Annotated in this window: 28 protein-coding genes and 6 pseudogenes; 26 read left to right on the top strand and 8 right to left on the bottom strand. The window is 58.0% G+C overall.

Translation table 11 applies throughout. The features are described 5' to 3' along the window. The first annotated feature begins 300 nt into the window (after window positions 1-300). The 9 genes and pseudogenes from IVB22_RS31680 (at window position 301) to IVB22_RS31720 (ending at window position 12,753) form a co-directional block, all read left to right on the top strand. Entirely contained in the window at window positions 301-723 is a 423-nt protein-coding gene (locus tag IVB22_RS31680) for a helix-turn-helix domain-containing protein (protein WP_247521100.1), read from the top strand. An 835-nt stretch (window positions 724-1,558) separates the two neighbouring features. Continuing rightward, window positions 1,559-1,663, top strand: a pseudogene (locus tag IVB22_RS31685) (hypothetical protein); the annotation flags it as partial. Window positions 1,664-2,478: 815 nt separating this feature from the next. After that, the gene (locus IVB22_RS31690) at window positions 2,479-3,897 is read left to right on the top strand and encodes an aldehyde dehydrogenase family protein (RefSeq protein WP_247521101.1); all 1,419 of its coding nucleotides are present in this window, start codon (window positions 2,479-2,481) and stop codon (window positions 3,895-3,897) included. Between the two features lie 225 nt (window positions 3,898-4,122). Next, window positions 4,123-5,292, top strand: a complete 1,170-nt coding sequence (locus tag IVB22_RS31695) for an alpha-hydroxy acid oxidase (protein ID WP_247521102.1) — start codon at window positions 4,123-4,125, stop codon at window positions 5,290-5,292. Window positions 5,293-6,175: 883 nt separating this feature from the next. After that, a complete protein-coding gene (locus IVB22_RS31700) occupies window positions 6,176-6,895 on the top strand; it encodes an amino acid ABC transporter permease (RefSeq protein ID WP_247521103.1) in 720 nt (239 codons plus the stop codon). Beyond that, on the top strand, window positions 6,892-7,539 hold the full coding sequence (locus IVB22_RS31705) for an amino acid ABC transporter permease (protein WP_247521104.1): 648 nt from the start codon (window positions 6,892-6,894) through the stop codon (window positions 7,537-7,539). The genes IVB22_RS31700 and IVB22_RS31705 overlap by 4 nt, the downstream gene beginning before the upstream one ends. A gap of 100 nt (window positions 7,540-7,639) precedes the next feature. Beyond that, window positions 7,640-8,398 carry an amino acid ABC transporter ATP-binding protein gene (locus IVB22_RS31710; protein ID WP_247521105.1) on the top strand — a complete coding sequence of 253 codons (759 nt, stop codon included), beginning with the start codon at window positions 7,640-7,642 and terminating at the stop codon, window positions 8,396-8,398. Window positions 8,399-8,404: 6 nt separating this feature from the next. After that, window positions 8,405-9,973 carry an AMP-binding protein gene (locus tag IVB22_RS31715; protein WP_247521106.1) on the top strand — a complete coding sequence of 523 codons (1,569 nt, stop codon included), beginning with the start codon at window positions 8,405-8,407 and terminating at the stop codon, window positions 9,971-9,973. A gap of 1,091 nt (window positions 9,974-11,064) precedes the next feature. Next, on the top strand, window positions 11,065-12,753 hold the full coding sequence (locus IVB22_RS31720; protein WP_247521107.1) for an MFS transporter: 1,689 nt from the start codon (window positions 11,065-11,067) through the stop codon (window positions 12,751-12,753). A 60-nt stretch (window positions 12,754-12,813) separates the two neighbouring features. Here the strand turns inward: IVB22_RS31720 and IVB22_RS31725 are convergent, their stop codons facing one another. After that, the gene (locus IVB22_RS31725) at window positions 12,814-13,077 is read right to left on the bottom strand and encodes a UPF0149 family protein (RefSeq protein WP_247521108.1); all 264 of its coding nucleotides are present in this window, start codon (window positions 13,075-13,077) and stop codon (window positions 12,814-12,816) included. 29 nt (window positions 13,078-13,106) lie between these two features. Further along, window positions 13,107-13,807: pseudogene (locus IVB22_RS31730) on the bottom strand (transposase); the annotation flags it as partial. A 104-nt stretch (window positions 13,808-13,911) separates the two neighbouring features. On the opposite strand from IVB22_RS31730, the pseudogene IVB22_RS31735 reads away from it, so the two are divergent. The 3 genes and pseudogenes from IVB22_RS31735 to IVB22_RS31750 all read left to right on the top strand — a co-directional run bounded on the left by IVB22_RS31735 (window position 13,912) and on the right by IVB22_RS31750 (window position 17,381). Further along, window positions 13,912-15,205: pseudogene (locus tag IVB22_RS31735) on the top strand (IS256 family transposase). A 443-nt stretch (window positions 15,206-15,648) separates the two neighbouring features. Then, window positions 15,649-16,515 carry a hypothetical protein gene (locus tag IVB22_RS31745; RefSeq protein ID WP_247521109.1) on the top strand — a complete coding sequence of 289 codons (867 nt, stop codon included), beginning with the start codon at window positions 15,649-15,651 and terminating at the stop codon, window positions 16,513-16,515. 29 nt (window positions 16,516-16,544) lie between these two features. Then, window positions 16,545-17,381: an MBL fold metallo-hydrolase gene (locus tag IVB22_RS31750; protein ID WP_247521110.1), complete on the top strand. Its 837-nt coding sequence runs from the start codon at window positions 16,545-16,547 to the stop codon at window positions 17,379-17,381. 219 nt (window positions 17,382-17,600) lie between these two features. On the opposite strand, the pseudogene IVB22_RS31755 reads toward IVB22_RS31750, so the two are convergent. After that, a pseudogene (locus tag IVB22_RS31755) lies at window positions 17,601-18,163 on the bottom strand (DDE-type integrase/transposase/recombinase); the annotation flags it as partial. Window positions 18,164-18,745: 582 nt separating this feature from the next. On the opposite strand from IVB22_RS31755, the gene IVB22_RS42125 reads away from it, so the two are divergent. From IVB22_RS42125 to IVB22_RS31785, 6 genes are all read left to right on the top strand, one after another. Continuing rightward, entirely contained in the window at window positions 18,746-18,877 is a 132-nt protein-coding gene (locus IVB22_RS42125; RefSeq protein ID WP_374207758.1) for a hypothetical protein, read from the top strand. Between the two features lie 563 nt (window positions 18,878-19,440). Then, complete coding sequence (locus IVB22_RS31765; protein ID WP_247521111.1) at window positions 19,441-20,322, top strand: transporter substrate-binding domain-containing protein; 882 nt, start codon at window positions 19,441-19,443, stop codon at window positions 20,320-20,322. A 1,166-nt stretch (window positions 20,323-21,488) separates the two neighbouring features. Beyond that, a complete protein-coding gene (locus tag IVB22_RS31770) occupies window positions 21,489-22,433 on the top strand; it encodes a hypothetical protein (RefSeq protein ID WP_247521112.1) in 945 nt (314 codons plus the stop codon). 69 nt (window positions 22,434-22,502) lie between these two features. Next, complete coding sequence (locus IVB22_RS31775) at window positions 22,503-23,777, top strand: FAD-binding oxidoreductase (protein ID WP_247521113.1); 1,275 nt, start codon at window positions 22,503-22,505, stop codon at window positions 23,775-23,777. 87 nt (window positions 23,778-23,864) lie between these two features. Then, entirely contained in the window at window positions 23,865-24,833 is a 969-nt protein-coding gene (locus tag IVB22_RS31780) for a hypothetical protein (protein WP_247521114.1), read from the top strand. A gap of 225 nt (window positions 24,834-25,058) precedes the next feature. Next, window positions 25,059-25,574, top strand: a complete 516-nt coding sequence (locus IVB22_RS31785) for a hypothetical protein (RefSeq protein WP_374207756.1) — start codon at window positions 25,059-25,061, stop codon at window positions 25,572-25,574. 416 nt (window positions 25,575-25,990) lie between these two features. On the opposite strand, the gene IVB22_RS31790 is transcribed toward IVB22_RS31785, so the two are convergent. Continuing rightward, window positions 25,991-26,896, bottom strand: coding sequence for a LysR substrate-binding domain-containing protein (locus IVB22_RS31790; RefSeq protein WP_247521115.1), 906 nt, complete (start codon window positions 26,894-26,896; stop codon window positions 25,991-25,993). 138 nt (window positions 26,897-27,034) lie between these two features. Here IVB22_RS31790 and IVB22_RS31795 point away from each other — a divergent pair, with 138 nt between their 5' ends. From IVB22_RS31795 to IVB22_RS31815, 5 genes and pseudogenes are all read left to right on the top strand, one after another. Continuing rightward, the gene (locus IVB22_RS31795) at window positions 27,035-28,432 is read left to right on the top strand and encodes a VOC family protein (protein ID WP_247521116.1); all 1,398 of its coding nucleotides are present in this window, start codon (window positions 27,035-27,037) and stop codon (window positions 28,430-28,432) included. Between the two features lie 97 nt (window positions 28,433-28,529). Next, window positions 28,530-30,095: an aldehyde dehydrogenase family protein gene (locus IVB22_RS31800; RefSeq protein WP_247521117.1), complete on the top strand. Its 1,566-nt coding sequence runs from the start codon at window positions 28,530-28,532 to the stop codon at window positions 30,093-30,095. Between the two features lie 13 nt (window positions 30,096-30,108). Continuing rightward, entirely contained in the window at window positions 30,109-31,341 is a 1,233-nt protein-coding gene (locus IVB22_RS31805; protein WP_247521118.1) for a pyridoxal phosphate-dependent aminotransferase, read from the top strand. A gap of 208 nt (window positions 31,342-31,549) precedes the next feature. Beyond that, window positions 31,550-32,815, top strand: coding sequence for a Glu/Leu/Phe/Val dehydrogenase (locus tag IVB22_RS31810; protein WP_247521119.1), 1,266 nt, complete (start codon window positions 31,550-31,552; stop codon window positions 32,813-32,815). Window positions 32,816-32,966: 151 nt separating this feature from the next. Further along, a pseudogene (locus IVB22_RS31815) lies at window positions 32,967-33,106 on the top strand (IS5/IS1182 family transposase); the annotation flags it as partial. A 138-nt stretch (window positions 33,107-33,244) separates the two neighbouring features. On the opposite strand, the pseudogene IVB22_RS31820 reads toward IVB22_RS31815, so the two are convergent. From IVB22_RS31820 to IVB22_RS41720, 3 genes and pseudogenes are all read right to left on the bottom strand, one after another. Beyond that, window positions 33,245-33,734 (bottom strand): annotated as a pseudogene (locus IVB22_RS31820) (gamma carbonic anhydrase family protein). A 224-nt stretch (window positions 33,735-33,958) separates the two neighbouring features. After that, the gene (locus IVB22_RS31825; protein WP_247521120.1) at window positions 33,959-34,942 is read right to left on the bottom strand and encodes a Gfo/Idh/MocA family protein; all 984 of its coding nucleotides are present in this window, start codon (window positions 34,940-34,942) and stop codon (window positions 33,959-33,961) included. Between the two features lie 235 nt (window positions 34,943-35,177). Then, window positions 35,178-36,770 (bottom strand): GMC family oxidoreductase, encoded by a 1,593-nt coding sequence (locus tag IVB22_RS41720; protein ID WP_247521121.1) that lies wholly within the window; start codon window positions 36,768-36,770, stop codon window positions 35,178-35,180. 594 nt (window positions 36,771-37,364) lie between these two features. On the opposite strand from IVB22_RS41720, the gene IVB22_RS31835 reads away from it, so the two are divergent. From IVB22_RS31835 to IVB22_RS31845, 3 genes are all read left to right on the top strand, one after another. Next, on the top strand, window positions 37,365-38,828 hold the full coding sequence (locus IVB22_RS31835) for an FAD-binding oxidoreductase (protein ID WP_247521122.1): 1,464 nt from the start codon (window positions 37,365-37,367) through the stop codon (window positions 38,826-38,828). 201 nt (window positions 38,829-39,029) lie between these two features. After that, entirely contained in the window at window positions 39,030-39,674 is a 645-nt protein-coding gene (locus tag IVB22_RS31840; RefSeq protein WP_247521123.1) for a fumarylacetoacetate hydrolase family protein, read from the top strand. Window positions 39,675-40,003: 329 nt separating this feature from the next. Next, window positions 40,004-40,978 (top strand): MurR/RpiR family transcriptional regulator, encoded by a 975-nt coding sequence (locus tag IVB22_RS31845; RefSeq protein ID WP_247521124.1) that lies wholly within the window; start codon window positions 40,004-40,006, stop codon window positions 40,976-40,978. 738 nt (window positions 40,979-41,716) lie between these two features. Here IVB22_RS31845 and IVB22_RS31850 read toward each other — a convergent pair. Next, the gene (locus IVB22_RS31850) at window positions 41,717-41,950 is read right to left on the bottom strand and encodes a hypothetical protein (protein ID WP_247521125.1); all 234 of its coding nucleotides are present in this window, start codon (window positions 41,948-41,950) and stop codon (window positions 41,717-41,719) included. Between the last annotated feature and the right edge of the window lie 428 nt (window positions 41,951-42,378).

Here is a 42,378-nt window from a genome sequence, read left to right on the forward strand (position 1 = left end):
CTCGAGGCTGCGGGCTGTCCTGGAGCTTGCACATCATCGCCTGCATCACAGGCTTCACGAACTCGGCGCCAGCCACGAGCATGTGCCGATCCATTCGGTCCACGTTGAACGCGAGCATTGATGAAACGAAAACTTAGGATAAAAAGGAATCTGCTGTCGGTTTCCCGCTGCCTCGCTGTTGGCAGCGGGGCGTGGGCGCACCGGACCATGGCACGTCCGGCTATATCCACTGGCATGCCAGCGACGATCGATTTAGGCTGCGAAGAACATTCGATGCTCGGACGGATAGTAAGATCCTAGGTGGCCCGCCGTGAGATTAACCATCGATCGCGCCCTCGTATTTGCCTGAGCTGGTTCAGATTCTCTGAAAAAATTCCCCATGGGGCACCTGTTTCCCCACTGATGGCAGCGAAAGCTCGCGGGGAGCGGATCGCCGTGCCCATACGAAGCCCTGCCGACATCGGCGCCACCATTCGCGACAGACGCAAACGTCTCAAGCTCGACCAGTCGGCGCTGGCCAAGTGCATTGGCGTCTGCCGTCAATGGGTGATCGAGATCGAGCAAGGCCACCCCCGCGCTGAATTGTCGCTCGTGCTCCGCGCACTTAATGCTCTCGGCATTCCCATAGACGCCAGTGCCGGGCTGACGACGAGCCGCGGCTCGGCACCAGCCCGCGTCGATATCAATGCCAATGTCGCCAAAGCCAAAAAGGGCAAAGCATGACGGACGTGCTCCTGGATGGCAGGACGACGCCCGGTCGGAAAATGCTTTGCTGCGAGACGATCGTTGCAAACTACCAGCGGAATCGGCACCGGGCTATCCAGCGATCATCATTGTTGCGACCTCTATTTCAAAAGCGGAGCAAATCGAATGCGAGTTAACAGTGCTTCTATTAGCTCGTAAGAAGCAAGTTAAAGCGATAGTCTGAGAACAGCGCGACCTCGAATGCTCGGATAGTTGACAAGATCTCAGAGCAGAGCGAAGCACACTAACGGGCCCACGCGATGAAATTTGTACTCGTGAATCATAGGACCCCGCGCGACGACAGAATCTGCACCGAATGTTCTCGGTCCCTAGGTCCGGGTTACGTGCGAGATCTGCCAACGCGGAGAGGATATTGCGGCTACGATTGCTATCGACGCTGCCACTTAGGGGACATCGCGTTGCCGTATCTTACAACGCGTGCCGATTCTAGGCACGTCACGAAAGACCTTGTTCCTTTTGGAGTCACGGCCTTGCTAACTGCGGCTTCGTGCTGGTTTCAGGTCGGAGAAGCCTCGATGTCATGGATCAACACAGCGCCGCGTGCCGGCGAGCCATCTACGGATAAGGAATCTCCCTCAGATTGAACTGGACGGAGTCGTGGAGACCGCGCGTCACTTCTCGGCGAGCCGCAGAACTGTGTAAGCAGGCCGGTCCAGCAAGAGCTGTGTGCCGCATTCCTCAGTTGGATCGAGATTAGTTTGGGGAATGCTTCAGCAGGGGCAAGCACGCACATCAATTGCAGTTTGGTGTTGGTTCCTCTCAATTTGGTATTGGCCTCGCCGGAGGCCGTTCACTTAGGGATGCCTTTGCCGCGCAGGTCATCTATTGCCGCGACCGGCTCGGCATCGATCCCGTCAAGCTTAAGGTTAATGACGGCGCGATCTCCGTCGGTCATCCCTAAGGTATGTCGGCGCGCACCTTTCGGCCCCTCCGTGCATTACGCGCTCTGACCTACGCCATCATAGGGGATATTCTGCATGTCAGTTCCGCCGCTCTGCAACGTCTAGGTGAATGCTGGTCGACACTTCGCCTACAAGTACGCAAACGCAGGAAGAAGTTGGTAACGGCGAAAAACTATTCTTCCGCAATCAACCGACATTCTTGAGAGCTTGGCTGAGCGAGTTCGGCAGTCCGCCGCTTGCAGCGATTTTTCTGCTGCGGTGAATTGGTCAGCGCACGGCTGTGGCGTAATCGAACCAGGTTAAATACCCAGCGGTTGCGCAAGGGTTCGTCGAGCGCCGTTGGAACGATCTTGGCCCGAACCATCGTTTAAGAACCCGTCAACGTAGTTCAGATTGTTAGTACGATACGTACGAAAGCGGAGCGCCAACAAAAACCCGAGTTGATTGGAGCTGTCGGAAGGTCTATGTAATCTTGCGGCCGAGATAGTCGTCCGTTGAGAAGCCGATCTGACCGCATTGGAGTTTACGCATGCGGCGCTTGGTACTCAACGACGCCTTTCTATCAAGGAATTGCGAAGGCGCCGCGCATGTCGAAGAACCATTAGAATATCTTTTCTGACCAGGCTGACGAAGGGATGGGGAGCCGTGCAAAATCGGACTTATTCGGTAGCAACTGCTGGCACGAACCAAAGCCGTGGGCCCGAACTAGTCCAGCTTCGATTAATATGTCTCTAACAGCCGTGCCGATCACATCGCGCTGCTCGGCAACGATGGGGACGCCCCTCCAATGCTCCTTAAGAAGAGGTCCACAATGGTAAATCGCACGCAATTTTACATCGACGGCGCCTGGGTCGATCCCGCCGTCAAGAAGTCCACGCCCGTCGTCAATCCGGCGACCGAAGAAGCGATGTACGAAGTTGCGCTCGGCTCGAAGGCCGACCTCGACAAGGCCGTTGCCGCCGCCAAGCGCGCCTTCCTGACCTATTCGCAGACCAGCCGCGAGGAGCGCATCGCGCTGCTGGAAAAGATCATCGAGGTCTACAAGGGCCGCATGAAGGACATCGGCGCGGCCGTCTCCGACGAGATGGGTGCCCCGCTGCCGATGGCCGAACGGCTGCAGGCCGGCGCCGGCCTTGGCCATATCGCCTCCACGCTGGAAGTGCTGAAGAACTATCATTTCGAGGAAAACGTCGGCACTGCCGTCGTCGTGCGTGAGCCGGTTGGCGTCATCGGCATGATCACGCCGTGGAACTGGCCGCTCAACCAGATCGCCTGCAAGGTCGCGCCCGCGCTCGCTGCCGGCTGCACCATGATCCTCAAGCCGTCGGAATTCACGCCGACCTCGGCGTTGATCTTCGCGGAAATCCTGCATGAAGCGGGCGTGCCGAAGGGCGTGTTCAACCTCGTCAACGGCCTCGGCCCCGAAGTCGGCGCCGCCATGAGCGAGCATCCCGACATCGACATGATCTCGTTCACCGGCTCGACGCGCGCCGGTGTCGACGTCGCCAAGCGCGCCGCGCCGACCGTGAAGCGCGTCAGCCAGGAACTGGGCGGCAAGTCGCCGAACGTCATCCTCGAAGGCGCCGACCTCACCAAGGCCGTCACCGGCGGCGTGATGCATATGTTCAACAATTCCGGCCAGTCGTGCAACGCACCGTCGCGCATGATCGTGCCGCTGTCGAAGATGAAGGAAGTCGCCGCGATCGCCAAGGGCGTCGCCGACAAGACCAAGGCGGGCGATCCCCGTGCCGAAGGCACCACCATCGGCCCGGTCGTGTCGCGCATCCAGTGGGACAAGATCCAGGCGCTGATCAAGAAGGGCATCGACGAAGGCGCGACGCTCGTTGCCGGCGGTCCTGGCCTCCCCGAGGGCGTCAACAAGGGCTTCTACGTTCGCCCGACCATCTTCGCCGACGTGACCAACGACATGACGATCGCCCGCGAGGAAATCTTCGGACCGGTGCTGACCATCATCGGCGCCAAGGATGAAGCCGATGCGGTCAGAATCGCCAACGACACGCCCTATGGTCTCGCCGGTTACGTCTCCGGCGATACGGTGGAAAGCGCGCGCCGCGTGGCCCGCCAGATCCGCGCCGGCAACGTCAACCTGCAGGGCGTGCCGAACGACCGCACCGCGCCGTTCGGCGGCTACAAGCAGTCCGGCAACGGCCGCGAGTGGGGCAAGTACGGCCTCGAGGAATATCTCGAGGTGAAGGCCGTCGCCGGCTAAAACGCGGCGTAGGCTCTACTTTGCAGTGCGCTGCCGTCTTGGTGAAAGCCAAGATCCATAGCCATAGGCCGCCGTTCCTCCGAAAAGCATCGGCCCCGCCGCCGTCGTTCGCTGCGGCGAGCGACGGCAGCTCCCAGGGGGGCTCAGTCAGGACCCCATGATTAATTGTGCTGAACTTGACGCACAGAACTCAACCTTTCTTTTCAAAGCTCCGCTGATCTCGCCATGAAGCATATCACCTGCATTGAAGACTTGCGTGCGCTGCACAAGCGTCGCGTGCCGAAGGCGTTCTTCGACTATTGCGACCGCGGCTCCTATGCCGAGGAAACGCTGCGCGCCAACCGCGACGATCTTCAACACATCAAGTTTCGTCAGCGCATTCTCGTTGACGTCTCCAAGCGCGACACTTCGACTATGATTCTGGGCGAGCCGTCCACCTTGCCGCTCATCCTCGCGCCGGTCGGGCTCCTGGGCATGCAGCATGGCGATGGCGAGATCTACGCCTGCCGCGCGGCGCAGGCCACAGGCATCCCCTTCACGCAGAGCACATTTTCGATCTGCTCGATCGAGGACATCGCCACCAATGTCGAGAAGCCGTTCTGGTTCCAGCTCTACGTGATGAAGGACCGTGGCTTCATCAAGGATCTGATTCAGCGCGCAATCGCCAGCAACTGCAGCGCACTGGTGTTGACCGTCGATTTGCAGGTGCCCGCACAGCGCCATGCTGATATCAGGAACGGCATGTCGGTGCCCCCCGAGTGGTCGCTATCGAAGTTCATCGATTTTGCTACCAAGCCGACCTGGGTCTCCGGCGTGCTGCGCGGCAAGCGCCGCACCTTCGGCAACATCGCCGGTCACGCGAAGAGCACCGAGGATCTCAATCGGCTGGCGGAATGGACGGCCTCGCAATTCGACACCACGTTGAACTGGCAGGACGTCGACTGGATCCGCAGCATCTGGCCCGGCAAGCTCGTAATCAAGGGGATCCTCGACGTCGAGGACGCCGAGGAGGCCGCGAAGACCGGTGCACACGCGATCGTCGTTTCCAACCATGGCGGCCGACAGCTCGACGGCGCGCCGTCCTCGATCGAGATGCTACCTGAGATCGTGGATGCTGTCGGCGACAAGATAGAGATCATGTTCGACGGCGGCATCCGCTCCGGCCAGGACATGATGCGCGCGCTCGCGCTGGGTGCCAAATCCTGCATGATCGGACGCGCTTATGCGCACGGCCTCGGCGCCGGTGGTCAGGCGGGCGTCGCCAAGTCGATCGACATCATCCGGAGGGAACTGTTGACGACTATGAGCCTGTGCGGCGTCAACACTGTCGACGAGATCGACGATCGCGTCCTTTGCGGTATGAAGTCTGATGGCCGATCTCAACCGGCCCGATGACTAGCTGCGGCTACCCGAGGACGTCTCCCGGATAATATGTTTCGCATTTGTCGGGCCGGCGCGACGAGGCCAACGCCGCTCGCGAACTGGCCGCCGCCGATCGACTGAGACGACCGTCAGTGCGGCCGCATCGCCTGCAAGGTCTTGATATAGGCCGACACGGTGCTGACGGCGAGCCGTGCGCTTGCCCAGAGCTCGCCAGTCCTGCTCAGCTAGGAGGATCAAGCTGTCGCGCGCGCGCTAGACTTCGGCGAACAGCAGAAGGTCCGGATAATCAAAAGCGACGGGAGAACCTTGTTCAGTCGAATGAGAGGGGCGCGGATGCTCCCAGCGTACGCTACGGCATTCAGATGGCCAACGCCGGAATGGTCAATTCCAATTTGGTCTTGACCCCTCCGAAATTGGTATTGGCGTTGCCAAAGCCCACAGTGCAGAAATCAATCAACCAGAATTGATGAATGGGAGGCGGTATGCGTGCAACGGCAAAATTCTCGTTGCTGGACTTGCTCCTTGCATTCATAGGCTATTCGTTTCCAATAACGGCACAAACGGAGGATCCTCTCCTCAATTCCAGCCGCAAGGTCGGCAAAGGCAAGATGGCGATTACGTTAGCGGGTCAATTCGGTATCCTCGATCGGCATCGGAGGGAGGCGAGATGGTCGTGCACGAACAGTCGCCGGCGGACGCCGTTTGGAATCTCGTTCCGCGAGGAGGACATGTGATTCCGAGAGGTCTTCAACCAGCAGCCCCAGCGTTCCTCAGATGCGGCGCCAGGCGGAAGCTGTGGGAAAAGCATGGGGCTCGCAACGAGGATACGGTAGCCCAGCTGATCAACTCACGAAGGCCAGTGACCTCGTGCCAATTTGAGTAAAGGGTAACTGCAGTGAAGGCGGTTTTGGAGTATTGGCCTGCGTTTGCTCAGGGCTTGTGGGTGACCGTATGGATAGCGGCTTGCATCATACTTGGTGCAGCACTCGGCGCCATTATCCTTGGCGCGCTGAGGCTCTCTGAGACGCTGGCCATACGAGTGGCTTCGATGCTTTTTATCGAGGCCATTCGCGCCCCCTCGGGCCTGGTTCTCCTGTTCTGGGTATTTTATGTGCTGCCGCTGTTGCCGGGTATGCCGCGGCTGAGCCCCCTCACGGCGGCGATCCTCGTGCTGGCGCTCGATGGAGCCGTCTACGGAGCTGAAATCGTCCGTGCTGGCATTGAGTCCGTTCATCGCGGGCAAAGCGATGCGTGTCATGCGCTTGGGCTAACCAAACTGCAGAGTTTCACGTCGGTTGTTCTGCCGCAGGCGCTCTCGCAGATCGTTCCCGCTTTCGGCAGTCTGGCGAGGGGCATGATCAAGTGGACCTCGATCGTGAGCTTCATCGGTGTGCAGGACGTTCTCTATGTTGCGAACTTTGTTCGCGGCCAAACATATGAGACGGTCACTGTCTTTTGCCTGCTTGCCGCCGTTTACTGGATCCTGACCGTTCTTTGCGGCATTGCTTTCAGCACGCTTGAGCGGGTCCTGCCGCTGAATCGTGCGTTGCGAGCCTCGCGCGCATCTATTCAGGCGGGTCCCGAGCTGAATGCCAGTGCAGGAGTCGCCTCATGACGTGGGATTGGAGTTACGTCTTACAGATCCTGCCGGAGCTCATGGTCGGTGTTTGCTATACCGTGCTGGTGACGCTCGCGAGCTCAGCGATTGCATTAACAGGGGGGCTGCTGCTTGCGATCCTGGAGAGTGTGAGTACCAAGTTCGGGCGGGCATTCGTACGTTTCTGGCTCGAACTCGCCCGGGGTGTGCCGGCCCTCGTGCTGCTGTACTTCGCCTTCTATGTGCTACCAGAAGTGGGAGTTACCCTTCCGGCAATGCCTATTGGCATTGGTGTATTAGGTATAGTCTACGCCGCGTACTCCTCCGAGGTTTATCGAGGCAGCCTTATCACGATCCCTGCTGAACTGCGCGACGCGTGTGTGGCGCTCAATTTGAGCCCGTACGTTACATGGCAACGCGTGCTCGTTCCATTGATGATCAAACGCTCCGCGCCTGCGCTTCTCAACTATGTGCTCGGTCTTTTCCGCCACACCGCGGTGCTCTTTGCAATCGGGATACCGGTGCTAATGGGTGAAGCTATGGTGGCGGCCGACCAAAGCTTCCGCTATCTTGAGCCTTTCACTCTGGCTGGCGTCATTTATTTGGGCATGAATTTGCCCTTCCTCTATCTCCTTTCCAGATTCAAGGTCAAATATGCTTAGTTCCGCTCAATGTAGCCCCTCTGGACCGTCCGAGGCCGCGGCCGCTGCAGCGACCAACGCGACAGAGGCAGCTGGATCCGCTGCCAAATCGCAGCAGGCAATGTGGTCGATCGAATTTGAAAAGGTCTCAAAATCCTTCGGTGCTCACCGCGTGCTGGTCGATGTCGACCTGCACGTGCGGCCTGGCGAAAAGGTCACGCTGATCGGACCGAGCGGTTCAGGAAAAACGACCGTGCTGCGCTTGGCGATGACCCTAGCGAAACCCACCAGTGGCGATATCCGGGTTTTCGGCGAGAGCATCATCTTCGATTCGGCAGGCAAACCGCTCTCGAACTCGCAGGAGGCGCGGATCCGCCGCCGGTGCGGTATGGTATTCCAGCAGTTCAACCTGTTTCCGCATCTAACCGTCCTACAGAACCTGATCTTGGCGCCAACGACCGTCTTGCGGCAGTCCAGGGAGCAGGCTGAGAAGAGCGCGCTCGAATATCTTCGCATGGTGGATCTGGAAGACAAAGTGCATGCGTATCCAGCGCAACTTTCCGGAGGTCAGCAGCAGCGCATTGCGATCGCGCGGGCGCTCATCTTGAAACCTGAGATACTCCTGCTCGACGAAATTACCTCGGCGCTGGACCCCGAGCTCGCCGGAGAAGTTCTCGACGTAGTGCGAGGTGTAGCTCATGAGCTGAAGGTGACGCTGCTGATCGTCACCCACGAGATGCGATTCGCACGCGAGGTGTCCGACCGCATCGTTGTCTTCGATGCGGGCCGCATCATCGAGCAGGGTTCGCCCGAAAAGATCTTCACCAATCCCGAATCCGAGCGTACGCGCGCCTTTCTGCAATCCGTCCTGAACCATTGAAAAACCATGTCCATGCAGATCCTTTCTGAAATTCTCAAGGCGCGCGTGGCCGAAAGCGGCGAGCGCATCTTCTGCTCTTTTCAAGACCAACAGATGACCTTCAAAGAGCTCTACGACCGTGTCCAGGAGGTGGCGGGGGCATTGGTCGAAGCCGGCATCGAGCCGGGCGACCGCGTTGGACTAATGCTGAACTCATCGCTGGAGCACATAGAGCTGTATCTTGCGATCGCGTGGCTTGGTGCCATCTCGGTGCCGATCAGCGTTCACTTGAAGTCTGCGGGTTTGGAGCTTCTGTTCAATAGCTGCAGCCCGCGGTTGGTGGTGGCGGAGCGGCGCTATGCCGATGCGATTCGGCAGGCCGCGTCCGAGACTGTCTCGAGCCCGTCCGTAGCATGGCTAGAAGATGGCACAAACGGCCCGGGAGAATTTCACCTGAATGGCCTTCTTCGCACTAGTCGTGCAGTTCGAAATGCGGTGATCCGGTCTTTCGATGATCCTTTCATGATCAGCTACACGTCTGGAACGACCGGCGGCCCGAAAGGAGCAATTATCTCCGAACGGTATCGCTGGGTCGGGTGCAAGAGCGCAGCCATCATTTCGGATGCGCAACCTGACGATACATATCTTCTTTGGGAGTCATTCTACCACGGCGCGGCTTGGGTAACAATCGAGATGGCGCTGCGCAAGGGATTGAAGGTTCACATGGTAGAGCGCTTTAGCGCGTCGCGGCTATGGGACCAGATCGCGGAAGGTGGCGTAACCAAATTGCACTACACCGGCGGCGTTGTGAACATCATTCTGGCGCAGCCGCCTGTCGAGAGCGAGCGGAGCAACACCGTCTCGATCGCGTGGGGAGCGGCTTGCCCAGCCGATAGCTGGCGCAAGTTCGAAGAGCGCTTCCAACTCAAGGTGCGCGAAGGATACGGGTTGTCGGAGGGGCAGAACTTCACGCATATGAATTTGCGCGGCGTCGTTGGCTCGTGTGGTCTCCCAATCGAGGAACTCGACAGTTGGATTGCAGACCAAAATGGTGATCGGGTGGGCCCCGGCGTCGTCGGAGAAATCGTGCTGAAGCAAAAGATCCCCGGCATCACCATGACCGGCTATTGGGGCGAGCCCGAAAAGACCGCTGAGGTGCTGCGCAATGGGTGCGTCTTCACAGGCGACCTAGGAATGGTCGATGACGAAAACTATTTCTACTTCAAAGGTAGGAAGAAAGACGCCCTACGTCGGCGAGGCCAAAACATCTCCGCATGGGAAGTCGAGCGCGTGCTCAATGCTTCGCCTGATGTCGAGGAATCGGCGGTGATTGGGGTCGACTCGGGGCTGGGAGACCATGACCAGGACATTTTGGCGGTCGTCACGCTGCGTGACGGAGCGAAGCAAGATCCTATCGCAATCCTTAAGTTTTGCGCGGAGCAGCTTGCCTACTATCAGGTTCCGCGTTTCATTCAGTTCGTAGATGCGTTCCCTCGCGGTCCGACGCAGCGCATCATGAAAAAGCACATCAGTGTCGATCTCGAAAAGGCATGGGACGCGGAGAAAGCTGGTGTCAAGCCCACGAGAACGGCTTGAGGCATAGATGATGCCAAACCCATGGGTTTGCTTGCGGACCATGTGATTAGCGCTGTGCTCAAGATTCACCCGCAAACGGGTGCAACCAGCACGATAAGGTCATCCGCAAGCTGCTGGCTGATACGGATGCAAAAATCGGAGCCGACACTGGCGAACGCGAAATTGAAATGGGTTTCGTTCCGGCTCTACGATATTGCGGAAACGGCGGCTCTGGTGGCGGTCTCAACTTTATGCCTGTATCAGGCAGTTCACCGGCTCGCGCATCAATCCCGCACCGAATGCGCGTGGCGGGGCCACCAAGCCCGGTATTCGGAAAAGAAACACGGCTCACAGCTGAGATCGCACCTGCAACGGCAAGCGACAGCCGCGCTCTCAATCAAAACGACTGTGGCGCAAGGGCTAGCGGCTGTGAGTTGATGAAATCACTGGCAACGACGCGGCCAATGGATCGCACCGACGGACCTCGCGCCTGCGAGCTCGCAAACCAGCTCTTGACGGACTGAGGCAATCACGTTGCTGCGCAAAGATGTACGACCTGGAGCTGAACCTGGAACGGCCAATCATAAGTCAGGCAACTGCGCTATCATGCTTGAGCGGGGCGGCGCTCACTTTTCGTCAACATGGTGCTGGCGCTCGCGCGGAATCACTCTTAATGCCTTCCCGGTCGTCGAGCCTGTGCCGGAGGTATATTGTGATATGTGCTTCCGGGTATGTAGAAGTCTCGTTAATTCGCAAGACGAGATCACTCTTTGCCGACCGGGTCTCCGGCAGTTCATCCATCTATTCCAGACTATCAGCTCACCACCAGTCGGTCTAAATCGAGGGAGCTACGCTGCACTGACCTCAGTTGCGACAACGACAATGCCGAGAGAAATAATTGGCGGCGTCAACGACGCAGCGGTCACTTTGGTAGCTCGCTGGAGCTTAAGTCGGGAAGAGCAGGGAACCGCAGTTGGAATCTCCCTTACGTCATACGCGACCTGCGCAACAACATCTTGCGCTTCGGTCGCTGGACTGCGATATCGCGGCCGAACGTGTCACTGAGCTGGTCTTAGAGGCAAACCAACGCACAGGCGGGGCAGCAGTCTATTATGAACGATCCGCCGGAGCCCAAGAAGTTCATCGCGGACGGCATTACGGCCCCGCTGCGCCACGTCGCTTTCCGTCGCATTTGGCTCGCGAGCCTGCTTTCCAATCTCGGGAGTCTCATTCAGGGCGTCGGCGCCGCGTGGGGGATGACGCAAATGACATCTTCGGCCGGCAAGGTCGCGCTGGTCCAGACCGCGCTGATGCTGCCGATCATGCTGCTCTCAATGCCGGCTGGCGCAATCGCCGACATGCATGACCGGCGCATCGTGGCGTTGGTCTCGCTGTCCATCGCGCTTGCCGGTACGACCGGGTTGACGATGCTGGCTTGGTTCGGCCTCCTCGGGCCGAATCTCTTGTTGGCGTTCTGTTTTGTCGTCGGCAGCGGCATGGCCCTGATGGGGCCGGCCTGGCAGTCCTCGGTAAGCGAGCAGGTGCCATCAGAAAAGTTGCCTGCGGCCGTCGCGCTGAACGGGATCAGTTACAATATCGCGCGCAGCGTGGGGCCGGCGATCGGCGGCGTCATCGTGGCGGCCGCGGGCGCAGTGGCTGCGTTCGCCATAACCGCGCTGCTCTATCTGCCACTGATAGCCGCGCTGTTCATGTGGAAGCGCGTCGCTAGGCCGTCGCGCCTGCCGCCGGAAAAGCTCAGGCGCGCGATCATCTCGGGACTGCGCTACATTTCCAATTCGCCGTCGATCAAGATAGTTTTGATTCGCACCTTGATGACCGGCGTGGTTGGCGGCGCGATCATCGCGCTGATGCCACTGGTTTCTCGCGACCTTCTGCGCGGCGGCGCCCAGACGTATGGCATAATGCTCGGCTCGTTCGGTCTGGGCGGAGTGATCGGCGCGCTATACTTCGGCAACGTACGCAGGCGGATGAGCGGCGAGGCCGCGATCCGCGCCTGCACGCTGTCCATGGCTGGAGCGATTGCCGCAGTCGCGCTGAGCCGTCAGCCGGCGTTGACGGCAGTTGCATTGGCCTTGGCGGGGGCCGTGTGGATGATGGCTTGGGCGATTTTCAACGTTGCGGTGCAGCTATCGGCACCGCGGTGGGTCGCGGGGCGCTCGCTCGCGGCTTATCAGGCGGCGAGCTCAGGTGGGATCGCCGTGGGCAGCTGGGGCTGGGGTCATCTGGCCGATGCCGCCGGTGTCGAAGCGGCGCTTTTGGTCTCGGCAGTACTGATGCTGGCATCGCCGCTTATCGGCCTTTGGTTGCGCATGCCGCGGATCGGCGCGCGAGGCGAAGAGGCCGCGATGCTGGCCGATCCGGAGGTTCGGCTTCCGCTGACCGGGCGTAGCGGTCCGGTGGTCGTGGAGATCGAATATCGCATCGCGCAGGAGAACGCGCGGTCGTTCCATGACCTGCTGCAGCAAGTGCAGCTGTTCCGAAAGCGCAACGGCGCCTACGGCTGGTCGATAGCACGCGACATCGCTGATCCCGAATTGTGGACTGAGCGCTATCACTGCCCCACTTGGCTGGATTACCTGCGGTACCGCAACCGCTCGACCCAGCCGGAGCGCGAGATGGAGCAGCGGGCGATGGCCTACCATGTCGGGCCCAACCCGGTGCGTGTCCGCCGCATGCTCGAGCGGCCGTTAGGCTCTGTGCGGTGGAAGGATGACACACCGGACCTTAACGCGAACGACGTGCTTCCCGTGATCACAAATGTTGCAGGAGGCACTACATAGTCCATCTATCCTGGCGTCTGAGCAGATGAGGGTTCTCTTTGTGGATCCTGATGAGCTCCATCAAGATTTCGATCCCGAAGTCGGTGAACGCCATGACGCCGTCTTCTCCGCCGCGAACTCCGGGGTGCCGCCGTGGTTGAAGGCATAGACATTGAGGGCGAGCAGCGGACGGATCCAGTCGAGCGGGCTCATCGAGACCGGTCCGGCCACGATCGCGGCAACGTAGCCGTCGAGCATGGGAATGCTGGTGGCGACAGGATGCTGATCAACGCGTGCCTGGAGCCATCGTTCGAGGTCCTCAAGTGGCATCGCAGCTGCCGGCATTGACGACGCTGCTTTATGACGACGCGGGCTCATGCCGCGGCCCGTGCGGTGCGCTGGCGCGCCGCTTTCCAGTTCCAGGCGAGCAGCTCGTGCAGCTGATGGCTCTTGGTTCGCCCCGACACGATGCGCTCCAGCACGTCGGTCAGATAGGCCTGAGGATCGAGCCGTACCAGCTTCGTGATATGGCCAGTCCGGCGCACGATCTGCTTGATGGATATGCCGTTTTTCGACAGAGCCAGGATAGCCGCATTAGTCTCCTCGCGGCGCAGATATCCGTCGTACTGGAGGCGCTTTGCGGCTGTTAGCAGCTTGGGATCGATCGGAGTCGCACCGATCGCCGTGCGTATCTGGCGTATCGATTTCCGGACGGCATTGAGGAAAGTCCGACTGGCGTTCTCCATCAGATGCCAACGATCTGCGACCTGAACCTCGTGCGGCAAAGGCTTTGCAGCTGCTTCGCCATATCCCCCGCCGATCGCTGGCGACGACCGAGATCGTGGGATGAGCAGCGAGCCATGCTTGGGCGGTGGGTCACGATCCGGCAGCAGGGTAATTACCCGGCTCCTTTCAAGGTTGCAGATGATGCTGGCGTATCGGTGATTGTGCCGCCAGGCTTAATCATCAATGCCGATGACCCTGACCGGGTCAGACGGCTACGGCGTCAGACCACGCGCAGGAGCATGTCTTTACTCACCGGCAGCATCAGCGGTTTTGCGTAGCCTGCCGCCGGGTCGACGAGCTATCGCCCAAAGTTGGTGACGGCGGGGATCGGAAAGGCGGCATATCGTAGGGGTGCTTGACGCCTCCACTTCTCCACCGAAGGAGCGATATGCCGTGTCCAAAGATAACATCATCAAGCTGATTCAGCCAGGAAACGTCGAGGATCAACTCACCGAAATCTTGCGCAATGGGGCGCGTTCCCTGCTCGCCCAGGCGGTAGAGGCCGAGGTCGCAGACTTTCTCGGCAAGCATGCCGATTTGAAGACCCGGGACGGCCACCAGCGGGTCGTGCGCCACGGTCACCTGCCGGAGCGCGAGGTGATGACCGGTATCGGTCCGGTCGCCGTCCGCCAGCCGCGTGTGCGCGATCGCGAGGCCGACGCTACCGACCCTGGCCGCATCCGGTTCTCGCCGTCGATCCTGCCGCCCTACATGCGCCGCTCGAAATCTATCGAGACGCTGCTGCCGATCCTATATCTGAAGGGTATCTCGACCGGCGACTTCTCCGAGGCGCTGGCGGCGCTGCTTGGCAAGGATGCTGCCGGATTGTCGGCATCCGCCATCGGCCGACTGAAGGACGGCTGGCTCGACGAGCACACAGCCTGGCAGAAGCGCGATCTGTCGGCCAAGCGCTACGTCTACATCTGGGCTGACGGCATCCATCTCGAAGCGCGGCTCGAAGACGAAAAGCAGTGCATCCTCGTGCTCATCGGCGCGACGCCGGAAGGCCGCAAGGAACTGGTCGGCTTCACCGATGGCGCCCGCGAGAACGCACAGGACTGGCGCGATCTGCTGCTTGATCTCAAGCGGCGCGGGCTTGGCGTGCCGCCACGGCTCGTCATCGCCGATGGTGCACTCGGGTTCTGGAAGGCGGCCGGTGAGGTCTGGCCGAAAACGCGCGAGCAGCGTTGCTGGGTGCACAAGACCGCGAACGTGCTCGCCAAGTTGCCGAAAAGCCAGCAGCCGAAAGCCAAACGAGCGCTGCAGGAGATCTGGATGGCCGAAACCGAGGTTGCTGCCGAACTGGCGTTCGACGCCTTCATCGAGAGCTACATGCTGAAATACGAGAAGGCCGCCGATTGCCTGAGCAAGGACCGAGATACGCTGCTTGCTTTCTACGACTTCCTACGACTTCCCAGCCGAGCACTGGAAACATTTACGGACCACCAACCCCATTGAAAGCACCTTCGCCACCGTGCGCCACCGCACGATCCGATCGAAGGGCTGCCTGTCTAACAGGACCGCGCCCGCAATGGTCTTCAAGCTGCTGGAAGCCGCGCAGAAAAGCTGGCGCCGTCTCGATGGCACCAACCAGTTGCCAAAACTCGTTCTTGGTGTGACATTCAATGACGGGATCGAGGTCATCGCCAAGCCGACCGACCGTCAGCCCACAACCGCCGCCGCCTGACGGGCTCCGGCCGTCACCAAAAATTGGCGATAGCTCCCGGTCGACCGCCAAGCGCTAGACCGAGGTGATGAACGATAGAATCCAGCCTCGCCGTGCGTCGCTCCGATGGAGCCAGTACGCCTTCGGCGAAGCGTTCAGTGAAGACTTAGCGCCCGCACACGACGCATCGCAGCGGAAGCGGCGAGCGATCACCAGGAGTTTTACGATCCGCCCCGACAGCGGCAGATCCGTCACGCGTCGTCGATAGCGGTTATCGACGCTTCGGGAACCCTGTCTGAAATCGCTGTCCCCGCATTACCGAATTCCGTTCCCGGGAATTGCTGAAACACGCGCCCTAAACCCAACGCGCCAATTCCACTCTGGTATTGATCCTTCCAAGATCGGTATTGGCCGCGCCGGAAGCGGTCCGCCTACAATGCATCAAAATGATCAAAGATTGATCTTTGCAGGGCGGCGCTGATGCGATCGAGCGCAACCCCGAATATGCTAGAGGAAAACAAGATATTATGAGCACAGCGTATGGGGACGAAGATCACCGATCCATTGAAATCGTGAAAGGAGTGCTTTGGAGCGTTGGGGGCTCATTGGCAGTAAACGGGGATAATACTAGCTGGATTGGACGTGGCTTAAGTGGGAAGCAGCGAATGGGTTGTTTCTTTCTCCGTGACACCAACTCTAGCGGAGTGCTTATCGACACTGGACCGGCCATTCTTCGCAGCGCAGTCATTGACCAAGTGAAGCAACTGGTTGGAAGGAATGGTAGATTATCCGTATTCCTGAGCCGTTCAGAGTTCGAATCCGTTGGAAATCTGGCAGCTCTTTCGCAGAACTTCTCCATAGAAGGTATCTATACCGGGGGTGTGCTTTCCTCCCGTCTCGATGGCTTTGGTAACATAGGATTTTCACAGGGAAATGAGGCGCTTCAGATAAAGCGCGTGGCCACTGAGACTACCGTGGCAGTCTCGCAATGCAGGAAACTGACATTTTTCACGCCTTCACTTAGAATGCTCTCGGCGTACTGGAGCTACGACCAGCAGACGAAGGCATTGTTCCCATCGGACGCATTCGGTTACACGATCGACAGTGATGACATAAACGAGCGCGACGCTTGGAAAAATCTCTCAGCAAGGTACTGGTGGCTTCCTGGTTCTAAGACTTCAGCCATTCAGCAAAGTCTAAGCGCTATCTTTGAAAAAGTAGAAATCGAGCACATCTGTCCTGCTCACGGCTGCATCATCTCTGGCCGGAATAAAGTGCTTCGGCACTATGAACTAGTGCAACAGATGTTGCGCGACGCAAGCAATCGTTAAACTGATAAAACCTTCGGAGGAAACAAGCTATGCATATGAAAAGGGGACGCTTGCCTAGAGAAGTTGCTCCGTCGGTTTTCTGGATGGGACACTGTGTGGAAGGCGATCTCGCTGGAGCGCCTGTCCATCTGCATGTGTCGGTCTTTCTTATCACGGGATCGTGCCAATCCTTGCTGGTAGATACGGGAGTGCCGACCAAACAAGGTTGGATCGAATTAGAAAGACAACTCGACGAGATCCTCGCGGGACGCGCCTTGGATTGGGTATTTGTAACGCATCTCGAGCTTCCGCATGCAGGGAATTTGGCGCGGCTTGTTCAAAAGTATCCTGGCATGAGAATACTTACGGACAAGCGGGACTTTCATCTATATTATCCAGAGCTTTTATCGCTTTTGACTCCCGTTCACGAGAGCCTCGTAGTTGAACTCGGTGGGGGGTACCAGTTGGAGTTTTTAGATGCGCCCATAAAGGATCTCGTGAGTTCAGCTTGGGCTTTCGAGCGTAAAACGCGGGTAATGTTCGTCGCGGACGGATTCTCGTACGCGCACAACGGGACACGAGACCAAGATGATGACCCTACACATCTAGATGGTGAGTGCGCGCTGATGTCTAGCGAGCTCCCCTATTCGCCCAAGATTGAGTTCGCGGAGACTCTAAACCAAGCCGCGCTTTTCTGGACACGATTCCGTAAGTCCGACGAAATAATGAATAGTGTGAGGAAACTCATTGACCAGAAGAAGCCGGATTTGATTGCCCCCGCACACGGGTGTGTTATAGATAATCTTGACAGTGTCGAACCGGTTCTGCGGGAGGCCTACAGGCGGCCGTATCGAGGAAATGTCACTGCATCCGGAACAGGAAGTTAGTCAACAAACCAATTCCGATTTAGTTCGTCGCGCGAGGACGCGTATGGGTCGTTCGCGGGGAGGCGAATCTTGCGCTAAGCCGATAACGTCGGCTGAGCTTCTTGTGGTTCATGATGGACCTTGCCCCCAAGTTTTATCCAATCCTGAGTTCGCGCTGGCTGTTGGATGAAGTGCTCCCCAAAACTAGGCCAGCCGATGCTGGAATTTCAGGGGTTAGGCTCATGCTGGCGGGGGCGCCGATGAGCCATTCAACAGCGATATCGGCGCCTTGTTGCCGATCGCGCTGACCATTTTCTGCCGTGCGTCGTCAAGGCTCAGGAACCAGTGGGTGTTCAGACATTCGCTTCGGAACTTGCCGTGAACGATTCGATGAAGCTGTTGTCCGTCGGCTTTCACGACCGCGAGAAATCCAGCACGACACCCTTCTGGTAAGCCCAGATATCGAGATCGCGGGAGATGAACTCCGATCCCTGGTCGACGCGAATCGTCTTGGGATAGCCGACGGTTTTGCAGATGCGCTCCAAGGTCAGCACGACATCCTGGCCTCGATAGTTGAAGCGGGGATCGACGGCAGGCGAGAAGCGGCTGAAAGTGTCTACGATCGTGAGCACGCGGATCTTGCGGCCGGTGGCGAGTTGGTCGTGAACAAAGTCCATCGCCCAGGTCTCGTTGATCTGGCGTGCTTGCGTCCTATCCTCGCGCAGCTTGGCCTCCACGCGACGCTTCGGCGTTTTGTTGGGCAATTGCAGGCTCAACTCCCTGTAAAGACGATAGACGCGCTGGTCGGGTCCGGCACGGTCGCGCGAGAGCCGTGGCCGTTATGGGACCAACGCCGGGAATGGAGGACAACAACTTCGCCATCGGATTTACTCTCTGGATGAGAGCCAGCTCACGCTCGATGGCCTCGACCTGCTGGTCCAATTCCTTTAGTTGGTTCACAAGAGCAGCCAGCGCCAGACGGGCATTGGCTGGTAGCGCCTGAGGCGCTGGTCGCGATCGTGCGGGACGAGACAGATGCTCGCCTGCCCGCAGCAGCGCGCTTCGCCCTGATGGCTATTGCCGATGAGATCGAAGCTTCAGGCGACCAGATCGACAGGCTCGATCGCGCAATCGTCATGGAGGCCAAGCGCGACGAGGACATGCGTCGGTTGACCACGATCCCTGGTGTCGGCGCATTACGGCGGCAACCATCAAGGCGCTTGTGCCGGATCCCGGCGGGTTCAAGTCAGCTCGCCACTTTGCTGCCTGGCTAGGATTGACGCCGCGTTCTCATTCAAAGCGGAGGCAAAGAGCGGCTGGGACGAATATCGAAGATGGGAAATCCGGAACTCCGCGCTCTCCTTATCGTCGGGGCAACAGCCGTCTTGCGGGTTGCCCGAAACGACGCTCGGACGCGGCCGTGGCTGAAGGCGCTTCTCGCCAGACGGCCGTTCAAGGTCGCAGCGGTGGCGCAGGCCAACAAGGCAGCGCGGATCATCTGGGGCGCTTCTGAATAGTGGCGGGACTAATCGGCGTCCCGACCCACCGGTGATTACCGCGGACGCCGTCTGATGGATGCAGTGATCGCCAAAACGATCTGACCGGCGCAGGCCGGCAGAGGACAAGGTGCAACAACAGGCGATGAACCCATGGGACGAAATCCCGAGACGAGTGAAGCCACTGCCCCCAATGCGCTTAAGCGCGTAAACTTGATTGGGCTCCTCGTTACGGGGATCTCATCGAGGCCAGCGGCCATGTGCCGCGCGCAAAGGCCGGACATATGAGCGCACCGTTCCAATGTGTGAATCGATTGAAAAAGCTCTTGCCACGCGGGCCGTTCCACATCTGGGGGCAAGGCCAGATGATTGCTACTACTGCAAACGTCAGGAAGTATCCCCTCGATCTGGACCCACCACACAGCAGGTTTGTCGGGCACTGCGGCAAATTTCGAGCCGGCCAGAATCGCGCGCATCAATTCCAAATTGGTATTGATCTCTCCGGAATTGGTATTGGCGTTGTCGCAGCCGACATACGACAGAATTGATCGATCAGATGTCGAAGAACCTTGAAAGGAGCACACGTGGTGGGTAAGGGGCTAAAGTTTTCACTACTGGTCTTGCTGCTTGCATCAACCGGCTATGCGCTGCCGGGCGCTGCACAAACGGAAGACGCTCTTCTCGCCTCGACGCGGAAAGCCGGAACAATCAAAGCGGCGTGGGGCTCGGCTCCCCCCTTTACCGTTGTGTCGCCCGATGGGAAGGGAACAGGCTATTCACCTGAGGTATTGAAGTTGGCACTCAAAGGCATGGGCGTGCCAACGATGACGGCAGTTCTTACGTCGTGGGATGCGCAGATTCCCGCGCTGCAGGCCCATCACGTCGACATGGTGGGCGCTGGCCTGCAGTACACTGAAGACCGCTGCAAGGTGCTTGTGTATTCTGGACCTGTGACGGTCCAGCGTAATGGGTTGTATGTCTTATCTGGAAATCCAAAGCATTTGACGGGTTCGCTCAGTCAGATTGCTAACAGTCCAGACGTGAAGTTAGCGGCTACAGCTGGGTCAGCTCAGGAAGCTTATGCATTGCAGGCGGGCGTAACGCCCGGCCAAATCTTGCGCGTCCCTGACGTTCAGGCTGGAGTGGCGACGGTCAAAGGTGGTCGGGCGGATGCCTTCTATGCTGGTGCACTCGCTATCACCCACCTGGAACAAAAGGGCATTGAGGTGGTCGTCAACCACGATGGACCGCTGGCCGGATATGGCGCGGCCTTCCGCAAGGAAGACATACGCTTCCGCGACGAGCTCGACAAACAGCTCGACGTGTTACGCAGCAATGGCACGATGAAGCAGATGCTTCTAGAGGCGTACGAGAAGAACGGGATTGCCAAGAAGGACGCGCTTGCCAGCTGGGATCGCGTGGCCAATACTCACAGGGCGAAGGACGTAGTGCCAAGCTGCGAGTAAGGAGCGACTGCAGTGAAGGCCATTTTTTGAAAAAAACTAGCCTTCACCTGCGCCGGGTTTGTGGGGCAGCGTTTGTAGTCGCTGTACTCGGCGGGCGGAGTCTCTCCGAAACGCCAGCGATACTAGGTGATTTATCACGGTCTGGTCGATCTCGACCTGCAGGTGCGACCGGGCGTAAAGGTTCCGCTGATCGGGCCTAGCGGTTCAGGACGAGTGCGCTGCGCCTGGGGATGACATTAGAGGAGCCACCAGTGTTCCTCACATCATCGCCGATTCTTTTACCTCAGGCGTGGCATTGATCACGCGCTCACTCTCCCACGCCGAGCCACATTCTGCAACGGTAGCGCATGCCGTCTCTTCTTTCTGCATTGAAGTAGAAGTTGCCGTCCTCATCGACCACGCCCAGGTCACCGGTGTAAACACATCCATCGCACAGCACTTATGCGGTCCTCTCCAGCTCCGTTCCAGTAAACGTGCGTACGATGATCACCGCGTGATCGGTAACATCGTTCATGTGCTAGAAGGTGGCTGCCGGTGATGCGATTGCCCCTGATTGGACGCGAGGCGCACGTCTATCCGCATCCCAAATGGCCTGATCCGCAGGGTAAAGCCGCCGAAGCATATGCTCGGAGAAACCGCCTATGGCAGCGACGAATTACATGAAAACTGGACGAAGGGGCGAAGAAAATCAGCTGCTCCATTTCATCCGGATGGAGCGTGGGATGCTCCGCTTAGCTTCAATGCATGCATACCAATTCCAATCCGGTATTGGTGGCTCCGCAGTTGGTATTGGCGTCGTGAGAGTCAGTTCGGCAAAATTCCAGTCTGCTTGACGAGGTGTCGCCCCGCAGTTGGATGAGTGACTGTTGCCCGATTGCTTGACGAGATCGAGATCGAAGGAAGGTGCTCGGGCGCGTGCATCCCGGTGTTGTGTAAACTGTCATCGAGCAGGCAGGCATGGGCATGCATTTTTATGGTGTGAACGAGCTGGCTCAGGGGCTTGCGGGCAAGATCCAAGGTTCTCTATCGAATGGTATCAATTGGGGGTGGTTATGATTCAAGAGACAAGTAATTGCGAGAATGTCGAGTTCCCGACCTTTCTGTGGTCAAGAGCATACGCCGCTCTGCAGTTGGTCACGCTGAGGGAAAAGGGCCAGGAAGGTCTCGTGAAGCTCAAATACGCCTTCTCGAATGGCCACGGTCAGAAGCACTTTCTCGCCGGTCTCGATAAGCTTGGAGTCCGGAATGATCCGCCAGCGGTGGCGGCGGCCAAATATCATTACATGTCAAATTATCTTATCGGAAATGTTCCGATGGAATACGTCCGTGAGACGGATCGCAAAGCTTGGATTCGTTATCTAGCTCCCGCATGGGCGTTTCCAGGCACGGGTATCATCGCGGTGCCGGCATCCGTGGGTCTCGCTGCGCTTCAAGGTTGGATTAGATACAATGGTACTTGGCTGGGATGTCCGCGGCTTGGCTTTGTTTGCACGAAGTTTCAGGAATATGGCGACCCTTATTGCGAGGGGTACTTCATTGAATACGATGAGAATATCTCATTAGAGCAGGCGTTGAGATTTCAGCCTGTGTCGACGTCGCCAGAGTTTGATAAGGATGCGGCGCCTAAACTTGACCCTGTGCAATGGCCCGAGGCTCGCCTCCTCAGGGCCCGCCGCCGTTATGCGGAGAGTTATGCCGCAGCACCCGCGCAGGTGCTCGTTGAAGCGTACGGCCTACCCTACGCGTCATTCCTGGTGACGCAGGCGATGCTTGGCTTGGGAACGCAATACGCGCGAGAAATTGCAGACAGAATGGGAGTTTCGGAGCGCAACGCTAGTGCGATCGCTTCAATTTTTCTTAAGGTGCTGAATTCACTCGGTGACGACGCGGAACTTGCAAGAAATGGTGATGAACATAGAATCACGAGATCGACATTTTCACCCTTCCGGGGGATCTACGCCGACGAGATGTATGACGCATTTTTTGCGCTGTTTACAGGCATCCTGAGGGTATTGACTGCGCGCGTTAAACTAGTCCGATCTGTCGAGAAGAAGGATGGTCAGCGAACTGAGCTTTGGTGTTTGACCGATTCAGACCGGCGAATGTTTTAGAGAATAGCTTTCCAACAATGCATGCCGGGCTCGCGACTTCCTCGCGCGCCTTGGAGGAGCTGGGCGCACGTGGACGCGAAATTCGATCATAATGAGACAAAAGTCGCGGTCATCGGCGCTGGCATCGTGGGGCTGATGACCGCACTGGAAGTTCAACGGACAGGCCGGCACGTAGTCGTCATCGATCCTGGCGAGCCCGGGGGCCGACAGGCTGCGTCGTACGGGAGCGCCGGATGGATTAGTACATCGGCGATCATGCCAGTTTCGGTGCCCGGACTTTGGCGTGAAGTTATAGGTTTCTTGATGGATAAGTCCGGCCCATTCGTGATCCGCTGGGCATATTTGCCTCGACTACTACCCTGGCTTCTCAGGTTCGTCTGGGCCGGCCGGAATTGGAAAAGGGTTGAGGAAGGCGCAAGAGTGCGCTTCGAGCTTTGCCGACACACTGCGATAGATCACAAGAATGTCGCAGCCGAGGCGGGCGTCAGCCATCTGATTGAGCAGAAGGGGCAGCTGTACATCTACCGGGACAGATCGGAATACCTTGCTGCAAGTGTTGCATGGAAAATGCGACGGCGCTTTGGAATTAAGTTCACCGAGCTTGACGATATCGATCTCCACGAACTCGAGCCGAATATTTCTGAGCGGTACCATTTCGGCGTGCGGCTCGATGAAGGTTGCCACTGTACGGACGTAAAGGCGTACTGCGAAGCGATTGCAGAACTAATCCGAAAGCGGGGAGGTGAATTCATCCAAACGCGAGCGACTGGTTTCGAGATTTTAGATGGCCGCCTCAGGGCGGTAAAGATTGCCAACGCGAGCGTTGAATGTGCGCAGGCCGTTGTCACGGCGGGAATTGGATCGAAAGAACTGGCGGCCGCCGCCGGTGACCATGTTCCGCTTGAATCGGAGCGCGGATACCACGTCGTGATCGCGGATGGAGGGAATACTGTCACTCATCCGATAATGCCGGCCGATGGCAAGATGGGCATTACGCCGACGCGGCAAGGATTGCGTGTTGCCGGCCAGGTGGAACTTGCGGGTGTCAAAGCCGCTCCTGATTGGCGGCGAGCAGAGATTCTGCGCCGCTTCGCGCCAAGTGTTTTTCAGGCGTCTTTCGCGTCCTACAAAGTGATCGATCAATGGATGGGCCACCGCCCGTGTACTCCTGATGACCTGCCATGTATCGGCCCGGCCGGGTTCTGCGCAGGCTTGTTTTATGGATTTGGGCATGGTCACGCCGGCCTCGCGCAGGCACCGGCAACGGCAAAGCTGCTCGCCGCACTGGTCGCAGGACAGGAGCCTCAATGTGACGTGTCGGCGATGTCTGTGCTCAGATTCTGAGCTCACGTCGATGCAAATTCCACTCCAATGCTTGGATAGTTTTCCGACCGAGATAACCGACCGAGCGCCTTTTTGAAGGTACCAGAGATGTCCTCCGATCTGCTTTACCTGTCGACTGCCGATGTCCAGAACTTGAACATTTCCCCCCGGGGAGCACGTGAGGCGGTCCTAGCCGCATTTCGTGACAATGCGGCTGCTCGAAATCGCAGCTTGCCCAAAACGAGTCTTGACATCGGTCCGGGCCGCGTCTTCCAGTCGATGTGCTCCGCATCCGAGGCCAGCGGTATCGCGACAGTAAAATGGATTGCGATGGCCCCAGTCGAGGGCAAGCAAGGAACGTATGGAATCAACGGCCTGATCTGCGTAAGTGATTATAAAACGGGGGTTCCTGTCGCGGTTCTCGATGGCAATTTCATCACGCTGATAAGGACAGCGGCGATGTCGGCGGCGGCAGCCGTCTATCTCGCGCCTGAGGCCCCCACAACCATCGGCCTCGTGGGATGCGGGTCGCAGGCGCTTAGCCACTTGGATGCGTTTGTCGATCTTTTTCCGTCTTTGCGTAGGATCTATCTCTTGAGCCGGAGCGTCAGCTCCGCGGAGAGAGTTGCGATTGCAGCATGCCAGAAAGGACTGACCCCGATCATCTCGAATGATCCTGATACGCTGTTGAGTCAAAGCGAAATTGTGGTCTCTATGGTTCCACGTTCCCCCGGATCGAAGTCGCCTCTGGATGCTCGATTGATGCCGGCCTCGTCATTCGCCTCGTCGGTCGACGCCGGTTGGACTTGGCGGCCGGAGACGTTCACAGCTTTCGATAGGCTTGTCACAGACAGTTTGGAGCAAACCACATCGCCTATGGGAGAATCGGGACATCCGGTCGAAGCTGTACGATTTCAGGATGACCTCGGGCATGTTGTTTCCGGCTCGTTGGGACAACGTGCGCCAACCAGGGCCTTGTTCTGCTTCCGAGGTTTCGCAATCGCAGATCTGGCGCTCGCCGAATTGGCTATTAGAAAGGCTCGCGCATCTGGGATCGGAACCCTTCTGGCGCGATGAGACCAAAGCATGGCGTCCCGGTGTTCCATATCATTGACGCGTACGATCCCGTTCTTCCAGATGGGTTTTTAGTATCGCGACGTATCAACGCAGCGGTTATTCCCGCCCGCAGCCATATATTGCTAGCAGCTGAGAATACAAGCCCGCACCGCAGAGTGCGTGCCGTGACGAAACCCTCTTTCGATCTTACCGCCAAGTCACGTGATCACTGGCTCGAGCCGCGGCATGGGCCGGGCACCGGCTGAATTGCTGGGCTCAGCTCGGCGTCGCGAAGGTCGTGATCTCCAGCCGCAAGGCCGGCCCTGCCACGAGAGCACGTACGGCATCAGGAAAGCCGGCGGCGATGCGCATGTCGGCCCGTTCAATATCGCTCGCCGCAACGAGGTCGAGGCGCGGATTGCGGGCGCCACAAAGGCAAATGACATCATGGTCTGCACGTCTCGGTGGATCCCTATTTACGGCCCGCTGTTCAATGTCACGCGCGGGGTCACGACAAGATCATGGGCGCGAACGTCAAGAGAAATCTCTGGCTTTGCGCTCGCGATCTCCCCAGATGGTCATGCGCAGCAAGAGGTCATGATCATCCCGGAGGAATGCGCGGTCAGATGTGACGGGCGCCTACGGCGTTTCAAATGCCGCCGATTTCGAACTCCCCGCAAAATCTCGCTTCAAAAGGGGGGCGATGGACCTTCGATTGCGTTGCACCAGGTCTTATCAAGACTGATTTCGCCGCCGTTCTGAGAGGATTAGGAGCGCCTCTAGCATCGCTGCGCCACCACACCTCTCAGTCGCATCAGTGACCCCGTACGAAATCGCCGGCTCGGTGGACTATTTCATCTCAGACGCCTCGACTTTCATGATCGGGCAAAATCGTTGCTCGATGGCGGCGTGACCACGCGGCGGTTTAGCTGCTTCTTCCCCGCCGTTGTGTAGGATTGTTCGAGATGCCACCTTGCTTAGGCTGGGCAGCGACTATCGTCCGTATTGACCATATTCCGAAGAGGAACGTCGAGATGAGGCGGTGAGGTTTCGATAGTTGCCTCCTGCGTTGGCGACGATTTCGGTTGTCGCACGATTGAGTCGCTCAGCGCGCATTAAGGTGGAGCGTACGAGAGAAGTGTGTCGTGGGAGACGACGCAGCAATAGCTATCTGTCGTTCAGCGATCAGCGGCGGTCTCCGCAAGCAGCCAATCCCGAAAGGCGATGAGGGGAGGGTGTTTCGATCGCTCAGGCGGCCATACCAGATAGTAACGCTCTGCGCTTTCCATTGGCAGGTCGATAGCCCGAACGAGTTTGCCGCTCGCCAACTCGTCCTGAATCAGGAACGTCGGCAACAGCGCGATGCCGACGCCCACCATCGTAGCCTGGGAAACCGTGGCAAATTGATCGAAATACATCGTCTGTCCGGATGCACCCGCTATGTTCTGCGCCGAGAACCACTGCTCCCAAGCATTGGGCCGCGTCGAGATGCTGAGCAGTGGTGCGTTCTTGAGATCACCTGCAGCGCGAAATCCATATTGCTTCTTCAACTCGGGGCTGCAGGCAGGAACGACCTGTTCAGACCGTAACAATACCATCTCAATGCCGGGCCAGTCCCGCCGCCCGAAATGGATGGCCGCGTCAAGCGCTTCGGTGCGGAAATCGAAATAGGTCAGTCGCGTTGCAAGATTTATGGTAATGCCCGGGTTCTGCGCGAGAAACTTAGGAAGTCTTGGCGCCAGCCAACGCGTGCCTAAGGTTGGCAAGATCGCCAAATTGAGCGTGCCGCCCTTCGGATTGGCGTGAAGGTTGAAGGAGGCCGTGCTGATCTTGCGCAGCGCCTCGCGAATCTCGCGCGCATAGGCTTCGCCGGCGGTGGTGAGCCGGATAGACTGACGTTCGCGTACAAAGAGCTCGACCTCCAGCTGGTCCTCAAGGAGCTTGATCTGCCGACTGACCGCACTCTGCGTGAGGTTGAGTTCTCTCGCCGCCAACGTTATGCCCCCTGTTCTGGCGGCCGCCTCAAAGGCTGCCAACAGCGCGGTCGAGGGAAGGAATCGGCGGGACGACGTCTGCATAGTCATTTCAATCGAGAATGATCTGTTGAGTAAACATCGTTTGATTACTGCGAAAACACAACCATAATCTGGGCTGTACATACCAAATTGGCATGACTCGGGAAGCGCTGCACAGGGCAGCGACAACCAGTAACGGAGCTATTGATGGTCGCACGACACGTTCATCCTGACAGCATCCGCGACCTGTTCTCGCGCGCAATGTCCGACATGTATCGCGCGGAAGTTCCGCAATACGGGACACTCTTGGAGCTTGTTGCTGACGTAAATGCCGTGACATTGCGCGCCGATTCTGCCTTACGTGCGATGCTCGAACAGGGCTGCGAAATCGAGAGACTGGGTATAGAGCGTCATGGTGCTATCCGGCTGGGCGCGGCCCAAGAGCTGTTTGATATGCGCCGCGTGTTTGCGGTCATGGGCATGTACCCCGTCGGCTATTATGATTTATCGATCGCTGGTGTGCCGGTTCATTCCACTGCCTTTCGTCCTATCGCGGAAGGAGCGCTTCGCCGCAATCCGTTTCGGGTGTTTACATCTCTACTTCGTCTCGACTTGATTGAAGATTTAGCGCTGCGCGCCGAGGCCGAGGCGATCCTGGCTGCTCGCCAAATTTTTACGCCACGTGTTCTCGAACTCGTCGACGTGTTCGAGGCCGAAGGCGGGCTGACTCGGCCGGAAGCGGAGGAGTTCGTTCGCGCGACGCTGGATACCTTTCGCTGGCACAGTGTGGCGACCGTCGACCTTGATACCTATCAAAAGCTGCATCGTACCCACCGCTTGGTTGCTGACATCGTCAGTTTTAAGGGTCCACATATCAACCATCTCACTCCGCGGACTTTGGATATCGATGCCGTCCAGGCGGGCATGCCGCAATGTGGCATTACTCCCAAGGCGGTCATCGAGGGGCCGCCGCGTCGCAAGTGTCCGATCCTCCTGCGGCAAACCAGCTTCAAGGCGTTGGACGAGCCGATCGCCTTCAGCCATAGCGCGGGCAATGTTGCGTCAGGCACTCATACGGCGCGCTTCGGTGAAATCGAGCAGCGCGGCGTCGCGCTCACGACAACGGGGCGGAGCCTTTATGATCAGTTGCTAGCCACTGTTCGTCGCGATGTTCAGCTCGGCGCCCTCGATCCGAATGCGGTAGCTTATGAAGTGGAGCTCTCAGAGCGCTTCCAATCTTTTCCGGACGACTGGGCTGAACTTCGTCGCAGGGGCCTCGCCTTCTTCCGTTATTCGGCAACCGCGACCGGACTCACATCAAGCCCCTGCTGCGAGTCACTGTGCGAACTGATCGCGCGCGGCTTCTTGCGATTTGACCCGATCGTGTATGAGGATTTCCTGCCCGTCAGCGCAGCCGGCATATTCCAGTCAAACCTCGGCACCGATGAGCAGAAGAATTATTCCGCGCACTCCAATCGCGGTCAGTTCGAAGAGGCGCTCGGCGCCGTAGTTCAGGACGAATTGGAGCTCTATGAGAAGGGGGAGAAGGTCTCGCTTGAGCGGGCGCTGAAGCAGCTTGGATCTCCACAAATCGCCTTTGCGTAAAGGAAGAATGCGCGTGACGTGCGCTGCTTTGCGACGCAAGAGCCCCGCAACCTAGTTTCCCGGCATCTGCCAATCACCACGACTCTGGAAGGCCGCAATGTCCATTGAAACGAATATACAAATTGAAGCTAATAAGCTCGATCTGTCGGATGAAGTCGACAGGCTGCTCACGGAGTTTGGCGTCATCAGACCGCGCTACAAACATGGTTCGCTCAAGGTGCGTACCCCGATCACCGGCAAAACCATCGGACAGGTTCAGGAAACAAGCACCAATGATTCTGTCGCCATTATCGAGGCGGCGCATACGGCGTTCCGGGTATGGAGATTGGTGCCGCCGCCAAAGCGCGGCGAGCTTGTACGTTTGCTCGGCGAAGAATTGCGCGCCAACAAAGAGGCTCTGGGCCGGTTGGTCTCGATTGAGGTCGGGAAAATCGTATCGGAGGGGCTTGGTGAAGTCCAGGAGATGATCGATATCTGCGATTTCGCCGTCGGGCTGTCCCGCCAGCTCTATGGCCTCACCATAGCGACCGAACGCGGCGAGCATCGGATGATGGAAAGTTGGCATCCTCTCGGCGCCACCGGTATCATTTCAGCGTTCAATTTTCCAGTTGCGGTGTGGGCGTGGAATGCGGCGCTCGCGCTCGTGTGCGGAAACAGCATCGTCTGGAAGCCGTCAGAGAAGACGCCGTTGACGGCGCTCGTAACCCAGGCGTTGTTTGAACGCGCCGTGACGCGCTTCAACCAGAGCGGCCGGATCGCGCCGGCGGGGCTCTCCGCAGTGCTGTTGGGCGGGCGTGAGATCGGCGAACTTCTCGTCGAGCATCCAAGGGTGGCCTTGGTTTCCGCCACCGGATCGACGGCCATGGGCCGTGCGGTCGGACCGCGGATTGCTCAACGCTTCGCACGCGCGATTCTTGAGCTTGGCGGCAACAACGCCGCGATCGTTGCGCCGACGGCCGATCTGAATTTGACGTTGCGCGGTGTTGCCTTCGCCGCAATGGGCACAGCCGGCCAGCGCTGCACGACGTTGCGCCGCCTGTTCGTTCACGGAAGCATCTACGACGCTTTCCTACCGCGCCTGAAGTGCGCCTACGCATCCGTTACCATTGGCAACCCACTTCATTGCGCAACGCTTGTTGGTCCGCTGATCGATAAGAAAGCCTATCACAGCATGGTACGCGCACTTGAAGACGCAACGTCTGCCGGTGGCACCGTTCATGGCGGTGAGCGCGTAGCCGTCGAGGAGGCGGATGAAGCCTACTATGTCCGTCCTGCCCTGGTCGAGATGGCGTGCCAAACGGGACCGGTTGAGCACGAAACCTTCGCGCCAATCCTCTACGTGATGAAGTACAACGATTTGGACGCGGTACTGGCGTTGCATAACGGCGTTCCGCAGGGCCTCTCATCCTCGATTTTCACCAATGATTTGCGTGAGGCCGAGACGTTCCTGTCGGCGCGTGGTTCTGATTGCGGCATTGCCAACGTCAATATCGGGCCATCTGGAGCCGAAATCGGCGGCGCATTCGGTGGTGAGAAAGAGACCGGCGGCGGGCGTGAATCCGGATCCGATGCATGGAAGGTCTATATGCGGCGCGCGACGAACACTATCAATTACGGCGGGACGCTGCCGCTCGCCCAAGGCGTGAAGTTCGATCTCGTATGAGTGAGGATCACACGTGAACGCTCCCGTTCAACCGCCACCAACCCCATTCCGGCCGGCGAGCCGTCTTGCGCCGATAGGCGTCTCGAAGATCCTGAAGATCACGGGCCTCGCCACGGAGCTCAAGTGTCAGGGGAGGGACGTTATCGTTCTCGGCACAGGCGAGCCCGATTTCGACACACCGCAGCATGTCAAGGACGCGGCGAAGCGCGCGATGGATGCCGGTGCGACCAAATACACGGCATTGGACGGCACGCCTGAACTGAAAGCCGCGATCCGCGCGAAGTTCAAGCGCGACAACGGCCTGGACTTCCGGCAGGACGAAATTACCGTTTCGGCAGGCGCCAAGCAGATCCTCTTCAATGCAATGATGGCGACGCTCGAAGCCGGCGACGAAGTCATCATCCCGACGCCGTACTGGGTAACCTATGCCGACATCGTATTGATCATGGGCGGCAAGCCGGTGTTCGTCCCGTGTCAAGAAAACAACGGTTTCCGCCTCAACCCCGAGGATCTCGCGCGGGCAATCACGCCGCGCACGCGCTGGGTTATTTTGAACTCACCGTCCAATCCAACCGGTGCGGCCTATTCGGAGGCAAACTACCGACCGATCCTGGACGTGTTGCTGAAGCATCCTGACGTCTGGCTCATGGTGGACGACATCTACGAGCATATCGTCTACGGCGACTTCCGTTTCGTGACGCCGGCCGCGATCGAGCCTTCCCTCCGCGACCGCACCCTGACGGTCAACGGTGTCTCCAAGGCCTATGCCATGACGGGCTGGCGGATTGGCTATGCGGGCGGCCCGAGCCCGCTCATTCGCGCCATGGCGGTCGTCCAGAGTCAATCGACGTCGTGTCCATCGTCGATCAGCCAGGCTGCCGCCATCGCAGCGCTGTACAGCCCGGTGGATATAGTCGCGGAGCGATGCCGCTCGTTCCAACTGCGACGCGATCTCGTGGTGGCTGCACTGAACGGAATCGAAGGTATTACCTGTCGTATGCCCGAGGGTGCGTTCTACACATTCGCCAGTTGCGCGGGAGTGATGGGCAGGAAGACGCCGGATGGCGAATGCATCAACAGCGATGCCGATTTCGCGGAATATCTCCTGCGTAGTGTCGGCGTCGCCGTGGTACCGGGATCTGCGTTCGGGCTGGGCCCGCATTTTCGCATCTCTTACGCCACTTCGGCTTCGGAGCTCAAGGAAGCCTGCCAGCGGATTGCGGTTGCGACGGGTCGACTGGGTTAACCATGTGGGTCTTCGTACAACGGAGCGTGGTTGGTGATTGTGACTTCCTGAGGCCGACCGTCCCCTGATCGATCTTCCGAGTTGTTCGTCGTACTGTTCCTCCCTCGACGAACGAAACTGGCCGCTCCGTTTTTGCGGAGCGGCCCCTTTTTTTCGAACCTCGACCCTCCAATTGGCCTCATCGTTAATCGAGTTGGATGACTGACCTATGAACAAATCAATCTATAGCGGGCCCGTGTTCGAAATGGCTACGAAGCAATTCGAGCGGGTTGCCGATCACCTCCAAATCCTGGAGATGGACAGGGACCGACTGCTGTATCCGAAGCGCGCAATCGCTGTCTCGTGCCCAATTCACAGGGATGACGGCCGCACAGAGGTCTATCAGGGCTACCGTGTACAACATCACCTTACTCTGGGGCCAACCAAGGGCGGAACGCGGTTCGCGCCATCGGTCGATATTGGTGAAGTCGCCGCCTTGGCCATTTGGATGAGCTGGAAATGTGCGCTCGCGGGTCTTCCCTACGGTGGGGCAAAAGGGGGCATTACTGTGGATCCGTATTCGTTGTCACCGCGCGAGCTGCAGGCGCTGTCCCGACGCTACATGCAGGAGATGATTCCTTTTGTCGGTCCACATACCGACGTTATGGCTCCCGATATGGGCACCAACGAGCAGATCATGGCATGGTTTATGGATACCTATTCGATGTACCAGGGGCAAACGATTAACGAGATCGTCACGGGAAAACCAATATCAACAGGAGGCACGCTGGGCCGCCGCGAAGCTACGGGTCGGGGAGTTGCTTATCTGGTCGGTCGCGCGCTCGAGCACCTTGGGATTGCCGCGGGCAACGCGACGGCCATTGTGCAAGGTTTCGGCAATGTCGGGTCGGTTACAGCGTATTCCCTTGCCGAACGAGGGGTTAAGATCGTCGGTGTCAGTGATCACACGGCCGCATACTATGATCCCGCCGGTCTCGATGTTGGTGAGCTACAACGTCACATTGCGGAACGCGGACGGTTTTCGGGGTTCTCCGCTCAGAGCCTAATTGACCCATCCGAGCTGTTGGTCAGAACGTGCGATGTCCTCGTACCGGCCGCGATCGAGCAGGTCATTACTGGCGACAATGCCTCGCAACTAAAGTGTCGCATTCTAGCCGAGGGCGCTAATGGTCCAACCACACCCGAGGCTGACTCTATACTGGATCAACGAGGCGGTGAGATATTTGTATTGCCTGACATTCTCTGCAACTCAGGAGGAGTCATCGTCAGCTATTTCGAATGGGTGCAAGATCTCCAGCGGCTGTTTTGGGAGGAAGCCGAGGTATTCGATCGCCTGCACCGAATTCTCGAGCGCTCCTTTCAGCAAACGATAGCTCGCGCAAGGCGCGATCGCATCTCGCATCGAATGGCGGCGATGGCAATTGGCGTCAGCGTGGTGCAATCTGCCAAGCGAACCAGAGGCCTTTTTCCTTGATCTTCTTGGTTTGCATGCTCCGATCAGTGTGACGAGACGGGAAGCTCGGTGAGACGGCGGATTGTGTGGAGACTGGCACAGGCGTCAGGATGGAAGAATACAGTTCGTTCCGCGGAACTCACTGATCTTCTCGCGGCCTACAGGAAAAGCAGGTCGCCCCGGCATCGAGTGCCGTTGCGTCATCCGGCCGCTGTTGCTCAAGCACATCTACGGCTTGCCCGGAGGGGCCTGCCAGCGCTGGGTCGACGGTCCGTATTTGCGCCACTTCATCGCTCTGAGTTTTTCCAGCACGAGTCTCTGAACTCAGCTATTCCGGCGAGGCGTTCCCTACCAAGATGACAGAGACGAGCACGCGTTATGGGTGGCCGCTCACCAAGAAGTGGCGAATCAAACGAGGCTGGAGAGTCAGACGGAAGCTAAAGCGACGCCTCAGCCAATCCGCTCCAAGCCCTTGGTAAAGCGCGGACCGACATAGAACTTTGCCGTGTTGCCCATTCGTGCGACCTGGGCGTTCCATCGAGCGTGCGGATCACGTGCGCAGGCGAACCGATGATCAGCGAGCGCCCGGCAAACTTCTTGCCCCCGGTGATGACGGATCCCGCGCCGACAATACTGTTGCGGCTGATCCTGGCGCCATTCATCACGATCGCCCATGCCGACAAGCGCGCCATCCTCGAGCGTGCAGCCGTGAAAGATGACGTTGAGGCCTAGGGTGCAATTCTTCCCGATGACGAGCGGAAAGCCATCCTGCACGTGGGAGCCTTCGCCGACCTCGATCCCGTCATTGTCGCCGCGCCGAACAAGACATTGGTGCTGGGTTTCAACCGCACGCAGCCGATCACGGTGCGGTGTCGGCAATGAAATAGTTGCCATCGGCGGGAAGGTCGGTCGCCTGCCCATCGAGCTCGTAGATCGCCATCAAGGCCTCTCATGCAAGATCTTGGCATAGCAAGACGAAGATTCTCAAAAAAGGCTGCGCGCCGAGCGTTGGTCAGACCAGCACGGCGGCAGAGCGCAACGTCAAAGGAAGAAGGTGCGTTCATGATGATTCAGAAGCCCGCGGTGATGGGCGCCATCATCACGAATTCGAAGCGGCCGGCCTCCCGCTGCCGCCGGTGCATACGATGTCGGAGTGAATATCCTCTAAGAATCGACAGCAACGAAACGATCTTCGGTTGTCGACTTGTAGACCGCCTCGAGCGCAGCGATCCCTCTGACTACCTCCTGGATAGGGATCGGATATTCTGTCCCGTCTACAACAAAGCGGGCGAAAGCCTCCAGTTCTGCGCGTTCGATGTCAACCGCATCGAACTGAGTCGTCTCCGTATCTTGGCCTATTGGCGCGAATGTGAGCTGTTGATAGCCATGCATCTCAGCCCAGCCGTTCGTTCCGAACACCTGCAGTCTCCAATTCCGCCCAGTCGCGGTCATCGTACTTAGGTACCCGGTACAGCCGCTTGCGAATTCGATCTGGACGTCGGTCGTGTCGTCCAAATCTATCTCCAGGATCTGCCTTCGTGATCTCGCTCTCACGCCCGCGATCGGGCCGGCGAGACCGATCATCGCATCCAAAACGTGGATGCCCATGAGCGTCATGCCGCCAGCGGGAGTTTCCGACCCATGCGCGCGCCAATCCTCAGGCGCAAACTGCATGCCGAATGGTCCGGAAAAATTGCCCTCAAGATGTAGAATACGCCCGAGTCGGCCGTCAGCTAAAAGGCCTTGCAAGCGCGAATACGCCGGCAGGAACCTGCGATTAAATCCGACCGCCAGTTGCTTTCCAGCGCGCCCAGCAGCATCTATTGCTTTCAAGGCTCCAGCGACGTCAAGTGCGAGCGGCTTCTCGACGAAGATGCTTAGACCGGCTGCCGCCGCCTGGCAGATCTGATCGACATGCTCGCTGTGAGGTGATGCAATTATGACGCTGTCAACAGATTTCAGAAGGTCCTGGTAGCTATCGAAAAGCGTCAGGCCTTCCTGCTGACAGAATGCGTGGTGGTTATTCGGTGAGCGCGTATAGCCTGCTGTAAAATGTACCAGAGTACTCTTCGGCTCTCCGTCCTTCTGGATTGCCCCTACCAACCTCCGGCCCCATTGACCGAGCCCTACGATTCCTAGTTTCAGCATAAGTCACCTGCCCAAACGATTGTGTGTTTTCCAGTTGCGAGATCATACAAGAAAGAATCGGGGTCTATACCGCTCGATGATCGACAGTCGCTTGATACGATCACCCATCACGTCGATTGCCGATCCGGCCGCGGTCCAAAGCCCTGCTATTTGCAATGGACATCAATGTTATCCTCGAAATCAGTCAATCCTTCACTCAAAGCACCAGTTAATCAGTCTTCGGTTTACGTGCAGCTCAGGCCGCTTTAAGCCACTCGGCAAGTCGTTCACCGACCATCATGCAGGTGGCATTCAAGTTCGAGCTGACTACGAAGGGCATGACCGATGCATCGGCAATGTAGAGATTTTGCACGCCGCGCACAGCCAGCCTGCTGTCGACGACAGATGACGGACCTGCACCCATTTTGCAGGTTCCGGCAGGGTGATAGATTCCCCGCGCCGTCTCTTTAATGAACGTTTTCAGTTCATCATCGCTCTGAAGTGATGGGCCGGGCTTGTACTCCCCGACAACGTGGTTTCGAAGCGGGGCGGTATGGAAAATCTCTCTCACGATTCGATGTCCGGCGATGAGGGTGTCAAGATCTCGCTCGTCAGCGAAGAGATCAGGATGTATTTTAAGTGGCTCTCGAAAATCAGGTGAATCCAATTCAAGATAGCCGGAGGAATAGGGTCGGTGAACGTTGACGATTGCCATAACGGCAGGTCGGTCTAGAGATTGCGCTCCATTTAGGCTCATTTCATAAGCACCAGGCGTGAACAGGACCTGAAAGCGCGAAAGCCGGTCCGGGCGATCCATCTTTCGCGCGAGTACAACCTGCGTCATGGGACTCGCGGCCGCGCCTTTTCCAAAGAACAACCATTGTAAGCCGGCGGCCAGCTTCTCTATCGGTCCAACTACCATGTTTAGCGTCTTAATATCGACCCAAGCCACATGCCGCGTGCCGGCGTGATCTTGCAAATTGCGACCGACTCCGGGAGCATCAATCAAAACGTCGATGCCCATACGACGCAATTGCTCGGAAGGCCCGATTCCCGACAACATGAGAATGTGCGGAGTGCCGAATACGCCGCCGCTCAATACAACACCCCTTCGAGCCTTGAAGGCAGTGCGATCATTACCTCTGACAACTTCGATGCCTGTCGCTTTGCGGTTCTCGAACAGAACTCGCTGAACTTGTGTATGCAACAAAAGGCGGAAATTGCGCCGTTTGCGCGCGGGCCAAACATAAGAACGCGCCGCGCTGTATCGCGAGCCCCTTAGCTGCGACACTTGAGCGAAGCCGACACCCTCGTACTCTCCATTGTTCAGATCGGATATGTGCTTGGCGCCATGGCGGACGCATGCCTCCAGAAAGATTTTCGACATCGGATGTGCGGACCTCAAGAAGGACACGGGCTGAAAGCCGCGGTCTCCCCGCGTCGGACTCCCACCGCCCTCAAATCTCTCCGACGTGCGAAAATAGGGCAGGACGCTTCGATAATCCCAGCCCTCATTGCCAAGTGATGCCCAAGCTTCGAAATCCTCGGCACTGCCGCGGAGGAAACACATTGCATTGATTGAGCTTGTTCCCCCCAGAACCTTTCCACGAGGCATGTAGTCGCACTGCCCCGCCCGCGTTCGATCAGGCTCGGCGGTGAAGCACCAGTCATAATTCGGATCGCCAAATAGCGAACTCACCAGGCCAGGCATCACGACTTTGAGTGATTTGTCGGACCCACCGGCTTCCACGAGAAGCACCGATAGATTCGTATCGTCAGACAATCTCGACGCTACGACGCTCCCGGCCGAACCCGAGCCCACTACGATGTAGTCGAACTCAAATTGCACGCGCGCTCCAAACTTTCATTGGCCGAGGGGTGCGAGGTGCTCGTGATCGGCGGCAGCTTCATCGGACTCAAGCTTCCGATCCGATTGGGGCAGCAGCCCTGCCGCCCTGTGCAGACTGGCTATCTGCACTAATGAACGTTAGGTCCTGCCGCCGCCAATACCAATTTCGGAAGAAACAATACCGGACTGGAATTGATGCGCCTGGTCCGATCCTGAGATCGGAGACCAGCCACATTTGACGGACATAATTGACCGGCAGAGGCGGACGATCCTTACGGAACGTGTCATTCCGCGTTTGGCAAACCTTGGTCGCGAGACAGGTGGCATATGGCAAAATGGCATTGTCTGGTGGTTCGACTACGACCACACACCGGCAGCCAAATTCGGGCATTGCGATTGGATCGCAGACATAAGACGAACGATATCGTCGCCTTGCTCTTGTGCGCGAGAGGCGAGCTCGTCTGCGTCGACCCTTGAAAACTCCCTTCCGGCAACCATCGTGGCCAGTCGGGTTAGGTGAGGAGCAAACGATCCTATTGACAATGTATAGGAGCAAGTGGTCCAAACCCTCCAACAACTGGAGACTGCTCAGACATGTCCGACGTGAATGACATTCGTCAACGGCTGATTTCGGCCGCTACTGAGATCGCCGGGACAAGCGGAATTCTTTCGTCGCCCTCCGACACGGTTGGCTACCTCACAGATTGGCGCCGCCGGTATGCCGGCCAAGCATTGGCCGTGGTGCTGCCGGGGAGTGTAGAGCAGGTTTCCCAACTCATTAAGGTGTGTAGCGGTCTTGGGGTCGCGATCGTGCCGCAGGCGGGAAATACCGGTCTGACCGGAGGCGCTATCCCCCTTGAAGACGGGCCTTCGATGATCCTCAACGTCTCAAAATTGAACCGAGTGAGAGAGGTAGACAGTCTGAATAATTCGGTCATTGCCGAGGCAGGCTGTATCTTGGCAACTCTTCGGGAAACCGTGGAAGGGGCTGGCAGGTTGTTTCCAATGCTCCTTGGAAGTGTGGGCAGTTGTCAGGTTGGGGGGCTTGTTTCCACAAACGCCGGGGGAACCGGTGTTCTTCGTTATGGGAACATGCGCGACCTTGTCTTGGGGCTGGAAGTCGTTCTGCCAGACGGTAGCATCTGGAATGGCCTAAAGGTCCTTCGCAAGGATAATTCGGGATATGATCTTAAGCAGCTCTTCATTGGCGCGGAAGGAACGTTGGGAATCGTGACTGCTGCCGCTCTGAAACTCTTCCCGTTGCCGATAAGCAGCGGAACGGCAATGGTTTCATTGTCGAGCATGCAGGCGGCAGTAGATCTCCTAAAACTCTTCGCAGATCGTACAGGCAATAAGGTCGAGGCCTTCGAGATCATTTCGAAGGGGCAGCTGGAGTGCGTCCTCGCTCATTCCGAGAAGCGACAGTCCCCCCTGGAGCTGACATTGCCATGGTATGTCTTGATCGAGCTCGCCGATGGCAGCATTGATTGGGACCCTGGACGACTATTTGAGCTTATTCTGGGCGAAGCAATCGAACGCAACCTAGTACATGATGCAGTCATCGCTTCTGATTCAACCAAGGCTCAACGGCTATGGGAGCTGAGGCACAACATCTCTGAATCGAATGTGCGAAAAGGGTTCTCCGTAACCAACGATACGTCCGTTCCGATTTCAAAGGTGCCGGCGTTCATAGAGAAAGTGGATGAACGGCTGACTAAGACCTTTGAAGCCTCAGACGTATTTTACTGCGGACACATCGGCGATGGAAATATCCATGTCATCGTTGTCTTCGATAGGGCCTTCTACGACACTGCCGAAAAAAGAGAGAATGCGGCTGCGCTCGCCAATCTCATTGTCCACGAGGTAAGTGTCGAGCTGGGCGGCAGCATCAGCGCCGAGCATGGGATCGGAATGATGCATGTAAGAGAACTTGAAAAATTCAAGGACAATCTCGACCTTGAGATGATGGCCAGGATCAAGAGAGCATTTGATCCTGGGAATATAATGAACCCAGGCAAGATATTGCGGTCTGATCGCGTGAATCGCATTGGTGTCTAGCAGGCATCTTCGCCCTCCAAAGGAACCGCAAGAGGTAACAAGGATATGCAATTTGTTTGCGCCGTGCACCGCGATGCCATTCGCGTCGGAGTGGTTTCAGGCGAGGAAGTCGTTCTCCTTCCGAGCACTTCAATGATCTGCTGGAAATCATAGAAGGCGGGGCGCAGTCCCTGGCGGAGGAGCGCCTCATAGGCGAGCAGGATGCCGAGCGCGCGTCATTGGCGGAGCTGGCGCTCCTGCCGCCTGTTCGACGGTTTCGCCGTGACATACTTTGCACGGGGTGGAACTATTTCGATCATTTCAACGAGGGCCAAGGAAAGCGCGAGGGCCAAGATGCCAAGGAGGGTGCCGAAGGCGCCGACATTTTTCACCAAAGGTCCGGATACCGTTGTTGGGTCCCGTGATCCCATCGCGTTCGACTCTGAGATTTCGAGCAAGTGGGACTACGAAGCGGAGCTGGCTGTGGTCATCGGGAAGACGGGCCGCAGCATCGCTGGGAGCGAAGCCGCCGGCTACATTTTCGGCTATTGTCTGGCGAATGACATTTCGCAGCGTGACTTGCAACGGCGTCATGGCGGACAGTGGCTGATGGATAAGAGCATCGACGGAACGATGCCTATCGGACCGTACATCGTGACGGCTGACGAAGTCGATCTCGGTGCAGTCCGCCCGCAATGCCTCTTAAATGGAGAGATCCGGCAGGACGCTCTCATTTCCCAAATGGCCTTTCCGGTTGAGAAGCTAATCGCCGAGCTATCATTTGGAATGACTTTGAGGCCGGGCGATATTTTGTTGACGGGCACGCCAGCGGCGTCGGCCTTGCCCAGACTCCCCCAATCTTCCTGACCGAGGGGGATGAAGTTGTGGTGCGCGCGACAGGTCTGGGCGAACTGCGAAACCGGCTTAAACGCGTCGATCTCCTTGGCAATTCCGACGTCTCGATCGGGTGAGCGCGTCGATTTTGAGCTTTCGGATCCGTCGGATACAGACCGCGTTATCTTGGATCAAGCCAACCAATCTCTGGCGTTATTGCGCTGGCTCGCCTAAAACCGCGATATGCAGGTTCGCTACGGGGAAATCAAGACCGGCCGGTCATATCTTTCTGACGGGGCATCGGCTGGAGCGCGTCGGCTAGGCTTTGGATTGTAGTCCGATAGACGGATCGGAGATATCGCGTGGGTTCATTGGATCTGGTCGAGGAGATCAAAGAGATTTGCGCCGATCTGTCCGGACAGGCGGTGGATGCGGCCCATTATCTGATCAACAATCCGGACGAAGTCGCCTTTCATTCGATGCGGGAGATCGCTCGGCGCGCAAACGTCCCCCCTGTGAGTCTCGTCCGGTTGGCGCAACGATTGGGTTTGGCGGGCTACAGCGAGCTGCGGGACCGATTCATCGATATCATGCGAGATCGTCAGCAGAGGGATCGCATGTCGATCACCCGCAACGAGCAAAGCGCAAGAGCGCTAATCCGCAAAATGGGCGAAGGCGCTGGACTGGAGGACTTTGTCGAATCATTTTTCGCAGCTGAGCTGGATGTCGTAAGACGAGCTCGTGCGCACTTGTCCGAGGAAAAGCTGAGAGAAGCGGTCGATCTCTTGGCGAACGCGCAAAAGGTATTTGTATATGGCAGGAGAACAGCGTTCACTCCAGCATATACGTTGGCCTATACTTTGCGAAAGGCGAGGCCAAACGTCATCCTGCTGGATAGCCCGGGAGGGGCACCGGAGAGCGTTTTGGAAGACCTCTCGCCAGGCGATGCGTTTGTCGCGGTAACCTTTGCGCCCTTCAATCGATTGGTTCACCGGCTGACCGAGAAGGCGTCGCTATCGGACGCTCGCGTCATAGCAATCACCGACAGCTTTGCTGCACCTGTCGGCGAGTTTGCTGGTCGTCTACATTTTGTAGCGCAAACATCCGGACAAGCATTTCCAGAGTCAATGCTTGGGGCCATCGCCGTGGCCCAACTACTGGCGGCCTTAACAATCAGCAGCCTGGGCGAGTCTGCGCAGAATCGGATCCGTGAGAATGAGCAGTTTCTGGTCGGATCTGGTGAGTATCTCCTGTCCGGTGAGGTTGCCAAGCGGCGCCGGGCGCCTACCGCTGCTTCGCGAAAGCGCTCCTTGAACAGCAAGCGAACGGTGCGCTAGTCGGGCCATCGATCTTGAACACTCCAGCCCTTGCGCGCTGCGCAGTAGGTGGACACCGCTGCTGCGGTGCGCACGTCGATGTCGACGCCCGCGTAGAAGCGATCTCGACAGGAATGAGATCATACGATCGGCAATGGGAGCTAGTGATCCCTCGGCCTCCGTACCTAAGCTTGCAGCACAGTGGGCACTCGAGCCGCGGTACCGCGCCGCCGCGAACAACGAGCCCGATGGGATGCACGCTGACTTCATGATCGCCATGCCGGCGATTTTGGGAGCGGAATGTGCCGCCTGCGCAGGTGGGAGATAGGAGCGCCGAGCGGAACTTGGTGCCGGAAAACTCCTCACCGGCCACGAACAGCGATAGCCCGATTACGAACTGGACTGCGACGGCGGGCGGTCTTCTCGCAGTTAGAGCAGAGTGCTCTCGTGATCCCATGCCGACCTTAAAAAAAGACGGTCTATAATTCCAATTTGCTATTGATCGTTCCGAAATCGGTATTGGCATCGCCGACGCGGTTCGCGCAATGTCTCAGCCATGGTTGGTAGTCACTTGGACACGCAAACGCCAGGGGGAGATTCGATGGAGTGCTCGGCGTGCTTGCCGGTCTTGAGCTCGCTAGAGCACTCAATCGAAGCAACGTGACAACGAACGTGCAAACGAAATCGTAAACTGGACCAATGAAGGGGGTTCGGTGGCCGGGCTTGACAGGGAGCTCCGTCTATGCCGGGCGACTGAAGCTAGATACGGCGCTGGCATTTGCTGATCGCTGCGGCTTGACGATCGGTGGAGAGCTGGCTCGCATCGGCTATGCTGGCGAAGCTCCAGTTGGGGGTCGAGAGATCGATAGCTATTTCGAACTTCACATTGAGCAAGGATCGGTGTTGGAGGTCCATCAGATCCCAATTGGAGTCGTCCGCAATAATTCGTGGGTGGGTGGTGGAGTGATCGAGATCCATGGCGAGAACGGGCATACGCAAACCACCCCGATGTCTCGGCGGCGTAACGCACTTGTCGGCGCCGCGAAACTCATCTTAGGTATCGAAGATATAGGCGCTTCGCGCGAGCCGCACGGGATGGTTAGTGCCACCGTAATCGACAGCTGGCCCAACAACCGGATCAACATTCCACATCTGAGCAAGATCGGCTTTTTGATCGTTCAAGCAACTTCCGAGGGACGACACGAAATATTGGAGAAGAATGCGGCACTAGTGGCTCTGCACAGTGAATTTGACAGGTTGCGTCGGGCGGTCAGATTAGCTCTGGCAGGTGTTTCGGATCAACGAGGACCTCGATGCTGCGAGGCGTCCTTGGCTGCCTTGTGATGAGGCCGGCTCGTTCCAGCGTCAGCACCATCTGGTGAACCGAGGGCGGGCTGACACGGAAATATTCCTGCATGTCG

It is taken from the genome of Bradyrhizobium sp. 190 (genome assembly GCF_023073415.1).
GTDB lineage: Bacteria > Pseudomonadota > Alphaproteobacteria > Rhizobiales > Xanthobacteraceae > Bradyrhizobium.

Coding starts and splice junctions, on each gene's coding strand:
- IVB22_RS31720 (WP_247521107.1), top strand. CDS start 11,065: ATGAACGATCCGCCGGAGCCCAAGAAGTTCATCGCGGACGGCATTACG.
- IVB22_RS31705 (WP_247521104.1), top strand. CDS start 6,892: ATGACGTGGGATTGGAGTTACGTCTTACAGATCCTGCCGGAGCTCATG.
- IVB22_RS31690 (WP_247521101.1), top strand. CDS start 2,479: ATGGTAAATCGCACGCAATTTTACATCGACGGCGCCTGGGTCGATCCC.
- IVB22_RS31795 (WP_247521116.1), top strand. CDS start 27,035: ATGGTCGCACGACACGTTCATCCTGACAGCATCCGCGACCTGTTCTCG.
- IVB22_RS31725 (WP_247521108.1), bottom strand. CDS start 13,077: ATGCCGGCAGCTGCGATGCCACTTGAGGACCTCGAACGATGGCTCCAG.
- IVB22_RS31695 (WP_247521102.1), top strand. CDS start 4,123: ATGAAGCATATCACCTGCATTGAAGACTTGCGTGCGCTGCACAAGCGT.
- IVB22_RS31750 (WP_247521110.1), top strand. CDS start 16,545: ATGCATATGAAAAGGGGACGCTTGCCTAGAGAAGTTGCTCCGTCGGTT.
- IVB22_RS31835 (WP_247521122.1), top strand. CDS start 37,365: ATGTCCGACGTGAATGACATTCGTCAACGGCTGATTTCGGCCGCTACT.
- IVB22_RS31810 (WP_247521119.1), top strand. CDS start 31,550: ATGAACAAATCAATCTATAGCGGGCCCGTGTTCGAAATGGCTACGAAG.
- IVB22_RS31800 (WP_247521117.1), top strand. CDS start 28,530: ATGTCCATTGAAACGAATATACAAATTGAAGCTAATAAGCTCGATCTG.
- IVB22_RS31850 (WP_247521125.1), bottom strand. CDS start 41,950: ATGCCCGTTCTCGCCATGGATCTCGATCACTCCACCACCCACCCACGA.
- IVB22_RS31715 (WP_247521106.1), top strand. CDS start 8,405: ATGTCCATGCAGATCCTTTCTGAAATTCTCAAGGCGCGCGTGGCCGAA.
- IVB22_RS31710 (WP_247521105.1), top strand. CDS start 7,640: ATGTGGTCGATCGAATTTGAAAAGGTCTCAAAATCCTTCGGTGCTCAC.
- IVB22_RS31790 (WP_247521115.1), bottom strand. CDS start 26,896: ATGACTATGCAGACGTCGTCCCGCCGATTCCTTCCCTCGACCGCGCTG.
- IVB22_RS31780 (WP_247521114.1), top strand. CDS start 23,865: ATGTCCTCCGATCTGCTTTACCTGTCGACTGCCGATGTCCAGAACTTG.
- IVB22_RS31840 (WP_247521123.1), top strand. CDS start 39,030: ATGCCGAGCGCGCGTCATTGGCGGAGCTGGCGCTCCTGCCGCCTGTTC.
- IVB22_RS31825 (WP_247521120.1), bottom strand. CDS start 34,942: ATGCTGAAACTAGGAATCGTAGGGCTCGGTCAATGGGGCCGGAGGTTG.
- IVB22_RS31785 (WP_374207756.1), top strand. CDS start 25,059: ATGGGCCGGGCACCGGCTGAATTGCTGGGCTCAGCTCGGCGTCGCGAA.